We start from the raw sequence: 57,671 nt of genomic DNA, 5'->3' as shown, positions 1-57,671 counted from the left end.
AACACCCGTCCTCTAACTACCACCCAGCAAGCTTTAGACGACAAATTACAACGTGCCTCGAATAAGTGCTTAGTTAATTATGGCTTTTTTATTGGGGCAACGGCAGAAAACCTGCCCGATTTACTGAACGCATCGCCTACACCGGGAATTAAAATTTTCATGGGGTCAATGCACGGTCAGTTGTTGATTGATCAAGAAGCTTTGCTGGAGACGATATTTGCTCAAGGTGAGCGATTGATTGCGGTTCATGCGGAAGACCAAGCCAGAATTCAGCAACGTCGCCAAGAGTTTGCGGGTATTCACGATCCGGCGATTCACTCCCAAATTCAAGATAATCAAGCGGCACTGTTAGCAACTCAGTTGGCATTAAAACTAGCGAAAAAATATCACCGTCGTTTACATATCTTACATATGTCAACGGCTGAGGAAGCAGAATTGCTGCGTCAAGACAAACCCAGTTGGGTAACGGCAGAGGTGACACCACAACATTTGTTGCTCAATACCAGTGCTTATGAAGAGATTGGTACTCTAGCACAGATGAATCCACCACTGCGATCGCCCCACGATAATGAGGTATTATGGCAAGCTTTGCGGGATGGGGTGATTGATTTTATTGCTACAGATCATGCCCCCCATACCTTAGCCGAAAAAGCCCAAGAATATCCCAACACACCCTCTGGGATGCCTGGAGTAGAAACATCCTTAGCTGTAATGTTAACGGCGGCGATGGAGGGTAAGTGTACTGTTGCCCAAGTTGTTAACTGGATGTCTACGGCTGTAGCTAAAGCTTATGGTATCCCCAACAAGGGAGCGATCGCACCTGGTTATGATGCCGATTTAGTGCTGGTAGATTTGAACACATATCGCCCTGTCCGGCGAGAGGAACTAGTAACCAAGTGTGGATGGAGTCCCTTTGAAGGTTGGAATCTTACAGGATGGGCTGTAACAACTATTGTCGGCGGTCAAATTGTCTATGACCAAGGTGAACTGAATACGGAAGTGCGGGGTCAAGCTTTAAGTTTCGTGTAGCAAATATTAGCTAGTCTTTACGTATTAAACCAATTTAGACCATAGTGTAACCAGGTTAAATTCTGACATTTTAAGTTTTACTTGGTTCAAATCACAGCAGAACTGACAGAAAAGGTAATTTGTTGAGACTAGGTTGAGAGGTTTACTAACTTAAATCTCTACACCCTATCTCAATGAATAATCTCTTGGCTAACGTCTGTATAGGTCAGAAACTATACCCAAAACAAGAAAAAAAATACTATCAAGGAGAATTGCAATGTCCTTCAAAATCTTGAGTTTGGATGGTGGTGGTATACGTGGAGTGATTACAGCACGCATTCTTCAAGAAGTTGAGCGACAAATTCAAGAACGGAAGGGTCAATCTTTACATGAATATTTTGACCTAATTGCCGGCACTTCTACCGGGTCAATTTTAACAGCAGGGATTGCTGTAGGAAAAAAGAGTGATGAGCTAGTTAAACTATATAGACAACAGGGTCAGCAGATATTCCCCCTGAATAAAAAAGAACGCTACAAAAAAATCCCCAGTATCATCCAACCAGTGCTAGAGGCATTGTCACCACCTAAATATTCTCATCAAGGGCTGATTGATGTCTTAACTGATGTCTTGGGTTACAAAAGAATCCAGGACATCGCCAAACCAATGATTTTAATCTTGGCTTACGATACTCTTTACCGGAACACAACATTTTTTACTAACTGTCATCCAGATTTGGGGGCAAGATGGTATGACGAATGTTACTTATGGCAGATATGTACTGCATCGGCCTCTGCACCTACATTTTTTCCGGCTTATAAATTAGAGCCGATGAACAAAGAGAAATTTGGCGATTGGGTATTTCCTCACATTGATGGCGGAGTGGGGGCTAATAACCCGGCACTAGCAGCACTTAGTCTAGTCATGAGGCTAAGTCAATCCTCAATTTCACCAGCAATTAAACAAGAATATAATTTAGATGGTGTAGAGTTAAAAGACATTGCCATCCTTTCTATTGGGACAGGTCAGAGTGGCGAACCATTTCGATTTGAGCAAGTCCACAGTTGGCGGGGTATAAACTGGGCGCAGCATCTAATTGATATATTCATGGAGCCGACATCAGAGGTTAGTAGCACCATTTGCCAGCAAATCATGGGCGGATACAACTCTCAACGGTATTTGCGTCTTCAGTTCGACCTAAATGAGAAATTTAAATCTAAACAAGAGGAAACCTACAGAGATACTCGGACTCTCTTAAAACGAGAGGAAAGAACCAACAGGTTTACCCAAACTCCAGTCAGCGAAGAAATGGATGATGCTAGAACCGAGACTGTAGAAAAGTTTATATCTGCTGCATCCCAATTTATTGATGAAGGCTGTACTTATTACACCAGAAATCATTGTGGGCCAAAAGTCAAAGATGCGATCGCGGCTTTTATTAGGTCTAATTAGTATTTTTACGTAAAAATCTTTAGGGAAAATCTTTATTGGCAAATTCAAGACTATTTATCCGAGGAATCGGATAAATAGTCTTTCTCTTATATCAAATTACTGTTGTTTTCATCTGTCTATAGTCAAATATAAGTATATCTTGTCACAGCAGAGAAGCTAAATCAGTTTATCTCATAAATTAACAATTAGTAACTTTATCGGTAGAGATCCTGAATTGAGTTTGGGAATACTTAAGTGCGAAGACAGGTTAGACAGCTAATACAGAAATTAATCATGACTGAATTTCACCCCATTAGCTTTTTTGCGTTCAACTATCCGGATGTTTTAGCAAATAACTGTAGAGAAAAATAGGGTTAAGTAAACGGGCGAATTTCTGTGAAAAATATGTTTTATACATACAAAAATTTTATAAGTGCTTATTTTGTACCTGCTTAAAACCGATTTCTGTTCTCTGATTGCTAACTGTGACTGGTAATGCTGTGGTTGAGAATCTTAGTATTACTTAGTAAAACACGACGAGAAACGATAAATAGACATTCGTTGAAGTCAATTCCAGAGCCAGTTTACAGAGATTTTTAAGAATGGGCTAACAGTAACAACCGTAGTGCAGAAGACGCAGAATTTTTACCAGTATCAACCAGTGAACCGAGGTCTTCTAAAAAACTAAACAACAAAATTATCCACTTAAGGACAAGTTTATGTCAGTTTTCATGTTAGTTTAATTTGCTTAAAAAGCAGGTATTAAAAAAATCTCACTGCTTGCTACATAGCATCGAAAAAAGCATTTCTGAAACAAAGCAAGTTAAATTTTTATCCAACTACTGCCAGAATGACCGCGATCATACGCAATTTAGTTGATCTCAGACAACAACTGAGTAGATGGTAAATACACCAGATGTGCTAGTGAAGAATATTTCAGCGATTTTTGAATAAAGAACAAAATTATGGTAACTAATTTTTTAGATGAGCGTGGTAGTGGTAGATAGAACGAGCCGGGAATTCTCCCTCGACTATCACTAAATATTTTGTCGTGTCTTAATTAAAGTTGATTGGTAATCATGCTGTTAGTGCTGGTAAATCAAAAAAATACCGATGTATTGGAGGGTGAATTGTTGATTTATCCTCATGCACAGTCTTTGATGAGCAACCCTGACATTACTGAAGTATTGGCAGCTTTTTACCAAAATTTAACAAAAGCTTTTCACAAATTAGCAATCAAGTCGTTGATAGTGCAATTGAAGGGTGTAATTTCGGCTTGACGAGTGCCTTCATCCCCATAAGTCAAATGCACCTGGAGATAACTAGTTGGCTTGTAGGGCATTCGTTCTGCCCACTCAATCGCTACAATACCGGGAGTCACCTCAACACCTTCCCAGTAAATTTCTAAGTTTAATCCTGAAACCTCTTGTGGCTCTAAGCGGTACAAATCAAGATGGTAAAGGGGTAAGCGTCCTTCGGAATATTCATTAATCAGGGTGAATGTAGGACTAACAATAGGGTCAGTGATGCCTAAACCTTGTCCAATCCCTTGTACCAATGTAGTTTTACCAGCACCTAAATCACCTTCTAGTAAAATGACGCTACCAGGAATCAGAGTTTGCCCCAGCTTGATACCTAAGTTGAGCGTTGCGTCTGCATCTTTGAGTAAAATTTTCATAATTAGTCAATGGTCAATGGTCATTAGGTATTCTGACTATAGACTTTTGACTGTGGACTATTTCTTATTTTCCATGATGCGCGCCACCGTACCACTTTAATAGGACTTTTGCGAGCTTCTGGGGATTGTGGCGCACGCAGCCGATTTCATCTTCATACAGGATGTTAGCTAAAACAATTCTTCGTCCTAGTTGGGATACAGCTTCTCTATCTAAGAAAACAGGGTGAGAATTTTGTTGAGCATAACGGATGAGTGATTTGGCTGAGGGGGATTTTTTGTGGACTAATACCGCATCAAATAGCCGTCTTTGCCCACAAGCAGCATCAATAGACTGAATGTGGTCAGCAACACTATATCCTTGAGTTTCGCCTGGTTGGGTCATGATATTGCAAATATAGATGCGGGGAACTTCTGTTTGAGCGATCGCATCAGCAATTCCCGTGACTAACAAATTAGGAATTAAGCTGGTATAAAGGCTACCAGGGCCAATAATAATGTAGTCAGCTTCTTTGATAGCTTTAATAGCTGCCGGTAAAGCTGGAGGATTATCAGGAACGCAACCAATCTTGACAATTTTACCCCCAGCTTTGGGAATATTAGACTCGCCCTCAATGCGGCGACCATCAGCTAATTCTGCCCACAGACGAACGTCACTTAAAGTAGCAGGTAAAACTTGTCCTCGCACCGCCAGCACTTTAGAACTAGCAGCCACAGCCCTTTCTAAGTCCCCAGTGATCTCACTCATGGCTGTGAGAAACAAGTTGCCAAAACTATGCCCAGTCAACCCATCGCCAGCCCGAAAACGGTATTGAAATAATTCTGTTAATAACTTTTCTTCATCGGCGAGGGCTGCTAGACAGTTGCGAATATCTCCTGGTGGTAGAACTCCAAACTCTTGGCGCAGTCTGCCAGAAGAACCACCATCATCAGCGACGGTGACAATAGCGGTAATATTAGCACTGTAGGTTTTTAATCCCCTGAGTAAATTAGATAGTCCTGTACCGCCACCAATCACAACTATTTTCGGGCCTCGGTACAATCGGCGATGGGCTAAAAGTACATCAATAAGTTCTTCTTCGCCATCTGGCCTTAGTACCTGAGTAATTGAACCCACAGTGCGAGTTTGTCCCCAAAGCACCAATAACAAACCAAAAAGTATGACTAGAGGGCCGCTGACATAGTTGGGTAAAATATTGGCGATCGCACTCAAAAAACCCTTAAGCAATTCCAATATCAAAAAAATGGGGGTCAGCTTGATCCAAATAGCCAACCCCAAAATTGTCAGCAGTACACCCCCAACACTAATCAGCAACCATCGTTTGATCGACAGTCCAGGAGATAACCATTTAAACCACTGGTTCACCCGATGGGAAGTTCGACTGCGTGATTGTTTTTGCAGTCTGTGGAGGGCTTGTCTGAGAAAACCTATTGACATACCTGATTCGGAACAGTGGTACAAACAATAATTAACAGAAAATGTACACTAACTGGTTTTAACACCAAGTATGAAGTTATGGAACTTTCCCGTTGCATTTACACTAAGGGCAGATCGTCAAAGTTGCCAAATAATTTGGCTTGGTTGCATAAACTTTCATGGAAAAACGCATTTTAGGATTAGATCCCGGATTAGCAATTTTAGGATTTGGGGCAATTACCTGTACAAAAAGCCCAACTAGTATACAAGATACAACAGTCAGTGTCTTGGATTTCGGGGTAATTAGAACTTCGGCAGGCATAGATACAGGAGAACGCCTGTGTACCTTGTTCGATGATTTACATACCCTGATTGATCATTTGCAGCCAGATTTGGTGGCAATTGAAAAACTGTTCTTCTATCGTATGTCAAGCACTATCCTAGTGGCACAGGCCAGAGGCGTAGTTATGTTAGCCTTGGCGCAGCATCATCTACCTTATGTAGAATTTACCCCTGCTCAAATTAAACAAGCTTTGACTGGCTACGGCAATGCGGATAAATCAGAAGTGCAGGAAGCTGTAGCACGGGAGTTGGATTTAGAAGAGATTCCCAAGCCTGATGATGCGGCGGATGGTCTAGCTGTCGCTTTGACAGCGTCGTATCAATTGTAGATTTGTAAAACGAGAATAAACTTGGAAACTAGATAGAACTTACGCAACTGAAATATTTTTTATGTAGGATGTGTGACGCTGCGAAAGTATTTGAACGTAGTCTTGAGACTTATAGCGTCACGCACCAACCATCCAATTGTGACACTTGCATAAGTCCAAATTTGGCTGCTTGCAAAAGACACTTAACGCAAAAAGTCAGAAATTCACATTGCCATCAGTAAATTAGCGTATCATCTATTTAAAGATGTATTTAAGCGTAATCATATCAATACTTTCCTTTAAGTCCGTCAGATGCAAAATATTACACAGGCATTAGTCAAATGGCTACCTACTGGTGTTGGAGTTGGCATAACAGGACATTTTCTCGTTAACCATCAATGGACACAGGCTGTAATTTCTACCTTTGTAACTGCTAGTTCCTCTATCTGGGTGAAGTTTAGCGGCGAATTTATGAAAGCCCTAGAAGCCAAAGCAGAGGAAAAAGGTAAACAAGCTGGAGAATTGATTGCTAAACAAGCAGACGAGTTACCAAATAAATTTATTAAAAAAATTTCAGGATTTCAGAATCAGTATAAAAAGTTATTAGTTGATTTTTATTGTGACTATAAAACAGAGGGGTTTAGAATTGGCTTACCTGTATTAAATTTACAGGATGTATTTGTACCATTAAAAGTTGATACAGGTAATTTAGAAAATATTTCTGGTGCAATGGTTTCGCGTCAACACACCAGTCAACATTCTGAACATCAAGAAATTTGGGATTTTTTAGCTGCTATTTCTCAACAAAACAGTTATCGCTGCATGGCTGTGATTGCTCCCCCTGGATATGGTAAAACCACTTTGCTGAAGCATTTAACTTTGACCTATGCCAAAAATGGTTATGGCAAATATAAAGCACCGCAATTTTTACCAATATTATTGTATCTGCGGGATATCCGTGAAGCAATTACCAGCCAACAACCTCCTACTTTACCAGAATTAATTACCAATCACTTAAAAAATGAACCTGCTTTTGCAGAACTCAAACCCCAAACAGATTGGTTTAATCAACAGTTAAAAAATGGCAAGTGTTTAGTCATGTTGGATGGACTAGATGAAGTTGCTGATAGTAGTGAACGTTTGCAGGTAAGTGAATGGGTAAATAAGCAAATGGCAACTTATCGCCAAACAGCTTTTATTATTACTTCCCGTCCTTATGGTTATAGTAGTGCGCCTGTGGATGAGTAGTGCGCCTGTGGATGAGGTAGGAGTTATTTTAAAAGTTCTACCTTTCACTTTAGAGCAGATGAAGCAATTTATTAATAGTTGGTATCTGCAAACAGAAATCAGAAGTCGTGCTGGTAAAAATAATCAAGCGGTCAAAGCAGAAGCTAAGAAAAATGCCGCAGATTTAATTGACCGGATTATTAATAATCGTGCTATTGCTGATATGGCAACAAATCCGCTATTGGTGACAATGATTGCTACTGTTCACTATAGCGGTAGTGCTTTACCAGGACGGAGGGTGGAACTTTATCAAAAAATTTGTGATTTACTTTTGGGAACGCGACAAGCTGCAAAGAAAATTAAAGCACCTCTGACATCTGAACAAAATAAATCAGTATTGCAAGTCTTAGCACTGGATTTGATGCAAAGGGAAACTCGCACTTTTGCACCAGCAGAAGTTGAGAGTTTAATTGATAAGGAACTGCAAACAATAGTTAATATTACATTAACGCCAGGAGAATTTTTAGAACAAGTTAAAGATGTGAGTGGTTTAATAGTCGAAAGAGAGCAAGATATATTTGAATTTGCTCATTTGAGTTTTCAGGAATATCTAGCTGCGGCTGAGGTGAAAGAGTTGCAGCAAGAACAAATATTAATTGATAATTTTGATAATTCTTGGTGGGCTGAAACAATTCGTCTTTATGCGGCTCAAAGTGATGCTACAAATTTGATTCAAGCAGCGTTACAAAATCAAACAGTTGCTTCTTTAACTTTGGCTTATGATTGTTTGAAAGAAAGTAAGAAAGTAGAACTACAAACACAGCGTCAACTTGAAAATATTCTTGAAGCTGGTTTGACATCTAAAGATGCAAAAATTGCCCAGATAGCAGCACAGGTGAAATTAACCAGAAGGTTAAATAACTTATTGCGAATTAATGAAAATCAAGAAATAGATCAGAGTTATCTTATTTGGGCAGAGTATCAGGAGTTTATCAAAGATACTTTTGGCACAAATACTATTGAGCCAGGTTTTTTACCAGTTGATGCCAAGAATGTTTCTCCTATTCAATCTGTCACCGGCATTAGTTTCCAAGCTGCTAATCGTTTTTGTGCTTGGTTGAGTTTAAATTCTAATTTTGGTAACAACCTAATTCGTTATAGATTACCCACAGAAGCAGAAGCAAAACAGTATCCAGCCAGAGAAGAGAAACCTCTTACCTGTTGGACTCAGGAAAACCGCACTGATGGAGAAGGAATCAGGGTTGTTAAAGATCAATGGCCACCACAATACAGGCAACTTTTAGAACACTTAGCTGCTGGAAATTGGCGCGAGGCTGATGAGGAAACAGCTAAAATGATGCTGAAAGTAGCTAAACGAGAAAGTCAAGGTTACTTAGATATTGAAGCTATTGACAAATTTCCCTGTTCTGACCTCAGGACAATTGACCAGCTTTGGGTACAATATAGTTACGGTCGCTTTGGTTTTAGTGTTCAAAAGCGCATCTATGAGCAGAAAGGAAAAGACTATAGTGCAATGTATGACGCATTAGAGTGGTCAAGCGCATATAAATGGTCACAAAAATTTTCAGATAATGAATACAAGCAAGCCCCTTTGGGACACCTGCCACTAACTCACACCATCCTACAATATCACACCAACCGAATGAATACTCTTCTCTCGCGCAGAGACTTGTAAATTGTAACCTATAAAGAAAGCTTTCAGTCAATTCATAAACATTTCTTATTGCCGACTTTTCTACAACGTTTCAATGTTTCCTGGTTTTTGATACCTGGCACTCCCCCTTTCGGGGTCATAGCAATTCGCCATGACAAATTTTTCAGGTACTTTCTGAATTTCTGGGTCTGTTGCTTCCCATGTGTTCCAAGGTAGATTCATTTGTCCTGGTGATGTTTTCTTTTTATTCGGCTTTCCTTTCAACTTCATTCCCGCTAGCAGCTTGCTTCCCCAGTGGTTACGCTTTTCTGATTTTGGCTTTGGTTTGTACTTGCGACAAAACCCCCGATATTTAGCAGCACACTCATCTAGAGTTTTTCCTATTTTTACCAAATTTTTTGTAAATTGAGTACAAATCCAGGTAAAGTATTCTCCCCAGAAAGAGTTGGAGGTAATTTTAATACTTCCACTGCTTGTCCTGGGCGATAAATTTCTACTTCCTGCCTTTTTCTATTGATCAACCAACCTAAACGACACCCATTTGATCTATATTCATCCATTTTGTCTTGAACTTTTTTCAAAGTGTCAGATGGTGACATGATTTCAATGACAAAATCAGGACACAGAGGCAGAAACTTCTCTCTTTGTTCTTTAGTCAAAACCTCCCAACGGGATTTTTCCACCCAAGAAACATCGGGAGAACGGTCAGCACCATTTGGTAAAGTAAATCCAGTAGATGAATCAAAAACTTCGCCAAGTTGATTTTGTTCGTTCCATGATGCTACTTGCAGAATTAAATTAACATTACTTCTCCCTGTTTCTCCTCCCGTCGGTGGCATTATAATTAACTCTCCCTGGACATTGCGTTCTAATTTTAAATCGGGGTTTTCTGCACACAACTGATAAAACTGCTCTCTTGTCAGTTTAATTACAGAATTGAGATTCAATGTAAGTGCTGTCATAGAAGCATTTTCCGTTTGTATTTGCTGACTGGGAAACCTATATCTATAGGAATCCGATTGATTTATAAAAAAAAATCTCAGTATATGTAGGGTGTGCTAGGCGTAAGCCTTAACGCACCAAAAGTTTTGGGGAAGGTGCGTTACGCTGACGCTAACATACCTTATGTGTATTTCAAAAATCAAAGATGAGTCCTATATCCTCACACGTATTTTCTCTTAATGTTTTTCAAAAATCAAAGAAGATTCCTATATTTTTTAAATTAGACGCATAAAAAGTAAATTTGCATACATTTAAAATGAGGTGAATCTTCAGGTTTTTAGATTGTTAGGAAAATTATAAAAACTAGTTTGATTATGATAATTTTTATTTATGCAATTGTCTATCATGGAGAAATAGAACTCAAAATATCCTGGAGACAATATGCCAAAACGGATAATCACAAAGTTAAATACCTGGTTTAATCGAGCAACAATTGTCACTAATCTAGAAGTTTTTCAAGATATTATTATTATTTCTCTTTGTGTAGGCTTATTTTGCGTTATGTTCATCCGTTTGGGTGATATGTTTTTATCTTTTTTACACCCATTAGATTTACGGGAAGTAACATCTGATATTTTGTTTATTTTAATTTTGGTAGAGTTATTTCGCTTATTAATTGACTATTTACAAACACAGAAAATTTCAGTAGGTGCAGCCGCAGAAATTACCATAGTTTCTGCTTTACGGGAAGTAATTCTGCGGGGTGTGCTGGAGATTCCCCGTGACCAAATTTTTGGCATCTCCTTATTTTTGTTAGTTTTAACAGCAATTCTCATAGCTTTACCCTGGATATCTGGATTTTTTCATCATGTCAGAATTACCAACGCGGAAATATCAGCAGATGATACAGACTTATTGTCGAATACCTCAATTAATGCTGATTAAGTTGGTAGGTTATAAATATGGAAATCCGGTTTGATTTTTGAATTTAGAGAATAGATCGTGGGGAGTGGGGAATTGGGGAAATGGGAAGAAGCCTTTGAGAGTTATCTTGAGTTTTTAAACGCAAGTGCAGGCTAGTACCAACACTAACAAAAATCAAATATGAGTCTTATATAATTTTGTTAGGCTTAATACATAATAATAGATAGGCGATCGCCAGCCAATTAGACAAGGAATAAAAGAATTTCTACAGATGAAATAAATAAGTAAAAAATCACTTGAATGTAGTAATTCGCTGGGAGCGATCGCAGTTACTAAATTAGTACAATTTCTATGATCTTCCAGAAACAATATAGAGTTAATTTACTAATAACATTGGCTAAGTATTTATAGTAATGCTGAGTATAATAATCTTTTCATAATCGGTAACACTGACAGGCATAATAAATTACTATAAATATTTAACAGTCATCACCCATAAAAATGAACCCAGTTTTGATTAATGACACTACATTACGTGATGGTGAGCAAGCAGCTAGTGTTGTTTTTAACTTAGAAGAAAAAATAGCGATCGCTACATTTCTGGATACAATTGGCGTTGATGAAATTGAAGTAGGCATTCCGGCTATGGGTCAGTCGGAACAGAACGCCATAGCCGCAATTTGTGAATTAGGTTTACAAGCCAAGTTATTGGGTTGGAATCGAGCTGTAATTTCCGATATTCAAGCTTGCATAGCTTGTGGGTTACAACGCGTACATATATCAATTCCCGTCTCTGCAATCCAAATTAACGCCAAATTCCAAGGTCAATGGCAATTAGTGCTACAAAAACTCAAAGATAGTGTGAATTTTGCCCTAGATCAAGGTCTTTTTGTCTCCGTAGGGGGAGAAGACTCTTCCAGAGCCGAAGAAAAGTTCCTTCTAGACGTAGTGCTATCTGCCCAAGAATGGGGCGCATCACGGTTTCGCTATTGTGACACAGTAGGCATTCTCGAACCTTTTACAACTTACGCCAAAATCAAACAACTAGTCACATCTTTGGCTATACCAGTAGAAATGCACACTCACAATGATTTTGGTTTGGCAACAGCCAACGCTTTAGCCGGCATCAAAGCAGGTGCTTTATCAATAAATACTACAGTTAATGGTTTAGGTGAAAGGGCTGGGAATGCAGCTTTAGAAGAAGTTGTAATGGCTCTGAAACACTTGTATCACTATGATTTAAATATTGACACACGACGATTAATCGAAATGTCTCGACTGGTAGTATCTGCATCTGGTTATGATTTACCACCTTGGAAAGCCGTAGTGGGAACAAATAACTTTGCCCATGAATCAGGCATCCATGCTCACGGGGTACTGCAAAACCCCAACACTTACGAGCCATTTGCACCAGAAGAAGTAGGTAGTTCCCGACGTTTAGTAATTGGTAAGCATTCTGGTAGACATCTTTTATCTAGCATATTGCAGCAACACGGCATTATTCTCAACCCTGAAGAAACCCAATCTGTTTTAGACGCAGTACGAGAAGAATCAGTCCAAAAAAAACGTAGTCTGACTACACAAGAACTCTTGTATTTAGTTCAAACACAACAACAATCACAGGCTAGTTGAAATCTGTTTTGAAAACGGGGCATAGGGAATGGGGTAAAATCTTCTCTACCGCTCTGTTTCCTATGCTCCCAATTCACACCCTACCTTGAATTAAGTATGACTAACGAAACGAATCTACCTACCCTCACAGCTTTAGAATATATTCCCTACATTGATGAAAACGGTCAATTACCTGAAAATTTACAGGGAAAAATTGGAGTATATGCCATCTTTAATCAGGAAAGAGAACTGCAATTTGTTGGTTACTCCCGTGATGTTTACTTAAGCCTCAGACAGCATTTAGTTCGTCAACCCCAACAATGTTATTGGGTGAAAGTGGCAACTATTGAGCGTCCTAGTCGGACAATTTTAGAAAATATTGAGCAGGCTTGGATAGCTGAAAACGGTAGTCTCCCTGTGGGGAATGGAGAACAAAAAGCCGCATGGACGCAGCCTATTGATGTTAAAACAATAATGACACCGGAAGAAGAGGCTAATTATCAAAAACCCACTAATGATGAACTCACGCAAATGAAAATCATTAAAAATGCAGCCAGAAGATTAGAAACAGAAATTCTAGCGGCTTTAGAATTACGTGGGTTAAAAGCACAAATTCGGTTCAATCCTAAGTTAAAAGAAACAGGATTACTGGATTTAAAATAATTCGTAATTCGTAATTCGTAATTCGTAATTCGTAATTCGTAATTCGTGATTCGTGATTGAATTATTTTAAGATTTAGACCACAACTAATTTAAAAAGGCTAATTTTAAAACTTAGCTTGGGAACTATATCATCTTAATTACCAGTTACGAATTATGTTGAAATAAAATAAAATATGACTATACAAATGTTAAACGATCGCTATCAAGTGATTCGCACATTGGGGGCTGGTGGTTTTGGTGAAACCTATCTTGCAGAAGATAGTTATATGCCATCTAAGCGGCGGTGTGTGGTGAAACAACTTAGACCAATTCAAAATAATCCCCAGATTTATCAGTTAGTTCAAGAACGATTTCAACGAGAAGCGGCAATTTTAGAAGAACTGGGCGGGAAAACTGACCAAATACCGTCCTTATATGCTTATTTCGTTGCGGATGGGCAATTTTATTTAGTGCAGGAGTGGGTTGAAGGGGATACACTCACAGCCAAAGTTCAACAGCAAGGTTTATTGAGTGAGAATACAGTCCGGGAAATATTGCTGAATGTCTTACCTATTCTGGATTACGTCCACTCTCAGCAAATTGTCCACCGTGATATTAAGCCAGATAATATCATGGTGCGTCATCGAGATGGAAAACCTGTACTGATTGACTTTGGTGCAGTGCGGGAATCAATGGGGACAGTGGTAAATTCACAAGGGTTACCTACCAGTTCGATTGTCATTGGTACGCCTGGGTATATGCCCAGTGAACAAGCCGCAGGTAGACCAGTGTATTCTAGTGATTTATATAGTTTAGGGCTGACCGTGATTTATTTGTTGACGGGGATGCAGCCACAACAATTAGAGACAGACTCACAAACAGGCGAAATTATTTGGCGTAATTACGCACAGAATATTAGTCCTGTTCTAGCCAGTGTAATTGATCGTGCGATCGCCTACCATCCCCGCGATCGCTTCCCCACAGCAAAAGCCATGCTAGAGGCTTTGCAAGGTTTAGCCAATTCCATACCACCGACGCAAGCAGTAACAAGACCCTTAGCAGACATCCCCGTTACACAACCATTAGCCACCACACCAACGCCTAACACAATTCCCACTACTAATCAGCCGCCAACTTCAGGTAATAATCAGAATGCAATTTTGATTGGCGGTTTGATTGCAGGCGGGTTAATAGGTGGTTCTGTGATTATTGGCCAGGTATTAACAAAATCACCGCAACCATCAGCTAACCAAAATATCACGTCTTCAGTCACACCCCAAGTTATTGCAACTCCTACTCCTGTTACAACACCTGTAGCAGCATCACCCATCCCAGAAAATGCTCAATCTCAACTACCTCCAGATATCGAAAGACCACCATCAGAACAGCCAGACGTAGCAACTACTAACAATTATTTTTGGCTTTCCGAAAGAGCTGTCACCGATGCAGATTTAGCTGGTAAAACTGGCTTTGAGCTAGATATTATGCGAAATACAATTTTTGCCGTTCACGGTCGCCGTTTTAACAATCCTGGAATCCAGAATTACTTTAACAACCAATCTTGGTATCGTCCTTTATACTCACCAAAAGAATTTCCGGGAAACCTACTCTCAAGATTAGAGCAGAACAATACAGCTTATATTGCTAGATATCAAGACCGTAATAATTTAAGATATTTTAAGAAATAAGCCCTAGTGCGTATGTAGTTAAAAGTAATCACGTCAATCTGATTATCCCTGATGGGTTTTGCTCATCAGCCTTTTTAGCTGGCAATTTTTAAAACAAAAAATTATTAACTCTGTGTCTAGCAACTTATGGAAACGCTACTAGAGAATCGCTATCGAGTAGTTCAAACTTTGGGTAGTGGTGGATTTGGGGAAACATTCTTGGCAGAAGATACCCAAATGCCATCTAGCCGTCGCTGCGTGGTGAAACAGCTTAAACCGATACACAATAATCCGCAAATTTACCAACTAGTACAAGAGCGTTTTCAACGAGAAGCGGCCATTTTAGAAGATTTAGGCAGCTATAATGACCAAATACCTGCCCTATATGCTTATTTTCAATCGGATGGGCAATTTTATGTAATCCAAGAGTGGGTGCAAGGTGATACACTCACAGCTAAATTTCGCCAACAAGGTGTATTTAGTGAAAGCGCAGTTAAAGACATTCTCGTGAATCTATTACCCGTCTTAGAGTACGTCCATTCTAAACGGATCATTCACCGTGATATTAAACCAGACAATATTATTCTGCGCCATCGGGATAGCAAACCTATACTGATTGACTTTGGTGCAGTACGGGAATCAATGGGAACAGTATTCAATTCACAAGGGTTACCTACCAGTTCGATTGTGATTGGGACACCAGGCTATATGCCGAGTGAACAAGCCGCAGGTAGACCAATGTATTCCAGTGATATATATAGTTTGGGGATGACAGCAATTTATTTGCTGACGGGGAAACAGCCGCATGAATTAGAGACAGACCCCAGGAATGGGGAAATTATCTGGCGCACACACGCCTTGAGTGTCAGTCCTACATTAGCAAGTGTAATCGATCGCGCGATCGCCTACCACCCCAGAGAACGCTTCGCTACCGCCAGAGAAATGTTACAAGCCTTGCAATTCGGTGCAGCTACCTTTCCCCCGACAGTAGGAATACCCCAAAGCATACCTGAACAGACGATTTCTGTGAGTCCAGGCGTTTCTCCTCAACCTGCAAATCAAAGTAATGGTAAACAAAGAATTTTGGTGGGGAGTTTAATTACTGGTGGTTTGATTGCTGCGGTGGCGATTATTAGTTTCGCCAACAACAATAACCAACAACAGCAAATAGTAGATGAGTCTACGCCTGTACCTACTGAACAATCAACAATTTCAACTCCTATCTCCAGCCTACCTAGTGAAACCCCTACGGCTGAACCGCAGACACCTACACGAACATCAACAACAACATCAACGGAGAAACCTTATTTGGGTTTTCAAATGGTGACACTGACACCAGAAAATCGAGAAAATTTCAGCAGTCGTTTAGGCGTTCCGATTACATTAAATAATGGAGTTTTAGTATTTACAGTCGTTCCGGGATATCCAGCTTCTATTGGGGGATTGCGTGTAGGTGATGTAATTCGCAATATTGATAATCAAATTGTTGCTACAGATGAAGAAGCACTAAAATTAATAGCAAATAGCACAATCGGCAATCCTTTGTCAATTGAAGTAGAACGTAATGGGCAAGTTTTTCAAGTTACAGTAATTCCTGCAACAAGACCATCACCAGAGAAAGTTATCCAAGATTTTTACGGACATATAAATCGACGTGAATATGAAGCTGCCTGGAATTATCTATCAAAAGAAAATCAAAATACTACTGGTTTCAATTCATTTAGAGATTGGTGGCAACAAGTCAAATATGCAGAGATTCAACAACTGACTAGTCAAGAATTAAGTAACGACACAGCAACTGTAGATGCTCAAGTTTCTTATTCCACAACATCAGGCAGAAACATATCTCAATCTCTCCGTTTCTTTTTAAAGAGAGAAACATCATCTCCATTATGGCTGATTGATAAAACAGAAAGGCTGTAAGAAGGGTATGGGGTTTGGGGTATCCCCATGAATGAATCTATCCACTGATTTAATTAGCGATCGCATCAACAGTAAAATTAGAAATACAAAATACGCAGTTACATCAATTCGCATGAATTATTAGTATAGTTAACTAGACTAAATGAGTTAAAGTACACCATAAACACCCTCGTCCTGACTGACACCGACTTATGGAAACGCTGCTAGACAATCGCTATCGAGTAGTTCAAACTTTGGGTAGTGGTGGATTTGGGGAAACATTCTTGGCAGAAGATACCCAAATGCCATCTAGCCGTCGCTGCGTAGTGAAACAGCTTAAACCTATTCACCATAATCCCCAGATTTACCAACTAGTACAAGAGCGTTTTCAACGGGAAGCGGCCATTTTAGAAGACTTGGGGAGTTATACAGATCAAATTCCCACTTTATATGCTTATTTTCAATCGGATGGGCAATTTTATGTGATCCAAGAGTGGGTGCAAGGGGATACACTCACAGCCAAATTTCGTCAACAAGGCATATTCAGCGAAAGCGCGGTTAAAGACATTCTCGTAAATCTATTACCCGTTTTAGAGTACGTCCATTCTAAGCGGATCATTCATCGCGATATTAAACCAGATAATATTATTCTGCGTCATCGGGATGGCAAACCTGTACTGATTGACTTTGGTGCAGTAAGGGAATCTATGGGAACAGTAGTTAATTCCCAAGGTGATCCTACCAGTTCGATTGTGATTGGGACACCAGGCTATATGCCCAGTGAACAAGCCGCAGGTAGACCGATGTATTCCAGTGATATATATAGTTTGGGGATGACAACAATTTATTTGCTGACGGGGAAACAGCCACAGGAATTAGAGACAGATCCCAGGAGTGGGGAAATTATCTGGCGCACACACGCCTTGAGTGTCAGTCCTACATTAGCAGGTGTGATTGATCGCGCGATCGCCTACCACCCCAGAGAACGCTTCGCCACCGCTAGGGAAATGTTAGAAGCCTTGCAATTAGGTGCAGCCACCTTCCCTCCAACTGTTCCTTATCAACAACCACAAACTCCCCCAACCGTTCCTTATCAACAACCACAAATAGCTACAGTTCCACCTGCTGCAACATTATCCAATACTGTCGCCGTCAGTCCAGCATCGTCCCCATCGTCTCAACCTGTAAATCAGAGCAATAGTAATCGGGGAGTTGTACTTGGTAGTTTAATTGCTGGGGGTTTAGTTGGTGCATCTGTCTTAATTGGTTTCGCCTTGACTAGACCAAATCAACCAGTAGCACAGTCAACAACATCTTCTAATGAATCTACAACCAACAGCAACACCAGCCAAAATGTAGAACCGACACCTACCCCTCAAGTACCTGAAACAGCCACAAATCAGCAAACAACTCAAAATACTGCACCACAGGTAAATCCTCCTGTCACCAAAAATTTACCACCTGTTGAACCCACTACATCAGAACCAGAAGAGAATACATCATCTCAAACTCCAGTAGTTGAAAGACCCTCACCAGAACAAGCAATTGAGAATTATTATGCAACTATCAATCAGGGTGAGTATAAAACTGCCTGGAATATGCTATCTCCCAGCTTTCAAAATAGCAAGCTGCACCCCAAAGGCTATCTATCTTACGTGGAGTGGTGGGGAGGACAGGTACAAAGCGTTAATGTTGAGAACGTCAATTTAGTAGAAGCGAATACAGAAACAGCTACAGTTACTACTCGGTTGACATATTTCATGAAAGCTGGTAATCAATCATCTAATCCTGTGCGCTTCTCTCTGTTATGGGATGCAGAGAATAGTAGATGGATTATCAATGGTGCTAGATAGTAATCTGTCAACAAACAAGAGTAATTGCACCATTAATAGTCACAAAAGCTTTGTCAGCGTCAAAAGTTCTGCGTTCTTCATCAAATGCGAGTGTAAGATCCCAGTTAAAACAGAAAATATCACCAACTTGTATATTATTGAAGTCTGTCTTGATAGCTGAACCATATGTAGCAGCATTAGCAAAAGGATCATCTAGATTAACTGGAGTAAGGCTATCGAGACTACCAGGAGTATTCTTCGCCATAGGCCACAAGTATTTCGTATTCTTCATCGCTACAATCGACTGAATAGCAGTTGAGATGGAGGTTTAATTGTGTTTCTAGAACGCAGGTACAGAAGAAGCCGCAGATGGAACATCCAAGACACCATCGCAGGGTATATGTTCATGATGCCTACCATTCTGGTTTTAGGAACTTTCGTATTACTGCCTATTCTCTACGCTGTGTTTCTTTCCCTGCACAAAGTGCAACTTTTAGGCGGTATTGATTATGAGTTTATTGGATTTCGTAATTTCCAGCGACTATTTACAGATACCAGAGTTGGAATTGCGCTGAAAAATACAGCCGAATATGTCGCAATTGTTGTACCCAGCCAAACTATCTTGGCATTGGTTTTAGCCGTAACCTTAAATTCTGGGATTCATGCTCAAAATTGGTGGCGTATTCTCTACTTTTTGCCTACCGTTACATCTTCGGCGGTGCTAACCCTCATCTTTATGTGGATTTATAACACTGATGGATTACTAAATAATTTTCTCGCCTTTATAGGACTACCTACTTACAATTGGTTGGGTGATCCATCTGTTGCTCTTAAAGGCATCATGATTATGAATATTTGGTCAACTGCACCATTTTATATGGTCATATATTTGGCAGCATTGCAAGATATTCCTCAAAAAGTTTATGAAGCAGCAGAAATTGATGGGGCTAATGGGTGGCAAAAATTTATTTACATTACTATTCCCTTACTGCAACCTGTGACTTTCTTTGTGGTAGCAATAGGCATAATTGGGACTTTTCAATTATTTGATCAGTCTTATATTTTCTCTGGTGGGACTGGTGGGCCAAATAATGCCACCCTGACTGTTGTGCTGCTGATTTATCAAACTGTGTTTCGCTATTTACAGATGGGATATGCTGCTGCGATCGCCTTTTTATTAGCAGTAGTGATCATTGCCGTGACACTGGTACAACGGCGACTGTTTGGAGGAGAAAGAAGGTGAGAAATATCTCTAGCTTTTCCTGGCTCAAGGGACTGTTATATATAGTCCTCTCTATCTATGCAGTTATTACCTTAATTCCCTTTCTGTGGGCTTTGTCAGCATCATTTAAGCCCCTTTCTGAGATTATTGGCGGGGAACTTAATTTTTTTCCCAAAGATTTTACCTTTGACAACTACAAGCAAATATTCTTACAAGAACCTCTATTTTTACGCTGGTTGTTCAACAGTGTATTAATTGCTGTCAGCGTCACGGGGTTAAACTTACTGTTTAATTCTATGGCTGGTTATGCCTTAGCTAGACTACGCTTCACAGGGAGAAATTTCTGGTTCTTCTTGATTTTGGCAGTCCTAGCTGTACCCGCACAAATTACTCTAATTCCCACATTTTTGATATTGAAAGCGATAGGTTGGCTCAATTCTTATCAAGGCATGATTGTGCCTAGTATGGTCAACGCTACTTTTATATTTATGATGCGGCAGTTTTTTGTTAATTTTCCTAAAGAGCTAGAAGAAGCCGGACAACTCGATGGCTTAAACACCTTTGGGATTTTCCGGCATATTATTTTACCTCTAGCCCAACCAGCCTTAGCAGCACAGGCGGTTTTTGTGTTTATGGGTAGTTGGAATAATTTTTTACTGCCAGTAGTCATCTTATTCGACCCAGAAATGTTTACTCTCCCCCTAGGTTTAAACACCTTCAAAGGACAGTACATCAGCTATTGGAACTACATCATGGCCGCCTCTATGGTCTTTACCCTACCAGCCTTATGTATTTACGCCTTTTTTAACCGTTACTTCATCCAAAGTGCCACCTTCACCGGTGGTAAGGGATGAATAGGAGTTGAGCAAGTATTCTCTCATCAGCACTCAGCACCGGCTAAACGCCGCGCTACCGCTAACAACACCGGCTAAACGCCGAGTTACCGCTAACAGCACTCCCTGATCCCCCATTCCAGATTTTGGGCAACAAATTGCACTCTGAACATGATATTGGTATTACAGCGACTTAATCTCTATCTGTTAGCTAACACACATTATGGGTTTTGCAAACCTAGCGATCGCAGAGATATCAGTAGACTACAGTGTGACTGTAGCCAAAGGTTTTTCTGTGCTAATCCTAGAGATTGAGTATCACTTTTTTAGCTGTGTTGAGCGTCAAAATCTTTAAGGGGAAACATGTTTAGAAGACTTATTGGCGTTGTTGCCGCTACTATTTTACTGACGTTTCAGTTGGTTATCGGTAGCGCAACAGCAGTGGAACTAGACGAAGCTACCAGAACAGTGAAATTAAATGCTCAGGGTGATAACGTCACACTGAGTTTAAAACAAGTCAAAGAAGGTAAACGGTTATTTCAGTACGCTTGTGCGCAATGTCATGTCGGTGGTGTAACTAAGACCAACCAGAACGTAGGGCTTGAACCAGAAGCACTGGCTTTAGCAACACCTAAGCGTGACAACGTTGAAGGTTTGGTAGATTACATGAAAAATCCCACCACCTACGACGGGGAAGAGGAAATTTCCGAATTACACCCCAGCATCAAGAGCGCAGATATTTTCACAGAAATGCGAAATCTGACCGACGATGACCTGAAAGCGATCGCAGGTCATATCCTTCTACAGCCCAAGATTCTGGGCGACAAATGGGGTGGTGGTAAAATCTACTACTAAATTCAGTGCTGTTAGCGGTAGCGCGGCGTTTAGCCGGTTTTGAGTCACCGAAGTTTGCCCGGTTCGCGTAAGCGTCTCGTAAGAGAGGGAGACCCTCTTTGCAACTTCTCGCTGTTAGCGGTAGCGCGGCGTTTAGCCGGTTTTGAGTTCTGAGTTTTGAGTAATAAGACCAGGAATCTTATTGAGTGATCGTATTTGATTTCTCATCATTATTTCCTAGTTTACCCAAAACTCAGAATCCAGAACTCGGAATTTTTGCTATACATACAAGGCTCAACAGTATTTTGAAAAAATATAAAAATATAGCTCTTAGTTAAGTTTTTACTATTGATTTCTGGCTTTTCTTCAAAAAAAAACTTCTATCTACGACAACTTGTCATATTTGGTCTTGATTTTATTTAAAATGAGATCAGGAAAATGAAAACTCTTTATCTAGGAGAACGCTATGAAATTAATTGCGGCAAGCTGGAGACGCTTTAGTCTGGCTGTATTGACACTTGTTTTAGTTGTGAGCAGTGTCGCCATCTTCACGCCTAGTGCTGCGGCTGAAACATATACAGTTAAACTGGGTACTGATAAAGGAATGTTGGCATTTGAGCCAGCAAAGTTGACAATTAAACCAGGCGATACTATTGAATGGTTAAACAACAAAGTACCTCCCCACAACGTTGTTTTTGATTCTGGCCTCAACCCTGCTAAAAGTGCTGATTTAGCTAAAGCACTGTCTCATAAACAGTTGATGATGAGTCCTGGCCAAAAAGAAACAACTACCTTCGCCGCAGATGCTCCTGCTGGGGAATACACCTTCTACTGCGAACCTCATCGGGGTGCTGGTATGGTCGGTAAAATCATTGTCGAAGGCTAGACCAAATGATTTTCCATGCTCCACAGCTAAATTAGCCAAGAGCAATACTATAAATTAATAGTGGTGACTAGTCATATTCCCCCTTAGTTAGAGGGTAATATGACTAGTCACCACAAATTTTATGAGACGTGATGCGTAAAACCCCATCCCTTTGTGGGTGGGACGGTTGAGCAATCAAAGCGTTGCAATTGCCAAAGCTTGGTTCTGAGGAAAATATTTTGAAAATAGTCTTATTAATTTTATTCGTGGCGATCGCTATACTTAAACTTACATTTACTAATCCAGTTCTAGCAGCAGAAATATCTTCAGGTGCTAAAATTTTTCAGAATAACTGCGCTGCTTGTCATATAGGTGGCGGTAATATTCTGATTTCCCACAAAACTTTACAAAAAGAAGCACTGTCAAAGTATCTAGACAATTATAATACTGACTCCATACAGGCAATTATCCATCAAGTAGAAAATGGTAAAAATGCTATGCCTGCCTTCAAAAAGAAGTTAAGTGAGCAAGAAATTCTAGAGGTGGCTGCTTACGTCTTCCAAAAAGCCGAAAAAGGTTGGTGAACATTCCAATACTTAGAGAACCTCGGTTTCTCTGCGACACCGAGATTCTTAAGTTTGATGAATCAATTAGCTAATTTTATGGCTTTGAAGGATTAGAGTTTTGCTTTTGCTGTCTAGCCTCACGCAAATTTTGCAACTTCTGTATCAGGTCTTGACCAGATTCTAGCGAGGATGATAAATCATCTTTGTTTACAGTCTGCTCAGAAGGTGGTTTTATGATTGCATTCGATGCAGGTTGATTTTTGTTGATTTGTAGTTGTGGTAAAGGCTTTGATGTAGCTTCGGGTTTAGGTGTAGGTTGACTATTATTGACACCCGGATTATTACCTGAATTGGGAATAACTACAGCCGGAGCTTTTTCTTGACTCGTTTCATCTGTAACACTGCTGCCATGTTGAAAACGCAAGCTAAATGGATAACGGCTGATTTGCTGATCAGCTTTAGGCTTGTTTCGATTAAAATATTGCCTTGCTTTCAGTTCTAGTTCAGGAGAAACTGACCTGTCTTGAAACTTGATATCTAACACTTTACCTTCGGGGTCTACCACTAAGACACCTAATAGTGTACTGTCAAGACCTGGTTTCTCTGTAGGGATAATGCTCCGAATAACTGCTTTTTCCTGCGAGTTGGGGTATTGCTGCTGAAGTGCTTTTCTCAAATTTTCGTATGAGTTTACCTGAGCAATTTCACCAATTTCAGCTTGCTTTGAAGGCAAATTATTCAGATTGGGGGTATTTCCTTGCTCTGATTTGGGTATGCTTGGATTGGCAAGGGCTAAATTATCTCCTACTTTGGGAGTCTCAGTAATGGGAGTGAGTTTAGCTGCATTACCACCAAGTTGTGTATTGGCTTGATTGTTATTGGGTGTAGTAATAGCAGGTGGCGTAACAGGTTGAGTCGCAGGCAAATCGTTTGGTAGTGTCGCTGCACTCAATTCTGGCAATTTGTCTACAGATAGAGGTTTTGAGGCTTCTGGAACTATCTCCTTGTTATCAAAACTAGGAGGTGTGACGCGAGCGAATTTATTATTAGCCGGATTGAAGGTAGAATTATCAAATTGGAAATTTCTCTTGGGAGATACCCGCAAAGCCTGACGTTGTGGAAAAGAGGGTGTGCGATAATAATTTTCAGGAATTGTCGCAAGCGGTGGCATTGATAGCGGTGTATTGACAGGTGGTGGCAAAGGAGCTAAGACTGTTGTCTGGGTATCCAGATTAGGTGGATTGCTCAGTTGCGGTTGTTGAGGAAATTGATTTTGTAGTAAAGGCACTTGTGGTTGTAGTGCAACTGAGTTCATCTCTGGTGTCTGTGGTAGCCGACTTTGGTCAGCTTGGCTGAGTTCTAAGACTCCAACTGTTTTTTGTGTAGATGATTCTTTCGGTTGGTTAGAATCTACAGGCATCAATGGCACAATCAATGCAATAGCACCGTGAATGCCGACAGAGGCTATTGCTGCTATCCCAGTTGGTTGGCTGAGAAATTCTGGTATATTTTTTATCAGGGAGACGTAAGACATAGCTGTTAATCGTTCACTCGGCTCGGTTGCAGTTGACTAGCAAAGAAATTTTATCTTGATTGTAATAAATGCGTCCCTTGGAAAAATCATAGCTGTCCATGTTGACGCGCAAAACACGATCATGGAAACTTTTTCCACTCTTTAATTTTTTAAGCTATCACGCGTTTTCTTGGTTGCACTGGCTGATGAGCTGGTTAATGAAATGCTCACTCAGAAATTTCCATTGTTATGCGTTGCACCATCCCGCACCATTTCAGCTTAAGCATAGGGTAGTTACTAGTCAGGGCGATCGCATCAGTCTAAGAGCATAAGTCTATTTGCTCAAAACAAAAGATTAGTCAGTAGTTGCACTTCTGAAAGAAAACTCAAGCTGTGGTGATGAATATCGGCAAGCCGAGATATATTACCATAGCTACCACATCAGGAAATGTTGCCTGTTTTGCTATTTCTTCTGAAAAATACAGGTGACGGTAGCATAGGGCTTCTACCACAGAGGCACAGAGGTACAGAGAGAAATTGATCTTTAGTTATTATTTTTAATAAATCTTAGTTAGAATTGTAATAAAAATATATCATTAATCCAATAATTAGGAGGGGTGAGCTATGCAAAGCACCCAGTTTGATAGGATTTTGCGGCGAATCGCAACGATATTATCGGTCGTAATTCTTTCTCTATGCCTGATTTATGTCTCTACTGGCATTTTGTTGTCTTTTTATTACGAACCGACAGCCGGCGGGGCTTATAACTCTTTGAGAATGATTGATACAGAGGTTTCCTATGGTTGGCTGTTCCATAGAGCGCATGATATTGCCGGTAATGCCATGATTGCGATCGCTCTGGTGCAGATTGTCATCATGTTTTTAGGACGGCAATTTCGCCGGAGTTGGCTATTTGCTTGGGTAAGTGGGATTTTATTTACCTTGAGTGCGATCGCGCTAGATTGGACAGCCATGATCCTCGATTGGACTCAAGAAGGTTACTGGCGGTTTAACATTGAACTAGGCAATATCCAAGCTATTCCTGTGATTGGTTCACAACTGCGAGATATTCTTACAGGTGGTGGAGCAATTAGCAGCATTACTGTTGAACATTTATACACCCTGCACAGCTACATAATTTCTCTAGGGGCAATTATTTTAGCTGTGGTGCATTTGGCAGCTTTATTGTGGCAAGAACAGCAAATGTATGCAGAACAAGCCGAGGAGAAAATTCAACTTGCAGGTGCATCACTAGCAGAAAGTTGAGCCAATTTTGTTAAAGGTAGTTCTTCCAACTCCGGTAACTTTTCTAGAACTAGAGGCGTAGACTGACTAGCACCAGATAAGCGTTTTAACAGGTTCGGTCTGGGGTCATGCAATAGGTAGATAATGCGATCGCCTACTTCCCACTCTTGGTTAGCTGGCGTAATCTGGAGACGTGCTTCTCTTTCTACCAACAACGGGACTAAAACTCCAGTCCGAATTTTTTCTTGGATACGTTCCTTTTGGGTAGCAAATTCCGCTTTATTGAGTGTAGTTGTCCCTAACTTCACTCGCCCATTATTGAGATACTCATTCCAAGTTTTAATTGCCAAATCCGAGACAAAAGCTTGGTTAACTTTATTGTTAGCGGAATTATTAGCTTGGGGGTCACGGGGAAAAACAGCTAAAACCCTTGGAGGATTAAATTCCTCGGCGGCTCGTTGCGCCAAAACAAAATTCACCTCACCATTATTCGTCATCGCTAAGAAAGTCCCCATCGAAGCTAGTCCTGCTTCTTCCAACACCTCAGCATCCAGCGCACTACTAGCAATTACCCTGATATTTTGAGCTTCAGCTTGAGCTAAAAATTCTGGTTCAGTATCGATGAGTACAACATTTTCCCCCCGTTCTTGAAAGAAACGGGCAATTAATAGACTTAAGGGATTACAACCGACAATTACCGCACCTTTAGCGTCTTGAGAGGTGATTTGTAGGCATCTAGCAACCCAGCCAGCCGTCAATCCTTGACAAACCACTGTCATGATAATTGTCAGGAAGACCAAAGCTTTAATTGCATCACCACCATTGATTCCATGTTTGGTCAACAAAATCGCAAACAAGGAAGCGACCGAAGCGGAAACAATACCTCTAGGCGCAACCCAGCTTAAAAATAATTTCTGTCGCCAATTTAAGTCACTGTTCCCAGTACACAACAGGATATTAATGGGGCGAACAACAAACATCAACACCAAAACAGTAAATAAACTGCCCCAACCTAAAGCAAACACACTGGCAATAGATAAATCAGCCGCTAGCAGAATAAAAAGTACAGAAACACTTAAAATGGTTAGTTGACCTTTAAAGCTGCGCAAGAGGCGTTCCTCTGGTACAGAGGAGTTAGCAAATACTGCCCCAGCGACTACTGTAGTCATTACCCCTGATTCGGTGCGAATCATCTGCGCTAGGGTAAACAAACCCCATAGCACCGCCAAAACCACGAGGTTTTTCAACTCAAATGACAAAAAATTGGCGCGTTTGAAAATCAAGCTCATCACATAACCGCCTACAGCACCGATCGCCGCACCAACACCAAGGCGCATGACTAACCCGACGATGGCATTGATAGGATCACCGTCACCATTAACGATGGTGTCCAGCACCACAAAGGCGAGAATTGCGCCAACTGGATCGATTAATACTCCTTCCCCTTCGAGCAGTGTTGCTACTTGTCGGTCTACGTTGATTTGTTTGAGTAAGGGGCCAACCACTGTTGGCCCTGTCACCACGACAATAGAAGCGTAAAGAAAAGCTATATTCCAAGGAAACTCACCCAACCAATGAGCCGCCATGCTCCCACCAATCAACGTTACCAGTGTCCCCAAGGTGACAAGCAGTTGTAGGCTTAAAGAAACTCTACCCAACTCTCGCAAATCTAGGTTTAGTCCACCTTCAAATAGAATAATTGCCGTTGCTAAGGCCACAATTACTTCCAGTCCTGTGCCGAGTAACTGGGGATGTAATAGCCCAATTCCATCAGAACCGAGGAAAATACCCACGAATAGTAATAAGACGATGCTGGGTACACGAAAATATGCAGCCAACACTTGGGCGCTAATACCTGCAACGACAGTGATCACCATCTGGAGGGTGACTTCAAAAGATGCTTCCATGCTATGGATTTTGAGCGATGTATTTCAAAATCTTTTGTAAAGAATAATGAAGATTACCTTTACAGGGTACAACATTAGACCATTGATTTTTTGTGAACTTCAGAGTTTTTTTCATACGTAGTTTTTCACAATACTCTATTTTTCGCTATATTGGCGAGTGAGTATGGCAAATTGCCAACAATCAGCATAACTTTCTGAGTATTAAACACTAAAAAAAATACACCTGTTGATAGATGTGAATAATTTGCCTTTTGGAAGATGTTCACTGTGTACTTTGGGTTAAGTGTCTAACAGGGTAGGCTAAATTGCTAAGAAAAGAAGGACTAAAGTCCTTACGACGAACTTAAAAATTTTTTTTGCCAAATCTATTGACATCATCGGGAAAATCCGTTAGTTTATAAAAGGTCTGAGGTTGATGCCCCCATCGTCTAGAGGCCTAGGACACCTCCCTTTCACGGAGGTAACGGGGATTCGAATTCCCCTGGGGGTACTGATTAAATTAAAAGAGATTGAAAAGTCTCATCTATATTTAAGAATTAGTTCCTACAGATAGATTTCTGTAGGAACTTAATCTTTATAGTTACTTTTGATTTGCTAGGTAATTGACTCGCTGGTAAATCGCCAGCAAATTGGATTTGAGATCATTGCTGAGGCGACGTTCAATAATTGTGATCGGCATAGTCAATTTTGGCCAAATTTCAATGCTGTAGCAGAGATTAGTGCCGATTAGTTGATCAAGGACATAAGGCTCTAAACACCAATAACCAGAAAAGCCTTTAAAATCTCCCTCTACCATTTGGAAGTTGATTTCTCTAGGGAAAGATTCTTCCAAGTCTAGAACTACACGGGCGCAAAAGTTGAAATTGAGTAAACGCTGAGAGCCGATTTGTTCGAGTCGAATCCCACCATCAGGATGCTCTAAGAGACTGCTTTTGGCTAGGTTGGGAATGAAATCAGTCAAGGCTTCATAATCTGTTAATACGTTCCAGACTCGTTCTACTGGATGGGGAATTTGAACTTTAGCCGTAATTTGTCGTTGTCGCTCGGCGACTTTGGCGATTTGGACTTCTACTGGGGGTAAGTTAGCTGTATCCGCAACCAAACCCAAGTCACGATCAAGATGGGGATCGAGTTCAAAGTCCTCTGTGCTTGTTTGTTGGTTAGTCACTTTCAGAATATGGTGTGTTCTCGTCAGAAAATTGGGGCAGAGTCAGGGTGAAACAGATTTCGCTGAGTTGAGAATCAGGTATGGGCGTACTCTCAACTGCGATCGCTCCATTTAAATGCTGCACTAAGGATTTCACTAAAGCGAGTCCTAAGCCAGTACCGGGTGTCCAACGACCGCCTCTACCGCGACGAAACCTATCAAAGATATAGGTCGCCTCTTCTTGGGAGATGCCACGTCCTGTGTTAGTCACTTTGATCATAACTTGATCTACTAACTGATTAACTTGGTGACTGGCGTGCAGGTGAATAATAGTATCCCGCTCTGAGTATGTATACGCATTATTTAATAACTCATGCAGAATTCTGTCAAAACTCTCCAGTTCGGTTTGGAGTTTTAACGGTCGCTCTGGTATATTTAAATTTATACTTAAGCCTTTCTCTACCAGTTTTGCAGTCAAAGAAGTGCTGAGTTCTTGGATTTTCGTGTTGACATGAATATTTTCATAGCGTGGTGGTTCTTGCTGCGTCTCTAGTTTTTGCAGAGTGAGCAAGTCATTAATTAAGTTGATTTCTTTAGAACATTCTTTTTCGAGAATTTCTAAGTATCTGTCTTGGCGTTCGGCTGTGATCCCTGGTAGACGCAAGTTCTTGATAGACAACATCATATTCGTCAGAGGGTAACGCAGGCGATCGCTGATGTTGCTCATAAACTCATCTTTGAGCCGACTCAATTCCCGCAATTGGTCTACATATTGCCGTGTTCTTTCATGCAGTTTGGCCTGTAGTTCCAGGCTGGTTTGCAGTTTGGCGGTGCGCTCATCGACTAAAGTCTGGACTTGTCGTAGTGTTTTTGACTGAATAATGGCATTGCTGACTTGAGCGCAGACCATTTCTACCAGATTTAATTCTGCTAGTTGCCACTCACGAGCTACTGCTTGTTGTAGCACTATAAAACCTAAGATTCTACCTTGATTTTCTAATGGCATTAACAACACGGCTGGCAATTCTGTAATTGCAAATAATGGCGCAACGGTTGCAGTGTCCTGTAGGTCGTCTGTGTAGTCATTGATGATAACTGGGTTTCCCCCCTCCAGAAAAGCTCGCTGACACAAAGCACAATCTGCTAGAGCAAAAGATTGATTTAAAGACGCTGTTTGACTGGGATTATCCCTACACCATTCACCAATTACGTCGGCTCTAGCTTGGGGAATTTGTTTTTTAGTGCGAGTTCTAAATAATGGATCTGTATATCTGAGGAGGATTAATAAACCCCTGTCTGCTTGTAAAGATTCAGCAGTAGATGCTATGGCTAGTTGGAGCATTTGATTTAACTCCAAGTTACTCCGACTAAGTATAGTTAATTGCTTGATCAGGCTTTGATGCTGATTACTTTTTTGTAGATATTGCTGCTGGGTGGAAATTAACTGTGCTTGGGTGACTTGGGAAAAAGCGATCGCACAGGATGAGGCGATCGTGTTGAGAATTTGTTTTTCTGAATTCCCCCAATCATAGGATTGGAATTGTATCAGATTTATTACACCATTATTTTTGCCGCCAAAGCGGGTAGGAATTGCTAACACCGCTTTGATAGGTAATGGTAACTGTTGACACCCAATCGCTAAACTATTACGAATTGTGGCAATATCCTCAATCGTAAAGGGTTCATTAGCACATTGCAGCACTAACTGTTCAACAGAGAATAGTTCGTCTGGCTGGGGCATTCCTAGATATTCATCCGAACACCAACTAGCCGTCGTTGCTTCGGTTGAGTCCTCACTCGTCACCGTAACTAAGCAGCAACAATCTACATTGGTGGACATTCCTATCCATTTGGCAATTTCTGGCAGCATCAATGCTGTCGATGGACTGCTAGCAATGATGTGATTAATCTTTTGTGCCAACTTGTGGGCTGTTTCTTCCTGATGCTGCATCAGTTTGACTGGGTATGGTTTGAGTCTCTCTGGGTCATCGGGGCGTTGTAGTGACACTAGTAAATGCTTTTTCATTCCTGATTTGTTCTTGAATAATGACCCCATTGTGCTTGCACCCAACTTTTTGGCATATTATTCACCGTTATTTGTGTGGCTATACCGGATGGATGGCAAATCTTCCTTCAAGATTTTCTATCATTCTGTTATAGCCCCTTTATTTTGCAGATGAGCAAATTATCAGTATATTAAGGAAATTTATACATGATCATTGAAAGACTCAAAACTTTCGAGAATACTTAATCTAACTTATGTTTAAGTAGATGGTCTAGTATCCATCAATAACTTTTGCCTTAAGATACCTTGTTGGGAACTATACATAAACCGTGATATCTCTGGATTTCAATCCAGAACTTCATATGTACTCACCGCATTACTACTGTTGCGACGCAAATTTTTAAGTAAAATAGCTTGTAAAAAATCTTACTTAGGAATTTAGCAACCCACAATTGTTGGGTGAAGTGAAGGAATAGGGCGTTAGGAGAGGGAAAGGGTTTTTTGTTGTGTCCAATTTTTAAAACTTCCCCTACTCAAAAAGGCTGATTCCCTATTCCTTGTTTATTCAGATTAAGTGGGAAAATTAAAGCAGATTACTAAGTAGAACAGGGTAAATAATTAAAGGTTTGTAGTAAGAACTTTAGTTCTCTCTGCGTTCTCTCCGTTCCCTGCGGGACGCTCCGCGAACAAAAAAGGACTAAAGTCCTTACTACGAACTCAATCCTAGTTTTTTAACATTACTTAATATAGTTTGGTTTTTTCAAGTCGTTCTACTTATAGTGTTTAACTTAATTAAATTAAAATTATTTATTTGTCAAGCAATAAACATAGAAATTTTCTGATAAAAAAGTGATGAATACAGCTTAGTAGCTTATCAAGCAGCAACTACGCTGTATTCACCTGCATAGCAGACTAGCCGGCTAGACTTTCGACAGCGAGAGGAACCATATCGCCGTTTTTGGTTAGTCCTAATAACATGGGTTGTTGGGGTTGAATCAGTTGACCTGTGAGTACACAACGTTCTTCTTGTTGAGCTGTAGCGGCTATACTAGCGCGAATATCGGCTCGTGAAAATCGCGGTTTCCACTCGCCAGATTTTTGCTGGACATAATTCCAGAGAATATCGCGGATGAGAGCTTGATACCCCTGATTGCCTGCGATTTCTTTGAGTTTCTCCTTGAGTTCTCGCTCCAAGCGAATGCTAGTAACTTCCATATCGGTAGTTGGGGTGCGAGTAATTGTGTGCATGACTTTTTCTCCTTTAAAGTATGGACAGGATAGTAATACAAGTGTAGTATGTTTAAAGGAATGTTCAATAGGTGAAATTTTCTGTGAAAACCATTTACCCCATCTCTACTTTCTGGAGCGCAACTAACTATCGCATTAGTTGGGAATCAGGTGCTGTGGGCGTGGAGTATTTATTTATGGGCGATGGTAGCCACAAGCATGAGCAAATCACAGAGGAAAATCATGATTTTAGATATTTCAGCATGGATGGGCTGAATGCCAAACCACAACTAGATGTAACAAGCGGGAGGTACAGACGGAGAAATGCTGTACCAAGGTAAGACCAAACAAAATGATGGTCAAATTTTTACCCCCGCCTCACCTAAATCAGAAGCGGGGGTTTTTTATTAAGGAGTGAAGCTGTGGCGACATCTTCGATAAGCTACGCTAACGCGATGCCAAGATTAGAGCAATTCGTGGTGGTTTTTTCGCAAAACTACTTACCACTGTGCCGGGTTAATATTAAACGGGCTATTGTGCTGTTAATTACCAATAAAGCCGAACCTTTGCTTGGTTCTACAGAAGGTGGGTGGCGAGTTCACTCACCCAGCTTGATAGTTTATGTCCCAAAATATATTCGCCTAAAAATTGCTGCGATTGAACGGACATGGAAAATTCCCCCTGTGAATCGGCGGGAGGTTATGCGTAGAGACCATCACAGTTGCCAATATTGCGGTAGCAATAAGCGTTTAACACTAGACCATGTGATTCCCCGTTCTAGGGGTGGTTCTCACACTTGGGATAACGTGGTTGCAGCTTGTGAAAGGTGTAACTCTCGAAAAGGCGATCGCACTCCGGTTGAGGTGGGTATGCAGTTGCGGACTAAACCAAAACCACCAATTCACCCGGCTGTAGCCTTTGGATTTAGTGAAACTTGGCGAGAAAGTGCCACAGAATTTTGGATAGATGTGCAAGCAAACCTGGAATAGCAGGAGAGCATAAGGAATGCTGAAATTAACTTACACCGAAAGCAGTTTTTATTTGGAATATCTTGCCTTATCGCTAGAAGAATGGGTACAAAAACGAGTAATTTTAGCACTACGGGTTGGTCAAGCTTTATGCGTTGAACCCAGCACTGCTTCCTTTTTGCTACCTGCGGATTTGCCAGGAATTGAAGCACTCAAGGCTGAATCCAGATTTGCTGACAGTGAAATTATTGATGTGTCAACTGGTGATGCTGAGTATGTGGAAATTACCCTGCGGGGTTCTTGGTTATCAGATGGTTCTGAAGATGCAGACGGTGTGTTTGTGACCGTAATCAGCGATTCGCCTAATGGCGACAGCTTTGCTTCACGCACAGAACTATTTGTACAGAAACTCTGGCAGGCAGCGCAAGCCTGCGCCTCTGTGATGAGTGAATGAGGGGATTGGGGACAAATCAAGTCAAAAGTCAAAATTAATTAAATAACTCCTGGGAAATGGGGATTGGGGACAAGGGAGAATTTTTCCTAATGCCCAATGCCCTTTTTATTGCCAATAAATATATTTTTTTTGTTGCTCTGAAAGATGGTTATAATATTTGACTAAAAACTCATTAGTTAAAGGCGAAGTATTATAGTATAAATATTTTTTTCTATGAGAAGTGTAATCAAAGAAAATGGCAAATCTATCTGAATTGCTTGGTGGCTTACCGCGATGAAAAATACTGCCAGTGGCTGCAAAAATTACTGTACCAGCAGCCCCTACACATGATTGATATTGTTTTGGAGATATCACCTTTTGCATGGTTTTATCTGTAAGATAGCCAGATGTGTAATTTAAAGATTTAGCCACTTCTGTTGTTAAAGGTTGAGGCAGGTATTGAAATGGCCCTGTCTCTTCATCCACATTATTGATATAAAGTATTATTTTTATAACTTGTCGGTCTTCTGTATCTATATGCCAAAGTCTTGATCCTGTTTCTAACTGATTAGCAATATCCCTACGAAAATATGCACCATGATAGGCTACTGGTAACCCAAGATAATTTTCAATAATATTTAACAATCTTTGTTCTAATCCCCACAAGAATATTTCTGGATATTCAATCATTTGTTCGGCATTAGCATGAACCACAAATCCATTTTTTTGGACAGCAATATTAGATTTAATATTTGGTAATAATTTTTGTGCTGATTGGAGAATTTGGGGATTAGATGGAATACCTAATTCATCTAAAGATGTAATTGCTATTCCTTGAGTTTTTATTGCTGTTACTATATTTAAATCATGGCTTGAAAGAATCGGTAAATAGGGAAGATGTTCTTTTATATCTGCTTGATAAGCAAGATCAGCATGATATTTTATTAAAGGAAATTTTATGAAATTTCTTAATAGTTTATTTTGGATTCTGGGGAATAATCTCAACATTAAATTTTGTTCCTACACTAATTCATTTTAAATTACTTGCATCTGAAAATTTTTAACAATAAGTCTGAGAAATATAAATTTGCATAAATTGGCGATGGTCTCCGACCGACGGTCGGTCATCAGCTACGCTGGGCGGAACACCATCACGCAACAAGACGCAATGATATTTTGGCAATACTGAAGCCTTATAAAAATACTGTCATTGGGAGAGACTAAATATCTGACTTTAGTTATAGATTTAGAGTGAAATTGCACATCTGGCAGATATTATTGAACAAGTTTGTAGTTAGAGATTATTTATAAAATAAACCTTAAATTGTAGGTTGCTTTAAAGCAACGAGTAATGCAACGCAGAATGGTATTGTGTGACGGCTAATTTCTACTGTCTATAACGCTCAAATCCTCACATTGCCGTTGTGTTACGGCAATAAAGCGGGAGGAATCTTCACACCGCTTTTTGCCTCATCTACTTGATATTTACATCGCTATTAACTGCGCTTGAGTGCTAAAGTTAGGCCATCTCCTATTGGCACAAGAGAAATTGTGACTCGTTCATCATCATGCAACTTTTGATTTAAGTTACGGATAGCTTGCGTACTAGGGTTTTGGATTTGCGGATCGGCAACTCTTCCAGACCATAAAACGTTGTCAATGGCGATCAATCCACCAGGACGGATTAATTGCAAAACACGTTCGTAATAATTGAGGTAATTTTCTTTATCTGCGTCAATAAAAGCAAAATCAAAAGTTGCTGCTTGTCCTTCTGCTAATAGGGTATCTAAAGTTTCTACTGCTGGTGCTAATCGCAAGTCAATTTTATCCGCAACTCCTGCTGCTTGCCAATAACGCTTGGCAATGGCTGTAAATTCCTCACTGAGATCACAAGCAATTAACTGACCATCACTAGGTAACGATAAGGCGACAGAAAGGGAACTATAGCCAGTAAATACGCCTATTTCTAAGGTTTTTTTTGCGCTCATTAACTGCACTAGCAGGCTCATAAATTGTCCCTGTTCTGGAGAAATCTGCATGACAGAGTGGGGATGATTAGCTGTTTCTTGGCGTAATTTTTGGAGAATTTCCGGTTCTCGCACAGAATTAGCCAGTAGGTAGGTGTAAAGTTCTTGATTAAGACCAATAGTTTGTGATGACATAATATATGAGGGAGTTTTAGGTATCTCCCGCTATACTATCGCTGAAACTATATAAGAATTAACATGGTGCGGTTCGTTGTAACGGTGGTTTTGCTGATGCTATTAGTGGGTTGTGGCAATATTGGATTGTTACCAACTAGTGAGTTAGTGGAGAAAGCGATCGCACTCCAGCTAGAACAAACCCAAGAGCAACTCAATCAGCAGTTGGATCTCAAGTTCCAAAGGTTTGAAATTAAACACCTGAAAATTCGCCAGGAACAACCTTTGACGATTGAAAATTTACCTGCTTTCCGAGTGTTGGGAAACTACGACTTAATTTTTCAGCTACCCAAGAGACAGTTGACAAAACTGCAACAACCGTTTGAAGTTTACTTACAGATTCAACAAGAAGGTAAAACTTGGCGATTGCTGTCACCAAGTAAGAGTAGTCAAGACACCCAAACAGTTTGGCGTAGCTATCTCATCCCGTAGATAATGTATGCAGCTAGAAAAAGCATCACAAAGTTTTCCGTAGAAATGCCATAGTCTAGCCATGATTGAGGTGATAGTTTTACCAAGATCAGGGCTATATATGTATTTCAATTTTTTTATTAGTTCGATTGTCGGGATTGTGGCTGTAGTGCTGCTAGGTTTTGGCGTGCTGCAATGGTTTCATGTCCCAGCCGGTAATTTCCTCGACTGGGTAATTGGGGGTGCAAGTTTTTGGTGGTTGTTGGTGATTGTCACTGTCCCCTGGAATATCCATTTTCAAGCCAAGCAAGTTTTAGCGGAAGCCGCACAGTCAGTTGAAAAAGAAATACCTGTAGACGAAAGACAAGTTAAGTATGTCAAAATTTTAGCCAAGCGATCGCTCTGGGCTGCTTTAGCTTTACACTTAGTTTCAGCTATTGGTCTTTATACCCTCGCCGCCACGGGTATTAGTGCTGTAGGTTATATCAGTTCTGGTGCGGCTTTGTTATTAACTATCTTGCGTCCAGCTATCCGCGCTTATGAATATTTATACGCCAGGCTGACGATGATTAGCCAAGAGTGGAAATATCCCCGTGAAGATATTGTCGAACTCCGCAATCGCTTCTACGAATTTGAGCAAAAAGTCCAAGTTTTAGAAGATCAACTCAACCCAGAACAACCTTATTCCTTACCAGCTACTCAACAACGCTTTGCTGATGAAACCCGCAAAGACTTAGCCAGAATAGCTGCTAACTTAGAGGAATTACGTGCTACCAATCAAACCGAACATGAAAGATTAGCCAGGGAAGCACGCAATGCGATCGCGCAACTTTCCACCGATGGGCAATTTTTGGATCATGTCCGCGAAATCATTCGATTTTTTAAGACAGCTTAACTAATACTGCTGATAGCGGGTTAAATCTACCACACCTATTTCTTTACGTCTTGTACCTAAAGGTAGAAAATAAAGGTTAACCTAAACTTAACTTGGGCTACTTGCTCTCGCTAGAAGTCCAAGAATAACCCGCCAATTTATTTGCAGTGCAACTGAGGTCAAATGACGCAATCTTGCAATCAAGCCAAAGAGTGGGAAGAACGTCGTGATACAGCCAATGGCTACTATAAGCAGGGAAAATTTCCAGAATATCTCGATTTAGTCAAGGAAAATTTACATTTAGCCAGAGCCATTTCCGATCGAGCCAGAGAAGGGCATACATTAAATGACATTGGTTTAGCTTATTTGGGTTGTTGTCAGATGCAACAAGCACTAGATGCTTTCAAGCAGGCTTTAGCAGTTGCAGTTGAGCTTGGTAACTTGCAAGCAGAAGCAACAGCACTCAGTAATGTAGGCTCTACTTATAGTCGGATAGGAAAACTTTCCCAGGCGTTGGAGTATCTAGAGAAAGCCGCACAAATTTTTCGAGAAGTGCAAGACACCCTTGGGGAAGTTTCTACTCTCAATGATGTAGCACTGATTTATATCAGATTAGGTGAACCCAAACGGGCTTTATTACTACAAAATCAAATTTTAGCAATGCGTCGATTACTGGGAGACTTTTCTGGTGAAGCGACAACCCTCAATGGCATTGGATTTGCTTACAGTATTTTAGGCGATCATGAAAAAGCTCTAGAATTTCTACAAGCAGCACTACCAATTCAAAAGGCTACGAAAAATGCTGTTGGTGAAGCGATTACCTTAAACAATATTGCTTCTATTTATATAGATATAGGACAACCCAAACAAGCATTATTGCTTTATCATCAAGTGCTTTTATCACGTCGTACTATGGGCGATCGCTCTGGCGAGGCGAATACCCTCAACAACATCGGTTATATCTACAACCACCTAGATATTCACCGCAAAGCCCTAAAATTCTACAGGCAAGCTGTGGAGATTTATCAACAACAGGGTGATTCTGTCGGTGAAATTGCTACTTTGCTCAACATGGGTAGCCTGTACGCCAAAACAAAACGTAAAAGTTTAGCGCGAGTTTGTTATCAAAATGCCCAGCAATTAGCAGAGCAAATCGCAGATGCGACTATCCAAGACAAGGTAAAGCAGTTTATAGATGCGCTATGAATGGTGAGTGCTGAGTGCTGAGTAGTGAGTAGTGAGTAGTGAGTAGTGAGTAGTGAGTGCTTAGTAGTAAGTCATTAGTTATTATCCTTCACTCCTTTACTCACTCACTGCCCAATTTCTAAACTCTATTAGCATTCAGAAATCCAGCTGAATCATATAGGCGTTTGAGCATGGCGGTAATTTTTGTACCGTACTCTAAATCTGCTGACCAGCGTCCTGAGAGTTGTTCAATGAGTGGGGCTACGCCACGTGTAACAAAACGAAATCGAGGATCGACAACCTCATTCACTAGAGGTTCTAGGCTGGCGTAGGCTTTGAGATGTTGAATGTGCGCCCTGACTCCAATTCTGGCACTAGGAAAAGAGGCGGCTTCAGCACCACCACCAATAGATCCTAAACCCGCAAAGTTATTTTGCTCAGGTCTTAAGTCTCCGCCAAAGCGCAGAAATCCTGTTTCTAGGCACATCTGACAGAAGGCAATGTCATAATTAACTCCTTCTGAAGCTCCTTCTTCTCGATAGAGTTTTGGTATGTCAGGAAACTTATTGAGGGCATTTTCATTGTTGTTTCTTAAGAAGAGTTGCATCTCAACTTCTGAAGTGTTGCCATTCGCCATAATTCTGTCAAATTGACCAGGGCAAATCACCAAATTTGAGCGCAAAGTGACAGTACGAGTAGTTGCATCCCAACCAACAGCAATATTAAAATCGCGCAATTCTACAGCTTTGAGATACACCACTTTGCGATAGGTAATCCGATTGACATTGGGTGATTTTGACAAGTCAATTCGCAGCCGATCTACTAAATCAATGGGAATATAAGCATTACCATTGACTAAAACTCCTTGCTCTGCGTAGGTTTGCCCGTTAATGTTGATGTTGATTGGGGGATAATTGGGATCTGGGGGAGTGCCTGGGGTGGGGTCAATAACACGACTCCAAGATGCTAAACCATCGGCAATGCCCAAAGCGAAATCTCGGCGGCGATTTTGCAGCAAAGCCCGATCCTCTGGATTGCTGATAAACCCTACTTGTAGCAATAAAGAGGCGATCGCAATTTGCCGACAAAAGGCTAAACTCCCTAAACCACTCTCGGTATCTGGTTTTACACCTCGGTTTGGCAGTTGAGGAACACGGCGCAACAGTCCCACTAGCAGTAGTTCGCCGTTATTCTTGCGCTCATTATTACTGGCAATGTGAAAAACACTAGCTCCCCTTACAACCGGACTACTAGCAGCATCAGCATGGATTTCTAGAGCCACATCACCACGACGACCGCGAGAATTAATCCAGGCAATAGTACCCGCAGCACTGAGATCATCAGGAACAGATAACACTTCAAAACTCCGCGATCGCAGTTCTGTTACAATCAAATCGCGCAGCAAAATCATTTCCTTCGCTTCTGTAGTCCCGCCAGCGATCGAACCTGGATCTATCCCTCCCGCTTCTTGGCCTCCGTGGGCTGCTGAAATAAAGATACGCCCCATTTACCGTAATTCCTCTTAATAAAATTAAGCGTAAGCAATTCTATACAATATTCTTCATTTGGCAACAACAATATAATATCTATCAGATGTGATTAATCATTGATATTTTGCTATTTCTCCCAAGTTGGGGAAGAACGAGGGGAGCAGAGGGGCAGAGAAGAAAAATTCATGACTATTCACTAATGATTAATGACCATTAACTAATATGCAAATTCCGCGCTTACACCCAGACACAATTGAAGAAATTAAACATCGTGCTGATATTGTGGATGTTGTATCAGAATATGTGGTGTTACGCAAACGTGGTAAGGATTTCGTCGGTTTATGTCCTTTCCATGATGAGAAAAGTCCTAGTTTTACTGTCAGCCAAACTAAGCAAATGTATTATTGCTTTGGCTGTCAAGCTGGGGGTAATGCAATTAAATTTTTGATGGATTTGGGTAAGTACTCCTTTTCTGAGGTGGTGTTAGATTTAGCACGGCGTTACCAAGTGCCTGTCAAAACCCTCGAACCAGAACAACGCCAAGAGTTACAGCGTCAGATATCTTTGCGGGAACAGTTGTATGAGGTTCTGGCTTCAGCCGCACAGTTTTATCAACACGCCTTGCGTCAATCTCAAGGACAATCGGCACTCAAGTATTTACGCAGCGATCGCCTCTTCAATGAAGCTACAATCCAGCAGTTTGGCTTGGGTTATGCTCCTCCTGGTTGGGAAACTCTCCACCGCTATTTGGTAGAAGATAAGCACTATCCGGTGCAGTTGGTGGAAAAGGCAGGTTTGATTAAACCCCGGAAGGAAGGCGGCGGGTATTATGATGTATTTCGCGATCGCCTGATGATTCCGATTCGTGATGTGCAAGGACGAGTGATTGCCTTTGGTGGTAGAACTTTGAGTGACGAGCAACCAAAGTATTTAAATTCCCCAGAAACAGAATTATTTAATAAGGGGAGAACTTTATTCGCCTTAGATCAAGCCAAAGCTGGGATTTCCCAACTTGATCAAGCGGTGGTAGTGGAGGGATATTTTGATGCGATCGCTCTCCACGCTGCGGGTATTAATAATGCTGTGGCCTCCCTTGGTACAGCATTGAGTTTGGAACAAGTCAGGCTGATGTTACGCTACACCGACTCGAAACAATTGGTACTCAATTTTGATGCTGATAAGGCGGGAACAAATGCGGCGGAACGAGCTATTGGGGAAATAGCTGATTTAGCTTACAAGGGTGAAGTTCAGCTGAAAATTCTCAATATTCCCGATGGCAAAGATGCTGATGAGTATTTACGTTCCCATAACCCTGAAGATTATGAACAATTATTAGTCAATGCGCCTCTGTGGATAGATTGGCAGATTCAACAAATTATCAAAGACCGTAACTTAAAACAGGCTACAGATTTTCAACAAGTTACACAACAAATTGTGAAGCTACTTAAAAATATAGTTAACGGTGATACACGTAACTATTATGTTTCTCACTGTGCAGAAATCCTCAGCTTAGGTGATGTGAGGCTTATACCCTTAAGAGTTGAAAATCTGTTAACTCAAATCACTCCATCTACGGCTAAATATTCTCAGCCTGTAGCTATCAAAAGAACAGGGAATGGAGGAAAACTTTCTCTAGTCCCCATTACCCCTTATCCCCAGAGGGGGCCCCGAGTTCCCCAATCCCTAATTCCCAAAGACCGCAGCCTTCTAGAACAAGCAGAAGCTTTGTTACTAGGGATTTACTTGCATTGTGCTGAACAGCGTCAAGCTATCGTTGCAGCGTTAGAAGAGCGAGATTTAGAATTTAGCCTTTCTCACCATCGATTGTTGTGGCAAGAGATTTTAGAGTTAATGGGGGAACAGGTAGATTTAATCTCTAGTTTGCAAGACAGATATTTAGAATTATCTGAAGATATAGCAATCATCTCTCATCTGTTTCATCTCAACGAGAAAGGGAAGAAAGAGATCATGCGTACTCCTCAAGTTGTGCAAGCTGCGATCGCTTGTATGGAACGAGTGCTAAGAGAAAAGCGTTATCGCCACTTTTTGGAACTGTGGGAAGCAACAGATCCAGAAGCTGAACCAGAAAAATGGCAGTCTTATTATCAAGCTTTTTATACCGAAAAGCTAAAGCTACAAGAATTAGACCGTCAACGACAGTTTTCTATCACAGAATTGTTGTAATCAATTGATTATTTTTGCTGCTGTGATTGCTGGCTTTGAGCTACTTGTCTAACTTGTTCAATATCTAAGCCTAGTTGCTCTGCTATTTGCTCTACTGTTGCACCTAAACTGAGCATAAAGGGTACAGTCTCAAGTTTACCTTCTTGTTTGCCTTCTTGTTTGCCTTCTTGATAAACTTTAGTTTGTTTTAAATCGCTTAAACCTAACATTTGCTCAATCTCCTTTCTACTAACTTTCGGAAATTTATAGATAATTATCGTCTCTATTAATTGTATAATGTCCCGTTGGGTAATTTCATCTGTTATTTGTTGTCGAGCAAGGACTATTAACTCCCTGGCTTTCATCCCCGCAGTGGTTTCTGGTTCAATGACTAACTTGACTGTCTCTATACCAATCGACTGTTCATCTGTTGAGTCTAACTCATCAAGATAGACACGTTTTACTCGTTGCGATGTCAGTAATTCAATATGTCTTTCTGTTTCTCCTATATCAATACTTTTACTAGGATAAACAATTACTCCTTGCCAATTATTGAGCAATTCGGTTTTATCCAGATACAGGAAGATTTCTGTAAAGAACCGTGAATATATTTTTTTGTCTGGTTGGAATTGAACTTCAACAAAATAAATAGGTAATGTATTGTTGTTGGGGAGAAATACCCCATCAATACGAAATGCTAGTTGCTTGACTTCAACTGACGAAAATTGATAGATATTTGCTATTGTTGGGGACTGGTCGATAAGTTCAAAGAAAATACCGGGGAAACTTTGGAACAATCGGTAAAATATGCTGTCTGTTTTCACGAAAGTTTTACGAATATATTTTTTGCATATAGGTTGCATATTTCCAGGTTTAGGTACACTCTGTCAAGAGTGATAATTTTAAGTAATCTAGGGTATTTTTGAGCAAAATATGTAGATTTAGGTTTATTTTAAACCCACTAAAAGACGTGATAAATTGCGCCTATATATGAAAGTTTTGGGCTTATCTGAAATGTATTGTGCTATTATACGTCACTACAAAGCATGGTAAATCGCTATAAAAATATAACCTGGATCAAACAATCTAAGCTATTCAAATTTGCTCTGAGAAATTTTACAACTGGCATATCTTAATACAGAATTATGGCAATACTTTAAATATACTGTTGTAGGGTTTGATCTTATTTAAGAAATATCAATTGGTAAGTATATATCTTAAGTAAGAATTACTTAAACACTAAGTAGAAAATCTATTACTATTACTTGCAATAACATTACATATGAATAAACCACACGATCAGTCCTACAAGAAAACTGCTCTGATTACTGGTGCAGCTAGCGGCATTGGTTACGAACTAGCACGTATTTTTGCCCATGATAATTACAACCTTGTACTAGTAGATAGAAATCAGTTAAAACTCACAGAAATTGCTACTGAATTTCAAGAAAAATTTAATATTTCTCTCAAAATTATTAGTAAAGATTTATCTCGTTCAACCTCTCCTGAAGAAATTTTTACAGAGTTGCAGCAGGAGAGCATTAATGTTGATGTACTCGTCAATAATGTGGGATTTGGCACTTATGGATTGTTTAATGAAACAAGCCTTAATGATGAACTGGAAATGCTCCAGGTGAATTTAGTATGTCTTACCCATTTAACTAAATTATTTTTGAAAAGTATGGTCAAGCAAGGTGAGGGTAAAATATTAAATGTCGCGTCATCTGCTGCTTTTCAACCAGGCCCTTTAATGGCAGTTTATTTTGCGACTAAAGCCTATGTTTTATCTTTCTCCGAAGCACTTGCTAATGAATTAGAAGGTACAGGTGTGAGTGTGACAGTTATGTGTCCAGGAACAACGGAATCAGCTTTTCATGAAAGAACCGGAATGGCAGACTCGAAGCTGATCAAGAAAAAAAATATGATGGATGCTCAAACAGTAGCAGAGATTGGTTATCGTGGTTTAATGAAGGGTAAAACTATTGTTATTCCTGGGTTAGAGAATAAAATACTAGCCAAAATGGTAAGATTCATACCCAGAAACATAGTAACTAAAATAGTTAGAAAAATGCAGGAAAATAATTAGATGTATTGTTTTTCCTCAGCAGTTATTCCTTAAGTGTAAATGCCATTTATTGAAAATCAAGGGATGATAATTGATGCCTGGTTACTATTTTTAGGTCTAGTTGATAAGTTCAAGTGAGAAATAGGAAATTATTGTACAACTGAATCAGTTGTTGTGTTCGTATCTGATATATTTCCAGTTTTATGTATAAACTGTCGATAGTTCACCTATTAGCTATTTCCCAATTAAACTTATCGAAACCTATAGGACACTAATCAATTAAACTGGCTGCTCTCTTCGAGAATAAAGGTAATCACAATATATTGCCCAAATAGCACCAAATAAACCGCTTAAAGAACCTGCGATCGCAGATGTAAAACCCCATCCCACAGGGCCAGTCCAGTTAGTAATTTCTTTTAAAATTCCTGTAGTTGCTTTGCTCACTAGATAAGCTGTTCCCGTAGCACCAAATGTCACTAAACCCAATTCTGCCAAGATTTCTATTAGTCCCTTACTTGATAAGTCTTCTTCAAAGTAAATCTTCCAAATAGCAGTGTACATAAGGATATCGGAAGTAGTTAATATTAACTGTTTGGGAATTTCTCCACCTGGTGTAGGTGTAACTGAAGCCGTACCACTACCAATGGCGTAAGTGGTAATTGCTAACACAGTTTCTAATCTCTTTTTACCTAAATTATCCACAGTTTTATCTCCAGTAATACTCTACATTTAGTTATTCTAACTAGACTATAAGTAGTTGGCATGAACTACCTACACCAGAACATATAACAATAGGTATTGGGGTATCTACATCGATATTGTTGGAAGTAGTATTTCCAATCCAGATCCTCATGAAAAAAAATCACAACTAAAGATGAAATATGAATATACCCTGCTATCTTTTTTAAGCTAGTCCGGAGTGAATTGATACATCTATGTTTTTTGATATAACAACAATGACAATCTATAAACAGTATAAATAAAGTCCGCCAAAGCGGACTAACTACAAGGGCTAATTGCTACCTTTGTAATTAACAATTATGTCAGATAGCGTTTTGATTATCTCCTAGATAATTCATTTAATCAAGGCTAAAACATCAAAGTTTTAGACATAATAGTTGATATAAAAAAAGTCCGCTTGCGCGGACTACGGACATTGGATAAGGTTAGGTTATTACCAAGATGGCCTGCTATATTGCTAGAGGCTGATTTCATTCTTGATTAATATGTTGAATAAAGCAAGTGCTGAAGATTGATTCCTTAGACATAAAAACCTGAAATATGTCTGGAAATAATTATTTAAAAATTACTTTAACCCTGGGTATATTTTTCTGTATTTAGATTAATTCCGTATATTTCTAAGCTTACCACCTAACGAATAAAGTAGTTTAGATTACCTCATTATTGAGACATAAATAAGAGAATTATGTCTAGATAATTTTTATCATTTCTGGAGTAATTGGATAAAAATTAAATGGTGGTTCACGAGGACAGCCCTGGAAAAATTCCGGGGTTTTATTTATGTAGCGATTTCCAATCATATTTGAGACTGCGTAAACCCAATCTATTGGAGAAACTGGGTTTATGCAGTCTCACAATTTTTATAAATTAAGTTATAAATGCTATTTTTTTATTAAAAAATAGATGCTTAATCCACACTATCTAAATCTGCTTCAATCTGGGGGTAGATTTTTTAATAATTCAAGTGTTTCATCACACCAATCTATCCAACTTTGTTCATATCTCATACCTGCTTGTAAAACTAAATTTCTTAGTTTATCTTCCTTAATTAATACTTTTAATGAAGGACATTGTTCTTGCTCGATTTGTCGATATGTCGATAATTTGTCTATATGAACTCTCCGATGACGTTCTACATCTTCTATCAGCACACCAACTGGTACTAAACTACCAGCAAAAATCTTCACTAATATATCTTCTCTAATGACATCAGGTTCACTGGGTTTGTGCATCCATTCCACTAAATGCTGCTTCCCCTGTTCTGTGATTGAGTAAATTTTCTTGTCTAGGCGACCTTCACGGGGAATAATTTCGGACACAACCAAGCCTGTTGACTCCAGTTTCCCTAGTTCTCTGTAAATTTGTTGCTGGGAAGCTTGCCAAAAATAACCTACATATTCACTAAAGACCTTAGACAGATCATAACCACTGTGAGGAGCATCAATTAAACAGGTCAGAATTGCTTGCGATAAACCCATAGGGAAATACTTGACAGATATTTTCTTAAGTGTACACTAGAAAATGTACACAACAAGTTGAATAAACAAACTTTAATAATAAATGTTGTATACAGTAAATTTAATTGCTCCAACTCCGGCGGGGACTTTATGCAAAACCTTCATCCAGATAGAGTTAGGAATTTTAAGTATCCCAATAGAACTCTGATTGTGGGTGCTGTGGCTTTAGCTGTGGCTAGTGGTGCGAGTTCATGGTATTTTTTGTCCAGTGCGGGAAATTCTGGAGAAAAAGCTACTTCCATTGTCAGCCGTCCTGTAATGAAAGCAGTGACAGCTTTAGGTCGGATAGAACCCCAAGGGGAAGTGATACAAGTATCGGTTTCGCAGACCACTGGTAGTAATCGCGTAGCAGAACTTTTAGTAAAACAGGGCGATCGCATTCAGAAAGGTCAAATCATTGCTATTCTAGATAATCGGGATATTCGGCTGGCGGCTTTAAATAGAGCCAAACAACAGGTTAAAGTTGCCCAATCACAATTAGCACAGGTAAAAGCTGGGGCAAAACAGGGAGAACTTGCTGCTCAACAAGCCACAATATCTGAATTAGAAGCCAAACTGCGTCAAGAAGTAGTTGCTAGAGTCGCGACCGTCAAACGCTTAGAAGCCGAAGTTAGAAATGCTGAAATAGAATATCAGCGTTACCAATATCTGCAAAAAACAGGTGCTGTTTCTGCTTCTATGAGAGATAGCAAAAAATTAACCCTAGAAACAGCACAAGAGCGTTTACAGGAGGCTGTGGCTAACCGGACTCAAACATCAGAAACCCTCAAAGAAAGACTCAAACAAGCAAAAGCCACTTTAGAAAAGATTGCAGAGGTGCGTCCCACTGATGTGCAAGCCGCACAAGCAGAAGTAGAAAATGCCAAAGCCGCCGTACAAGAAGCTCAAGCTAACTTAGATTTAGCTTATGTTAAATCGCCTAAAGTCGGTCAAATCCTCAAAATTCAGACTTGGGGTGGGGAAGTAGTCAGCGACAAAGGGATTGTAGAAATCGGACAGACTAATCAAATGTATGTCGTTGCAGAAGTTTATGAAGTTGACATCAATCGCGTCAAAATCGGACAAAGTGCAACTATCACCCAACTTAACTTCCCAGGAAAACTAGAAGGGACAGTAGATGACATTGGCTTACTGATAGCCAAAAAAGACGTACTCAGCACCGACCCCGCAGCCGATATTGATTCACGAGTAGTAGAAGTTAAAATCCGCCTCACCCCAGAGTCGAGTCAAAAGGTAGAGGGTTTAACAAATTCTAAAGTTAGAGTTGCGATGACTGGGGAGTAGGGAGTAACTAATTATGTTTAAACGCAAAATTCCTTTAGCATGGTTGCAATTATCACGAGAAAAAGCACGGATGTTAGTAGCGATCGCTGGTATTGCCTTTGCAGATGTGCTAATGTTCTTGCAGCTTGGTATTCGTGAAGCTTTATTTGATGGTGCAGTACAACTTCACAACAGTTTGGAAGGTGAGATTGTATTAGTTAGTTCTCGCTATAAGGCTTTGATTTCCCTGGATCAATTCTCGCAACGGAGATTATATCAGGCATTAGGTTTTACAGGTGTGCAATCAGTTAGTCCTATATATTTAGATTCTGTTCCTTGGAAAAATCCCGATAATCAACAGACTTGGGCAATTTTCGCTATTGGGTTTAATCCAGAGGAAAAAGTAGTTAATTTACCGGGTGTACAGGAAAATTTAAACTTTCTAAGAGAACCAGAGACAGTTTTATTTGATCGTGGTTCTCGTCAAGAATTTGGTACGATTGTTTCTCAATTTGAAGGTGAAAAGCAAGTCACCACAGAATTAAACAATCGTCAAGTTAATGTTGTTGGTTTATTCAGATTAGGAACATCTTTTGGCATCAACGGCAATATCATTACTAGTGATGTCAATTTTCTGCGCTTATTTGCTAACAAAAGACGACAGCAAGGATTAATAGACTTTGGACTAATTAAGCTAGAACCTGGAGCAGATATAAATTGGGTAATTGCTAATTTGAAAGCCAACTTACCCACAGATGTCAAAGTTCTCTCCAAACAAGAGTTAATCGCTCAGGAAAAAAGCTTTTGGAACACTAGCACCCCTGTAGGATTCACTTTTACTTTAGGAGCGATTATTGGTTTTATAGTTGGTGCAGTGATTGTTTATCAAATTCTTTATAGCGATGTTTCTGATCACTTACCAGAATATGCAACACTCAAAGCCATCGGTTTCAAAAATAGATATTTACTAGTCATTGTCTTTCAAGAAGCCTTAATTTTAGCAGCCATCGGCTTTATTCCGGGAATTGCGATTTCTCAAGGGTTATATATGATTACGCGTCAAGCAACATTACTACCCATCATGATGACTTTAGATAGAGCCATATTTATATTTATTCTCACAACTTTGATGTGTACCATTTCAGCATCTATAGCCATGCGAAAATTACAAGCGGCTGACCCTGCTGACATTTTTTAGTTGCTTGTTATTTGGAATTAGGAATTATTATGTCATCTGCGATCGCTATTTCTCATCTCAATCACTATTACGGTGAAGGTTCGCTCAAAAAGCAGATTCTTTTTGATATCAATCTAGAAATAAAACCGGGAGAAATTGTCATCATGACCGGCCCTTCTGGTTCAGGTAAAACGACTTTACTGACACTGATTGGTAGTTTGCGTTCTGTACAATCAGGTAGCCTAAAAATCTTAGACAAAGAACTTCGGGGCGCAAGTAAAAATGACATGGTACAAGTGCGCCGCAATATTGGCTATATATTTCAATCGCATAACTTATTGGGTTTTCTCACAGCCCAACAAAATGTCCAAATACCGTTTGAAATGAACAATAGTGTTTCTTTTCAGGAAGCACAAACCAAAGCCGCCGCTATGTTAACCACAGTTGGCTTAGGAGAAAGACTAGATTATTATCCTGATGGACTCTCCGGCGGACAAAAACAAAGAGTTGCTATCGCACGGGCTTTAGTGCATCATCCTCAACTAGTATTAGCCGATGAACCTACAGCTGCGTTAGATAGTAAATCAGGAAGAGATGTAGTCAATTTAATGCAGCAATTAGCCAAAGAACAAGGCTGTACAATTTTGTTAGTCACTCACGATAACCGGATTTTAGATATTGCCGATCGCATCATTCACATGGAAGATGGTTATTTAGCAGGATTTACAAGTATGAGAACAGAAAATTATCATTAGCAAAAGTTTTTCTTTATCTTCCCCAATCCTCAGTTATTTAATTTTGAATTTTGACCCTTCACTTCGTTTGAGGGCATGATGAGTGAATTTTGAATTGATTTGTCCCCAATCCCTACGCTCTCAGAGTTAAAATAAGAATCTACGTGAATTTCTTGAATTTGTAATATTATGACTGTTGCTACGAGTGTAAAAACTGAGTATGAAGCGATTATTGGTTTAGAAACCCACTGTCAGCTAAGTACAAATACTAAGATTTTCTCTAATAGCTCTACAGCGTTTGGTGCTGACCCTAATACCAATATTGACCCAGTATGTATGGGTTTACCAGGCGTTTTACCTGTACTTAACCAAAAAGTTTTAGAATATGCGGTTAAAACAGGGCTAGCTTTAAATTGCCAAATCGCTAAATATAGCAAATTTGACCGTAAACAGTATTTTTATCCTGATTTACCCAAAAATTATCAAATTTCTCAATATGACCTGCCCATTGCGGAACATGGTTGGTTAGAAATTGAATTAGTAGATGCAGAGGGAAACCCCACGCGCAAACGAATTGGGGTGACGCGGTTGCACATGGAGGAAGACGCAGGTAAATTAGTACACGCAGGTAGCGATCGCCTTTCTGGTTCTACCTATTCTTTGGTAGACTACAATCGCGCAGGTGTGCCATTGGTAGAAATTGTTTCTGAACCAGATATCCGTTCAGGACAAGAAGCCGCCGAGTATGCCCAAGAATTACGCCGGATTGTGCGCTATCTCGGTGTCAGCGATGGCAATATGCAAGAAGGTTCTCTACGCTGTGATGTGAACATTTCAGTGCGTCCCGTAGGACGAAAAGAATTTGGTACGAAGGTAGAAATTAAAAATATGAACTCCTTCAACGCCATTCAACGGGCAATTGAGTACGAAATTGAACGTCAAATTGCCGCCGTGGAAGCCGGGGAACGCATCATCCAAGAAACCCGCCTCTGGGAAGAAGGTTCACAACGCACCATCAGTATGCGGGTTAAGGAAGGTTCTAGCGATTATCGCTACTTCCCTGAACCAGACTTAGCACCAATTGAGGTATCAGAAGCACAATTAACTCAATGGCGCAGTGAAATACCCGAACTCCCAGCCCAAAAACGCCACCATTACGAGACTGAGTTGGGGCTTTCTGTTTACGATGCGCGAGTCTTGACAGAGGAAGTTTCTGTAGTTGCATATTTTGAAGCCGCCATCGCCGCCGGTGCAAATCCCAAAACAGCCGCTAACTGGATTACTCAAGATATTGCCGCCTACCTCAACAAGCAAAAACTCAGCATCACTGAAATTGCTTTGACTCCCGCTAACTTGGCTGAGGTAATTAAGCTGATTGAAAGCGGCAAAATCAGTAACGCCCAAGCCAAACAAAAGTTACCAGACTTGCTAACAGGTTTATCTCCCGAAAAAGCCTTTGCAGGTCAAGAACTCATCACAGATTCTAGTGTACTAGAACCCATCGTTGAAGAAGTCATCGCCGCCAACCCCAAAGAACTAGAAAAATATCGTAGCGGTAACATTAACCTCAAGGGCTTCTTCGTCGGTCAAGTCCTGAAAAAGACCAACAAACGGGCTGACCCCAAACTAACAAACGAATTGGTAGAAAAGAAACTAAATGGCTAATCTCAGTATTTTCTCAGTCATTTCTTCACAATATTTTTACCAAAACTACAGAAAAGCCAGTGTTAGCTCTGACACTTGAAAAGCTATTCTGTTTGTATTAGATACACCTTGATGATCTGGAGAGTTACCCAAGTGACTCTCCTTGTTTCTTAACCCAGGGTTTCTTGACTTTTCACATTATGTGGAAAAGCTAACGCGAAACCTAACCCCCTAACCCCCTTCCCTACCAGGGAAGGGGGAAAAGTTAAAGCCTCTACGCCACTTGCTTCTCTTCTCTACGAGAGGCTGCGCCAACGAGACGCTTCGCGAACAAGTCGGGAAACCCGCCCAACGCAGTGGCTTCTCCTTGTAGGGGAGAGGTACTCTACGAGAAGAGCTTCGCTCTATGGCGAGGGGTTTTCCAGATCCCGTGAAAAGTCAGAAGGTTTCCTGTAGTTAATGACATAACAGGTTTTTGCAAACATTATAGACCAGTAAACCAAACTGAATAATTGAATACCTTTGTTGATTAGGGTGTCACCTCTACTGTGATGAGAATGATACAAGAACTCTTGAATGATATTGCGTCAATAGTAATTAAAGCTACCATCAATAATTTTGATGGTCATGATTTCCGTATCCTCAGTGAAATTTCTTAATATTATTTATACAAATAATAAATAATGGGTGTTACACCTCAGTGCAGAAGTGGTATACTGTGCTAAGTAGATGCACCCTGATGATCTGGAGAGCTGCCCAAGTAGCTCTCCTTTTTTGATAGAAAAGTGTGAATAGCACTCCTCACTCAGCACTCAGCACCGGCTAAACGCCGCGCTACCGCTAACAGCACTCTTTAATTGGTATAATCGCCAGTCAAGCTGCTAATTAGTTGTAAGGGTGGGAAAAATGGCAGACTGGCAGGAAATTACTGGTGGAGTTACAGCACCGAAAGGATATAGGGCGGCAGGTATCACCGCAGGGTTGAAACCTTCGGGGTTGCCTGATTTAGCTTTGATAGTATCAGATGTAGAAGCGATCGCAGCTGGTGTATTCACCACCAGCCAAGTTAGAGCCGCCTGTGTAGATTATTGTCGCCAACACTTGCAAAGTAAAGCTATTGCGCGCGCTATTCTCTGCAATGCGGGACAAGCCAACGCCGCGACAGGTAGCCAAGGTGTGCTTGATGCCCAAGAAAGTGCGGAGTTATTAGCCAAAGAGTTAAATATTACCCCCGAATTGATTCTTTTGGCTTCTACTGGGGTAATTGGTCAGCGTATGAAAATGGATGCCTTACGGGGTGGGATTCCCAAATTAGTAGCAGCACTATCTGAAACTGGTTCAGATACAGCAGCCGGAGCAATTATTACTACAGATTTAGTCCCTAAATCTATTGCCCTAGAAACAACTATCGGTGAGCGTTCAGTCCGTATTGGTGGCATTGCTAAAGGTTCTGGTATGATCCATCCCAACATGGCCACTATGCTAGCCTTTGTCACCTGTGACGCAGCCGTTTCGCCTCACTTGTGGCAAGAAATGTTAAGTAGGGCGGCTGATAGAAGCTTCAATTCCATTACTGTAGATGGTGACACCAGCACTAACGATAGCTTAATTGCCTTAGCCAATGGTGAATCCCGCACCCCAGCGATTACTGAGATGGGTGCAGAAGCCGAAAAATTAGAGGCCATGCTAACAGCAGTATGCCAGCATTTAGCTAAAGCGATCGCCCGTGATGGTGAAGGTGCAACCTGTCTTGTAGAGGTGCAAGTCACAGGCGCACATGACGAACTCTCAGCCAGACAAATCGCCAAAACCATTGCCGGTTCATCCTTAGTTAAATCTGCAATCTTTGGTCGTGACCCCAACTGGGGACGCATCGCCGCCGCCGCCGGACGTGCAGATGTACCCTTTGAGCAAGAAAATCTGCAAATTAAATTAGGAGATTTTCTCCTGTTTGAAAATGGTCAACCCCAACCCTTTGACCGCGCCGCCGCCAGCGCATACTTAAAACAAGCCGCCGCCGGTGCATATCTCAAAGAGGATACAGTGTTAATTTCTGTCAGTGTAGGGAATGGTCACGGTAGTGGTAAAGCTTGGGGTTGTGACTTAAGTTACGACTACGTAAAAATCAACGCTGAGTACACAACTTAAATTTTACCTAATATTTATTCAGAAATCTTTGGATTTGGCTAGCGATCGCTAGCCAAATTTTTATACATTAACCTGAGTTCGTGGTTAAGCAGATGGAGGAAAACGATAAAACTGATACCCGCACATTTTCCGAAACAATTGTCTTATCCCGCACTCAGGTTAATTAACTAACTTAGTCAAATTCTCTTTCTTATCACCTGTCACTTATCACCTGTGTTGCATGAGAATCGAGCAACCGAAGATCGTTAACCCAGATTGCTTGTTGTGGTACAGGAATCTGGACTCCGGCTCGGTCAAAGGCAATTTTCAGACGGCGGCGATATTCTCGTGCGACATCCCATTGCTTGAGGGGTTGGGTTTTAATCCATACCCGAATCATTAAACCGCGATCGCCAAAATTATCTATACCTAATACTTGAGGTGTTTCGACAATTTGGCGTTTCCATTGTATGTCTTGATCCATCTCCAAAGCTACGTCTTTAATTAGCTGCAAAGCTTGATCAATATCAGTGTTGTAGTCCACGGGAATTGTTAAATCTGCTCTTGACCAACGGCTAGAAAGATTAGCGACCACTTTAATTTCACTGTTGGGAATAGTGATCAAGCGTCCTTCTGCATCGCGCAGTTGAGTCATCCGCAAATTGAGATTTTCTACTAAGCCGCCGAAATCTCCGACAGCAATCACATCGCCTAGAGCATATTGGTCTTCGATAATAATCAAAAAGCCGTTAATCGCATCTTTAATTAAGCTTTGGGAAGCCAAGGACAACGCCACACCCACTAAACCAGCACCTGCTAGCAAGGGAACAATATCTATCCCAAAGAAAATCAACCCCATTAAGATGCCAACCCCTACCCAGATAATGGTGACAATACTTTTAGTCACCCCAGAAAATGTAGAAACTCGTAGTTGTATACGTTCAGAAGTTTCTGAGTTGAGTAAAGCACCACTGCTAATCAAGGTAGAAGTGAAGCGGTCAATCAGGGCATAACTTAAACGGATCACGACATAAGTTCCCAGTAACACGACACCCAACTTCAGAGGAATTTGAGCGGCGGTGACAATCCCCACTTGTAGTATGCGTGTATAGGGAAATAAACCCAAAATTGTAAAACTTCCACCGCCCCAAATCCCAGCTTGAGTGAATTGAAACAGGCGTTTTTTGACTTCTTGAAAATGCTGGTGCTGCTGTTGATTTAGTTGAGTTGTGATATTCTGAGCGTTGCGTGCAGTTCGCGGAAGTGTAGTTACGGGATCTTTTTTGGCACGTCGCTGCCAGCAATACACCCCCCAACTAGCTACAATAATTGCTAACCCGATACCACCAGCAATTTTACCCTGATTGATCAGAAATTGAGGTCGTCGCTCTCGTTTAGCCCGTTCTAAGCCTGTTCTTAAATCTTCAGCAATTTGATCTGCCAAGATTGAGGTATCTAGCTGTTGCAGTCTCGCATCTGCGGTAGTCACGGTCATCAAGTATTTACCATTGACTTCAATTATTGGTAATCCGTTGACTATTCGAGTATTGACCTCAATTTTTTGTGCATCTGCTTGAAAGAATATTTGGCTGATATCAGCCAAATTACTCTGGATATTCTGCGAACGGGCAGAAAAATTGTTCTTTGTTGCTGCTATCTGGAACAAACGGCGACCATCTAAATATACCCAGTCTGAAACAGTTCTGTTACTAGTATCATTGCCTGGACTGCTCGCAGCTGGTAGTTGAGGTAAAAGAGGAATCTGGGCTGTAGCTTTTGGTACAGATACAACAGCGACAACCATTGAACCTGCGATCGCCAAAAATTTCACGCGCACTCAAACACCTCCTAAATTCTAATTAATTCCCTAGTATCCTCTACGATTAAATTCGGTAATTGTACCTATCAAAAGTTGAATTTTTGAGTTTCAGTGTGGTTTTGCATGGTGAAATTATTTTGAGTTACTTGTCTTTAGATAGTTGACAATCGACTTCATCTATCGCGAGTAATAGTTTAGAGAAATCTTTGTAATACTTTTACCAAAAATAAACTTAAAAGAAAAAAGCCAACGATGCAGTTAACATGAAGCTTATCAACCTTCAGGCTAGTTCACGGAAGCTTTGACTAGCTGTTTGGTAATTACAGCCAAATTTCTTGAGTCGTGGCATACTCTAGAGGAGTGCGTGTAAAATTACGTAGCTCTTGTTACTTTTTTTTGAGGAAACTGTTTAATGACCGCAACATCTCCCCGATTAAAGCACGAGGTTAAAGACCTCGGCCTCGCTCCCTTGGGAAGACAGCGTATTGAATGGGCTGGACGCGAAATGCCAGTTTTACGGCAAATCCGCGATCGCTTCGCCATTGAAAAACCCTTTGCTGGGTTACGCTTGGTAGCTTGCGCCCACATTACCACAGAAACAGCACATCTAGCGATCGCGCTCAAAGCTGGTGGTGCAGACGCGCTGTTAATTGCGAGTAATCCTTTATCAACTCAAGACGACGTAGCCGCTAGCCTCGTCTTAGACCACGAAATTCCCGTTTTTGCTCAAAAAGGTGAAGATAACGCCACCTATAATCGCCACGTCCAAATTGCTTTAGATCATCGCCCCAATATCATCATTGATGATGGTAGTGACGTGGTTGCAACTTTGGTACAAGAACGCCAAAATCAAATCAGCGATTTGATTGGTACAACCGAAGAAACCACCACAGGTATTGTGCGTTTACGCGCCATGTTCAAAGATGGCGTTCTGACTTTCCCCGCAGTCAACGTTAACGACGCTGACACCAAGCACTTCTTTGATAACCGCTACGGTACTGGTCAATCTACCTTAGACGGGATTATCCGCGCTACAAATATTTTGTTAGCTGGTAAGAACGTTGTTGTTGTTGGTTACGGCTGGTGTGGTAAGGGTACAGCCCTCCGCGCTCGTGGAATGGGCGCAAACGTCACCGTGACCGAAATCGACCCCATCAAGGCAATTGAAGCCGTTATGGATGGTTTCCGCGTCCTACCAATGGCGGAAGCTGCATCTATTGGTGATATCTTTATTACTGTGACTGGTAACAAGCACGTTGTTCGGGGTGAACACTTCGATGTGATGAAAGACGGTGCGATCGTTTGTAACTCCGGTCACTTTGATTTGGAACTAGATTTGAAATACTTGGCTGCTAATGCTAAGGAAATCAAGGAAGTCCGTCCTTTCACCGAAGAGTATAAGTTGACAAACGGTAAATCAGTTGTCGTTCTCGGACAAGGACGTTTGATTAACTTGGCTGCTGCTGAAGGACACCCAAGCGCAGTTATGGATATGAGTTTTGCTAACCAAGCTTTAGCTTGTGAATACCTGGTGAAGAATAAGGGTAAGTTAGAGCCTGGTTTGCACTCTATTCCTGTTGAAGTTGATCAAGAAATTGCTCGTTTGAAGTTGCAAGCTATGGGTATTTTCATTGATAGTTTGACAGCAGATCAAATTGAGTATATCAATTCTTGGCAGTCTGGTACTTGATATTTTGATTAGTTGATTTTTTTGGGGATGGGCTTTTGGGCTTATCCCTTTTTTTCGCGCAAAGACGCAAAGGCGCAAAGGAAGAATAGGTATAATTAAGATGGAAAGTGAAAGGAATTAGCTAAATTATTTACCTTCTAAAAGATTAACTAAAGTATCTAATTTTTCAAAAACTTCATCGTAAGTAACAATCTGTACACCTTGAGAGTTAGACCGAGAAAGTTCAAAAGTTCGCTTTTTATCACTATTACATAATTCTTGCTTTGCATTACCAGCAATTAGAATGCACTGGGGGCTAAAAACATCAAATTTTTCTTGAGAATGCTGAACAAGATTATTATAATCTTGGATTAAAGAATTTCGACTTGTTAATAATTGATTTATAGCACCTGATATTTCACTAGAACTTGCATAGACTTCAGACCTATATTCGCTCCCAGCAAGAAGTTTTGTCGTAGGTGTTTTAATTTCTATCAATGCTGTGTTTCGTGTTAGTTTATTAACCATAATAAAGTCAATGACTTTACCACCACTATTATGTATTCCTTTTCCACCTACATAAGCTTTAGAACCAAAAATAGTGACTGGTATAGAAAAAATTTGTCCAAGCATAAGTGAGTTTTCTTCAAAAAATTTATGCCAAAATTCTTCGGATGAATTACTTTGATTATCTTTCCATATTTCAGGAATATTTTTCAGATTATCTACTGCTACTATTCTATTAAGTAGCTTTTGAACTTCAATATCTCGTTCATTTCCAGATTTATTTTCTATAATATCTACAATAAGTTTTGACATCTCTCTTGATGTTATCAATAGTTCCAAAATTCTATTAAATTCATCTGGAGAATCAACTTTTTTGTTTAATTTATTTGTTAAATTACTTATATTTCCAGATGGATTTATTCGATCTCTACGTATCTCTAGTGCTTCCCAAGTAAGATCAGTATTTTCTATAAATACTTGCCTAAATACACTTTTAGTATTACTTTTACGATGTACTTCAAATTTTTTTGATATATTAGTTGCGGCCTTATTTACACTATCAGATATATGGTTTATTACAGGAATAAAGCATTTACAATTCCTATCTAACTCATTACTATTTTTATTTAGTCTTAAATTATCCAGTAAAAGTAATTCTATACATTTAGGACTTACGCATTGACAGAATAACAAAATAGTGAATTGATGAATATAGGTC

At 40.4% G+C, this 57,671-nt stretch carries 51 protein-coding genes and 1 tRNA gene (1 of these 52 running past the window's edge); 33 read left to right on the top strand and 19 right to left on the bottom strand.

Annotated elements, in window-relative coordinates:
- Positions 1 to 1,029, top strand: the 3' portion of a protein-coding gene (locus tag ACM0OR_RS14745; protein ID WP_414577013.1) for a dihydroorotase. Its footprint begins 291 nt before the window's first position; the window shows 1,029 of its 1,320 coding nt (coding positions 292–1,320); its start codon lies beyond the left edge, outside the window; it ends in the stop codon at positions 1,027 to 1,029.
- A 256-nt stretch (positions 1,030 to 1,285) separates the two neighbouring features.
- Positions 1,286 to 2,458, top strand: a complete 1,173-nt coding sequence (locus ACM0OR_RS14740; RefSeq protein WP_414577011.1) for a patatin-like phospholipase family protein — start codon at positions 1,286 to 1,288, stop codon at positions 2,456 to 2,458.
- A gap of 1,201 nt (positions 2,459 to 3,659) precedes the next feature.
- Here the strand turns inward: ACM0OR_RS14740 and tsaE are convergent.
- A complete protein-coding gene (gene tsaE / locus ACM0OR_RS14735; RefSeq protein ID WP_190706738.1) occupies positions 3,660 to 4,115 on the bottom strand; it encodes a tRNA (adenosine(37)-N6)-threonylcarbamoyltransferase complex ATPase subunit type 1 TsaE in 456 nt (151 codons plus the stop codon).
- A gap of 64 nt (positions 4,116 to 4,179) precedes the next feature.
- Positions 4,180 to 5,550: a gluconeogenesis factor YvcK family protein gene (locus ACM0OR_RS14730; RefSeq protein ID WP_414577009.1), complete on the bottom strand. Its 1,371-nt coding sequence runs from the start codon at positions 5,548 to 5,550 to the stop codon at positions 4,180 to 4,182.
- Between the two features lie 158 nt (positions 5,551 to 5,708).
- On the opposite strand from ACM0OR_RS14730, the gene ruvC reads away from it, so the two are divergent.
- The 3 genes from ruvC (at position 5,709) to ACM0OR_RS14715 (ending at position 9,102) form a co-directional block, all read left to right on the top strand.
- On the top strand, positions 5,709 to 6,200 hold the full coding sequence (gene ruvC, locus ACM0OR_RS14725) for a crossover junction endodeoxyribonuclease RuvC (protein WP_190706733.1): 492 nt from the start codon (positions 5,709 to 5,711) through the stop codon (positions 6,198 to 6,200).
- A 291-nt stretch (positions 6,201 to 6,491) separates the two neighbouring features.
- A complete protein-coding gene (locus ACM0OR_RS14720; protein WP_414577007.1) occupies positions 6,492 to 7,427 on the top strand; it encodes an NACHT domain-containing protein in 936 nt (311 codons plus the stop codon).
- Entirely contained in the window at positions 7,396 to 9,102 is a 1,707-nt protein-coding gene (locus tag ACM0OR_RS14715; protein ID WP_414577005.1) for a GUN4 domain-containing protein, read from the top strand. The genes ACM0OR_RS14720 and ACM0OR_RS14715 overlap by 32 nt, the downstream gene beginning before the upstream one ends.
- A 60-nt stretch (positions 9,103 to 9,162) precedes the next feature.
- Here ACM0OR_RS14715 and ACM0OR_RS14710 read toward each other — a convergent pair whose 3' ends face one another.
- Positions 9,163 to 9,474 (bottom strand): hypothetical protein, encoded by a 312-nt coding sequence (locus ACM0OR_RS14710; RefSeq protein WP_414577003.1) that lies wholly within the window; start codon positions 9,472 to 9,474, stop codon positions 9,163 to 9,165.
- Positions 9,468 to 10,043 carry a Uma2 family endonuclease gene (locus ACM0OR_RS14705; RefSeq protein ID WP_323268313.1) on the bottom strand — a complete coding sequence of 192 codons (576 nt, stop codon included), beginning with the start codon at positions 10,041 to 10,043 and terminating at the stop codon, positions 9,468 to 9,470. The genes ACM0OR_RS14710 and ACM0OR_RS14705 overlap by 7 nt, the downstream gene beginning before the upstream one ends.
- Before the next feature lie 421 nt (positions 10,044 to 10,464).
- Here ACM0OR_RS14705 and ACM0OR_RS14700 point away from each other — a divergent pair, with 421 nt between their 5' ends.
- The 6 genes from ACM0OR_RS14700 (at position 10,465) to ACM0OR_RS14675 (ending at position 18,622) form a co-directional block, all read left to right on the top strand.
- On the top strand, positions 10,465 to 10,968 hold the full coding sequence (locus ACM0OR_RS14700; protein WP_190706728.1) for a phosphate-starvation-inducible PsiE family protein: 504 nt from the start codon (positions 10,465 to 10,467) through the stop codon (positions 10,966 to 10,968).
- Between the two features lie 480 nt (positions 10,969 to 11,448).
- Complete coding sequence (gene nifV, locus ACM0OR_RS14695) at positions 11,449 to 12,579, top strand: homocitrate synthase (protein ID WP_414577001.1); 1,131 nt, start codon at positions 11,449 to 11,451, stop codon at positions 12,577 to 12,579.
- Positions 12,580 to 12,675: 96 nt separating this feature from the next.
- The gene (locus ACM0OR_RS14690; RefSeq protein WP_414576999.1) at positions 12,676 to 13,221 is read left to right on the top strand and encodes a GIY-YIG nuclease family protein; all 546 of its coding nucleotides are present in this window, start codon (positions 12,676 to 12,678) and stop codon (positions 13,219 to 13,221) included.
- A 173-nt stretch (positions 13,222 to 13,394) separates the two neighbouring features.
- Positions 13,395 to 14,888 carry a protein kinase domain-containing protein gene (locus ACM0OR_RS14685; RefSeq protein WP_414576997.1) on the top strand — a complete coding sequence of 498 codons (1,494 nt, stop codon included), beginning with the start codon at positions 13,395 to 13,397 and terminating at the stop codon, positions 14,886 to 14,888.
- A gap of 126 nt (positions 14,889 to 15,014) precedes the next feature.
- Positions 15,015 to 16,790 carry a protein kinase domain-containing protein gene (locus ACM0OR_RS14680; protein WP_414576996.1) on the top strand — a complete coding sequence of 592 codons (1,776 nt, stop codon included), beginning with the start codon at positions 15,015 to 15,017 and terminating at the stop codon, positions 16,788 to 16,790.
- A gap of 191 nt (positions 16,791 to 16,981) precedes the next feature.
- Positions 16,982 to 18,622 carry a protein kinase domain-containing protein gene (locus ACM0OR_RS14675; RefSeq protein ID WP_323268318.1) on the top strand — a complete coding sequence of 547 codons (1,641 nt, stop codon included), beginning with the start codon at positions 16,982 to 16,984 and terminating at the stop codon, positions 18,620 to 18,622.
- A 7-nt stretch (positions 18,623 to 18,629) separates the two neighbouring features.
- On the opposite strand, the gene ACM0OR_RS14670 is transcribed toward ACM0OR_RS14675, so the two are convergent.
- Complete coding sequence (locus tag ACM0OR_RS14670; RefSeq protein ID WP_323268319.1) at positions 18,630 to 18,866, bottom strand: hypothetical protein; 237 nt, start codon at positions 18,864 to 18,866, stop codon at positions 18,630 to 18,632.
- Between the two features lie 69 nt (positions 18,867 to 18,935).
- Between ACM0OR_RS14670 and ACM0OR_RS14665 the strand changes: the two genes are divergently transcribed.
- The 6 genes from ACM0OR_RS14665 (at position 18,936) to petJ (ending at position 22,939) form a co-directional block, all read left to right on the top strand.
- Complete coding sequence (locus tag ACM0OR_RS14665; RefSeq protein WP_414576993.1) at positions 18,936 to 19,844, top strand: carbohydrate ABC transporter permease; 909 nt, start codon at positions 18,936 to 18,938, stop codon at positions 19,842 to 19,844.
- Positions 19,845 to 19,849: 5 nt separating this feature from the next.
- On the top strand, positions 19,850 to 20,677 hold the full coding sequence (locus ACM0OR_RS14660; RefSeq protein WP_414577022.1) for a carbohydrate ABC transporter permease: 828 nt from the start codon (positions 19,850 to 19,852) through the stop codon (positions 20,675 to 20,677).
- A 202-nt stretch (positions 20,678 to 20,879) separates the two neighbouring features.
- On the top strand, positions 20,880 to 21,011 hold the full coding sequence (locus ACM0OR_RS14655) for a hypothetical protein (RefSeq protein ID WP_277880662.1): 132 nt from the start codon (positions 20,880 to 20,882) through the stop codon (positions 21,009 to 21,011).
- Positions 21,012 to 21,019: 8 nt separating this feature from the next.
- Positions 21,020 to 21,511, top strand: coding sequence for a photosystem II cytochrome c-550 (psbV, locus tag ACM0OR_RS14650; RefSeq protein ID WP_190706710.1), 492 nt, complete (start codon positions 21,020 to 21,022; stop codon positions 21,509 to 21,511).
- A 445-nt stretch (positions 21,512 to 21,956) separates the two neighbouring features.
- Complete coding sequence (petE, locus tag ACM0OR_RS14645) at positions 21,957 to 22,376, top strand: plastocyanin (protein WP_190706709.1); 420 nt, start codon at positions 21,957 to 21,959, stop codon at positions 22,374 to 22,376.
- A gap of 218 nt (positions 22,377 to 22,594) precedes the next feature.
- Positions 22,595 to 22,939 carry a cytochrome c6 PetJ gene (gene petJ / locus ACM0OR_RS14640; RefSeq protein WP_414576992.1) on the top strand — a complete coding sequence of 115 codons (345 nt, stop codon included), beginning with the start codon at positions 22,595 to 22,597 and terminating at the stop codon, positions 22,937 to 22,939.
- Between the two features lie 76 nt (positions 22,940 to 23,015).
- Here petJ and ACM0OR_RS14635 read toward each other — a convergent pair whose 3' ends face one another.
- A complete protein-coding gene (locus ACM0OR_RS14635) occupies positions 23,016 to 24,455 on the bottom strand; it encodes a hypothetical protein (protein ID WP_414576990.1) in 1,440 nt (479 codons plus the stop codon).
- A gap of 365 nt (positions 24,456 to 24,820) precedes the next feature.
- Positions 24,821 to 24,946 carry a hypothetical protein gene (locus ACM0OR_RS14630; RefSeq protein ID WP_414576988.1) on the bottom strand — a complete coding sequence of 42 codons (126 nt, stop codon included), beginning with the start codon at positions 24,944 to 24,946 and terminating at the stop codon, positions 24,821 to 24,823.
- A gap of 112 nt (positions 24,947 to 25,058) precedes the next feature.
- Here ACM0OR_RS14630 and ACM0OR_RS14625 point away from each other — a divergent pair, with 112 nt between their 5' ends.
- Complete coding sequence (locus tag ACM0OR_RS14625) at positions 25,059 to 25,700, top strand: cytochrome b N-terminal domain-containing protein (protein WP_414576986.1); 642 nt, start codon at positions 25,059 to 25,061, stop codon at positions 25,698 to 25,700.
- On the opposite strand, the gene ACM0OR_RS14620 is transcribed toward ACM0OR_RS14625, so the two are convergent.
- On the bottom strand, positions 25,667 to 27,586 hold the full coding sequence (locus tag ACM0OR_RS14620) for a cation:proton antiporter (protein WP_414576985.1): 1,920 nt from the start codon (positions 27,584 to 27,586) through the stop codon (positions 25,667 to 25,669). The genes ACM0OR_RS14625 and ACM0OR_RS14620 overlap by 34 nt on opposite strands.
- Positions 27,587 to 28,003: 417 nt before the next feature.
- Here ACM0OR_RS14620 and ACM0OR_RS14615 point away from each other — a divergent pair.
- Positions 28,004 to 28,076, top strand: a tRNA-Glu gene (locus ACM0OR_RS14615).
- 90 nt (positions 28,077 to 28,166) lie between these two features.
- Here ACM0OR_RS14615 and ACM0OR_RS14610 read toward each other — a convergent pair.
- From ACM0OR_RS14610 to ACM0OR_RS14600, 3 genes are all read right to left on the bottom strand, one after another.
- Positions 28,167 to 28,754 carry an SRPBCC family protein gene (locus ACM0OR_RS14610; RefSeq protein ID WP_414576983.1) on the bottom strand — a complete coding sequence of 196 codons (588 nt, stop codon included), beginning with the start codon at positions 28,752 to 28,754 and terminating at the stop codon, positions 28,167 to 28,169.
- Positions 28,747 to 30,759, bottom strand: a complete 2,013-nt coding sequence (locus tag ACM0OR_RS14605) for a GAF domain-containing protein (RefSeq protein ID WP_414576981.1) — start codon at positions 30,757 to 30,759, stop codon at positions 28,747 to 28,749. The genes ACM0OR_RS14610 and ACM0OR_RS14605 overlap by 8 nt, the downstream gene beginning before the upstream one ends.
- Positions 30,760 to 31,650: 891 nt before the next feature.
- Positions 31,651 to 31,986 (bottom strand): ribbon-helix-helix domain-containing protein, encoded by a 336-nt coding sequence (locus tag ACM0OR_RS14600; protein ID WP_190706692.1) that lies wholly within the window; start codon positions 31,984 to 31,986, stop codon positions 31,651 to 31,653.
- A gap of 71 nt (positions 31,987 to 32,057) precedes the next feature.
- On the opposite strand from ACM0OR_RS14600, the gene ACM0OR_RS14595 reads away from it, so the two are divergent.
- The 3 genes from ACM0OR_RS14595 to ACM0OR_RS14585 all read left to right on the top strand — a co-directional run bounded on the left by ACM0OR_RS14595 (position 32,058) and on the right by ACM0OR_RS14585 (position 33,387).
- A complete protein-coding gene (locus ACM0OR_RS14595; RefSeq protein WP_414576978.1) occupies positions 32,058 to 32,306 on the top strand; it encodes a hypothetical protein in 249 nt (82 codons plus the stop codon).
- 114 nt (positions 32,307 to 32,420) lie between these two features.
- A complete protein-coding gene (locus ACM0OR_RS14590) occupies positions 32,421 to 32,954 on the top strand; it encodes an HNH endonuclease (protein WP_414577020.1) in 534 nt (177 codons plus the stop codon).
- A 16-nt stretch (positions 32,955 to 32,970) separates the two neighbouring features.
- The gene (locus ACM0OR_RS14585) at positions 32,971 to 33,387 is read left to right on the top strand and encodes an alr0857 family protein (protein WP_323268329.1); all 417 of its coding nucleotides are present in this window, start codon (positions 32,971 to 32,973) and stop codon (positions 33,385 to 33,387) included.
- A gap of 105 nt (positions 33,388 to 33,492) precedes the next feature.
- On the opposite strand, the gene ACM0OR_RS14580 is transcribed toward ACM0OR_RS14585, so the two are convergent.
- A complete protein-coding gene (locus ACM0OR_RS14580) occupies positions 33,493 to 34,374 on the bottom strand; it encodes a 2OG-Fe(II) oxygenase (protein ID WP_414576976.1) in 882 nt (293 codons plus the stop codon).
- Positions 34,375 to 34,862: 488 nt separating this feature from the next.
- Entirely contained in the window at positions 34,863 to 35,528 is a 666-nt protein-coding gene (locus tag ACM0OR_RS14575) for a class I SAM-dependent methyltransferase (RefSeq protein ID WP_414576975.1), read from the bottom strand.
- A 63-nt stretch (positions 35,529 to 35,591) separates the two neighbouring features.
- Here ACM0OR_RS14575 and ACM0OR_RS14570 point away from each other — a divergent pair, with 63 nt between their 5' ends.
- From ACM0OR_RS14570 to ACM0OR_RS14560, 3 genes are all read left to right on the top strand, one after another.
- On the top strand, positions 35,592 to 35,999 hold the full coding sequence (locus ACM0OR_RS14570; protein WP_414576973.1) for a hypothetical protein: 408 nt from the start codon (positions 35,592 to 35,594) through the stop codon (positions 35,997 to 35,999).
- A gap of 100 nt (positions 36,000 to 36,099) precedes the next feature.
- Entirely contained in the window at positions 36,100 to 36,873 is a 774-nt protein-coding gene (locus ACM0OR_RS14565) for a hypothetical protein (RefSeq protein ID WP_414576971.1), read from the top strand.
- 162 nt (positions 36,874 to 37,035) lie between these two features.
- Positions 37,036 to 38,058, top strand: a complete 1,023-nt coding sequence (locus ACM0OR_RS14560; RefSeq protein ID WP_323268333.1) for a tetratricopeptide repeat protein — start codon at positions 37,036 to 37,038, stop codon at positions 38,056 to 38,058.
- Between the two features lie 118 nt (positions 38,059 to 38,176).
- Here the strand turns inward: ACM0OR_RS14560 and ACM0OR_RS14555 are convergent, their stop codons facing one another.
- Positions 38,177 to 39,544, bottom strand: a complete 1,368-nt coding sequence (locus ACM0OR_RS14555) for an N-acetylmuramoyl-L-alanine amidase (RefSeq protein WP_323268334.1) — start codon at positions 39,542 to 39,544, stop codon at positions 38,177 to 38,179.
- Between the two features lie 205 nt (positions 39,545 to 39,749).
- On the opposite strand from ACM0OR_RS14555, the gene dnaG reads away from it, so the two are divergent.
- On the top strand, positions 39,750 to 41,711 hold the full coding sequence (gene dnaG / locus ACM0OR_RS14550; protein ID WP_414576968.1) for a DNA primase: 1,962 nt from the start codon (positions 39,750 to 39,752) through the stop codon (positions 41,709 to 41,711).
- 8 nt (positions 41,712 to 41,719) lie between these two features.
- Here the strand turns inward: dnaG and ACM0OR_RS14545 are convergent, their stop codons facing one another.
- Positions 41,720 to 42,514, bottom strand: a complete 795-nt coding sequence (locus ACM0OR_RS14545; protein ID WP_414576967.1) for an Rpn family recombination-promoting nuclease/putative transposase — start codon at positions 42,512 to 42,514, stop codon at positions 41,720 to 41,722.
- A gap of 458 nt (positions 42,515 to 42,972) precedes the next feature.
- Between ACM0OR_RS14545 and ACM0OR_RS14540 the strand changes: the two genes are divergently transcribed.
- Positions 42,973 to 43,776, top strand: coding sequence for an SDR family NAD(P)-dependent oxidoreductase (locus tag ACM0OR_RS14540; protein ID WP_414576966.1), 804 nt, complete (start codon positions 42,973 to 42,975; stop codon positions 43,774 to 43,776).
- A 258-nt stretch (positions 43,777 to 44,034) separates the two neighbouring features.
- Here the strand turns inward: ACM0OR_RS14540 and ACM0OR_RS14535 are convergent, their stop codons facing one another.
- Positions 44,035 to 44,457 (bottom strand): hypothetical protein, encoded by a 423-nt coding sequence (locus tag ACM0OR_RS14535; RefSeq protein WP_414576964.1) that lies wholly within the window; start codon positions 44,455 to 44,457, stop codon positions 44,035 to 44,037.
- Between the two features lie 971 nt (positions 44,458 to 45,428).
- Positions 45,429 to 45,974 carry a PadR family transcriptional regulator gene (locus ACM0OR_RS14530; protein ID WP_414576963.1) on the bottom strand — a complete coding sequence of 182 codons (546 nt, stop codon included), beginning with the start codon at positions 45,972 to 45,974 and terminating at the stop codon, positions 45,429 to 45,431.
- Positions 45,975 to 46,103: 129 nt separating this feature from the next.
- Here ACM0OR_RS14530 and ACM0OR_RS14525 point away from each other — a divergent pair, with 129 nt between their 5' ends.
- The 5 genes from ACM0OR_RS14525 (at position 46,104) to argJ (ending at position 52,979) form a co-directional block, all read left to right on the top strand.
- Positions 46,104 to 47,297, top strand: a complete 1,194-nt coding sequence (locus ACM0OR_RS14525) for an ABC exporter membrane fusion protein (RefSeq protein ID WP_414576961.1) — start codon at positions 46,104 to 46,106, stop codon at positions 47,295 to 47,297.
- A 13-nt stretch (positions 47,298 to 47,310) separates the two neighbouring features.
- Positions 47,311 to 48,474 (top strand): ABC transporter permease DevC, encoded by a 1,164-nt coding sequence (gene devC / locus ACM0OR_RS14520; RefSeq protein ID WP_414576959.1) that lies wholly within the window; start codon positions 47,311 to 47,313, stop codon positions 48,472 to 48,474.
- 29 nt (positions 48,475 to 48,503) lie between these two features.
- Complete coding sequence (locus ACM0OR_RS14515; RefSeq protein ID WP_414576957.1) at positions 48,504 to 49,208, top strand: DevA family ABC transporter ATP-binding protein; 705 nt, start codon at positions 48,504 to 48,506, stop codon at positions 49,206 to 49,208.
- Positions 49,209 to 49,376: 168 nt separating this feature from the next.
- Positions 49,377 to 50,852 carry an Asp-tRNA(Asn)/Glu-tRNA(Gln) amidotransferase subunit GatB gene (gatB, locus tag ACM0OR_RS14510; RefSeq protein ID WP_414576955.1) on the top strand — a complete coding sequence of 492 codons (1,476 nt, stop codon included), beginning with the start codon at positions 49,377 to 49,379 and terminating at the stop codon, positions 50,850 to 50,852.
- Positions 50,853 to 51,737: 885 nt separating this feature from the next.
- Positions 51,738 to 52,979: a bifunctional ornithine acetyltransferase/N-acetylglutamate synthase gene (gene argJ / locus ACM0OR_RS14505; protein WP_414576953.1), complete on the top strand. Its 1,242-nt coding sequence runs from the start codon at positions 51,738 to 51,740 to the stop codon at positions 52,977 to 52,979.
- Between the two features lie 193 nt (positions 52,980 to 53,172).
- On the opposite strand, the gene ACM0OR_RS14500 is transcribed toward argJ, so the two are convergent.
- Positions 53,173 to 54,795: a mechanosensitive ion channel family protein gene (locus ACM0OR_RS14500; protein ID WP_414576951.1), complete on the bottom strand. Its 1,623-nt coding sequence runs from the start codon at positions 54,793 to 54,795 to the stop codon at positions 53,173 to 53,175.
- Between the two features lie 394 nt (positions 54,796 to 55,189).
- Between ACM0OR_RS14500 and ahcY the strand changes: the two genes are divergently transcribed.
- Positions 55,190 to 56,467, top strand: a complete 1,278-nt coding sequence (gene ahcY / locus ACM0OR_RS14495) for an adenosylhomocysteinase (protein ID WP_414576949.1) — start codon at positions 55,190 to 55,192, stop codon at positions 56,465 to 56,467.
- A gap of 126 nt (positions 56,468 to 56,593) precedes the next feature.
- Here ahcY and ACM0OR_RS14490 read toward each other — a convergent pair.
- On the bottom strand, positions 56,594 to 57,671 hold a 1,078-nt coding region (locus tag ACM0OR_RS14490), incomplete at its 5' end, for a Shedu immune nuclease family protein (RefSeq protein WP_414576948.1).

It is taken from the genome of Anabaena sp. CCY 9402-a, from assembly GCF_963920945.1.
Classification (GTDB): Bacteria; Cyanobacteriota; Cyanobacteriia; order Cyanobacteriales; family Nostocaceae; genus Trichormus; species Trichormus minutissimus.
Note: the sequence above shows the minus strand (reverse complement) of the source record. Positions and strands in the feature narration are given on the sequence as shown.

Bases quoted from the DNA above. Each gene is read 5' to 3' on its own strand.
- psbV (WP_190706710.1), top strand. From the start codon at position 21,020: ATGTTTAGAAGACTTATTGGCGTTGTTGCCGCTACTATTTTACTGACG.
- ACM0OR_RS14675 (WP_323268318.1), top strand. From the start codon at position 16,982: ATGGAAACGCTGCTAGACAATCGCTATCGAGTAGTTCAAACTTTGGGT.
- ACM0OR_RS14730 (WP_414577009.1), bottom strand. From the start codon at position 5,550: ATGTCAATAGGTTTTCTCAGACAAGCCCTCCACAGACTGCAAAAACAA.
- devC (WP_414576959.1), top strand. From the start codon at position 47,311: ATGTTTAAACGCAAAATTCCTTTAGCATGGTTGCAATTATCACGAGAA.
- petE (WP_190706709.1), top strand. From the start codon at position 21,957: ATGAAATTAATTGCGGCAAGCTGGAGACGCTTTAGTCTGGCTGTATTG.
- dnaG (WP_414576968.1), top strand. From the start codon at position 39,750: ATGCAAATTCCGCGCTTACACCCAGACACAATTGAAGAAATTAAACAT.
- ACM0OR_RS14560 (WP_323268333.1), top strand. From the start codon at position 37,036: ATGACGCAATCTTGCAATCAAGCCAAAGAGTGGGAAGAACGTCGTGAT.
- ACM0OR_RS14740 (WP_414577011.1), top strand. From the start codon at position 1,286: ATGTCCTTCAAAATCTTGAGTTTGGATGGTGGTGGTATACGTGGAGTG.
- ACM0OR_RS14555 (WP_323268334.1), bottom strand. From the start codon at position 39,544: ATGGGGCGTATCTTTATTTCAGCAGCCCACGGAGGCCAAGAAGCGGGA.
- ACM0OR_RS14580 (WP_414576976.1), bottom strand. From the start codon at position 34,374: ATGTTGAGATTATTCCCCAGAATCCAAAATAAACTATTAAGAAATTTC.
- gatB (WP_414576955.1), top strand. From the start codon at position 49,377: ATGACTGTTGCTACGAGTGTAAAAACTGAGTATGAAGCGATTATTGGT.
- nifV (WP_414577001.1), top strand. From the start codon at position 11,449: ATGAACCCAGTTTTGATTAATGACACTACATTACGTGATGGTGAGCAA.
- argJ (WP_414576953.1), top strand. From the start codon at position 51,738: ATGGCAGACTGGCAGGAAATTACTGGTGGAGTTACAGCACCGAAAGGA.
- ACM0OR_RS14530 (WP_414576963.1), bottom strand. From the start codon at position 45,974: ATGGGTTTATCGCAAGCAATTCTGACCTGTTTAATTGATGCTCCTCAC.
- ACM0OR_RS14705 (WP_323268313.1), bottom strand. From the start codon at position 10,043: ATGACAGCACTTACATTGAATCTCAATTCTGTAATTAAACTGACAAGA.
- ACM0OR_RS14515 (WP_414576957.1), top strand. From the start codon at position 48,504: ATGTCATCTGCGATCGCTATTTCTCATCTCAATCACTATTACGGTGAA.
- ACM0OR_RS14575 (WP_414576975.1), bottom strand. From the start codon at position 35,528: ATGTCATCACAAACTATTGGTCTTAATCAAGAACTTTACACCTACCTA.
- ACM0OR_RS14680 (WP_414576996.1), top strand. From the start codon at position 15,015: ATGGAAACGCTACTAGAGAATCGCTATCGAGTAGTTCAAACTTTGGGT.
- ACM0OR_RS14600 (WP_190706692.1), bottom strand. From the start codon at position 31,986: ATGCACACAATTACTCGCACCCCAACTACCGATATGGAAGTTACTAGC.
- ACM0OR_RS14625 (WP_414576986.1), top strand. From the start codon at position 25,059: ATGCAAAGCACCCAGTTTGATAGGATTTTGCGGCGAATCGCAACGATA.
- ACM0OR_RS14685 (WP_414576997.1), top strand. From the start codon at position 13,395: ATGACTATACAAATGTTAAACGATCGCTATCAAGTGATTCGCACATTG.
- ahcY (WP_414576949.1), top strand. From the start codon at position 55,190: ATGACCGCAACATCTCCCCGATTAAAGCACGAGGTTAAAGACCTCGGC.
- ACM0OR_RS14540 (WP_414576966.1), top strand. From the start codon at position 42,973: ATGAATAAACCACACGATCAGTCCTACAAGAAAACTGCTCTGATTACT.
- tsaE (WP_190706738.1), bottom strand. From the start codon at position 4,115: ATGAAAATTTTACTCAAAGATGCAGACGCAACGCTCAACTTAGGTATC.
- ACM0OR_RS14620 (WP_414576985.1), bottom strand. From the start codon at position 27,586: ATGGAAGCATCTTTTGAAGTCACCCTCCAGATGGTGATCACTGTCGTT.
- ACM0OR_RS14585 (WP_323268329.1), top strand. From the start codon at position 32,971: ATGCTGAAATTAACTTACACCGAAAGCAGTTTTTATTTGGAATATCTT.
- ACM0OR_RS14605 (WP_414576981.1), bottom strand. From the start codon at position 30,759: ATGAAAAAGCATTTACTAGTGTCACTACAACGCCCCGATGACCCAGAG.
- ACM0OR_RS14700 (WP_190706728.1), top strand. From the start codon at position 10,465: ATGCCAAAACGGATAATCACAAAGTTAAATACCTGGTTTAATCGAGCA.
- ACM0OR_RS14635 (WP_414576990.1), bottom strand. From the start codon at position 24,455: ATGTCTTACGTCTCCCTGATAAAAAATATACCAGAATTTCTCAGCCAA.
- ACM0OR_RS14720 (WP_414577007.1), top strand. From the start codon at position 6,492: ATGCAAAATATTACACAGGCATTAGTCAAATGGCTACCTACTGGTGTT.
- ACM0OR_RS14565 (WP_414576971.1), top strand. From the start codon at position 36,100: ATGTATTTCAATTTTTTTATTAGTTCGATTGTCGGGATTGTGGCTGTA.
- ACM0OR_RS14670 (WP_323268319.1), bottom strand. From the start codon at position 18,866: ATGGCGAAGAATACTCCTGGTAGTCTCGATAGCCTTACTCCAGTTAAT.
- ruvC (WP_190706733.1), top strand. From the start codon at position 5,709: ATGGAAAAACGCATTTTAGGATTAGATCCCGGATTAGCAATTTTAGGA.
- ACM0OR_RS14590 (WP_414577020.1), top strand. From the start codon at position 32,421: ATGCCAAGATTAGAGCAATTCGTGGTGGTTTTTTCGCAAAACTACTTA.
- ACM0OR_RS14570 (WP_414576973.1), top strand. From the start codon at position 35,592: ATGGTGCGGTTCGTTGTAACGGTGGTTTTGCTGATGCTATTAGTGGGT.
- ACM0OR_RS14655 (WP_277880662.1), top strand. From the start codon at position 20,880: ATGGGTTTTGCAAACCTAGCGATCGCAGAGATATCAGTAGACTACAGT.
- ACM0OR_RS14525 (WP_414576961.1), top strand. From the start codon at position 46,104: ATGCAAAACCTTCATCCAGATAGAGTTAGGAATTTTAAGTATCCCAAT.
- ACM0OR_RS14690 (WP_414576999.1), top strand. From the start codon at position 12,676: ATGACTAACGAAACGAATCTACCTACCCTCACAGCTTTAGAATATATT.
- ACM0OR_RS14715 (WP_414577005.1), top strand. From the start codon at position 7,396: ATGGTTATAGTAGTGCGCCTGTGGATGAGTAGTGCGCCTGTGGATGAG.